Annotated in this window: 50 protein-coding genes (2 of these 50 running past the window's edge); 31 read left to right on the top strand and 19 right to left on the bottom strand. The window is 69.0% G+C overall.

Annotated features, from left to right (window positions below; translation table 11 throughout):
* Window positions 1-85: the 3' end of an efflux RND transporter permease subunit gene (locus BP68_RS04030; RefSeq protein ID WP_496369327.1), read on the top strand. 3,014 nt of this gene lie to the left of the window's left edge; 85 of the gene's 3,099 nt are visible here — the last part of the coding sequence; the start codon falls outside the window, past its left edge; the stop codon is at window positions 83-85.
* Between the two features lie 217 nt (window positions 86-302).
* Window positions 303-896: a glutathione peroxidase gene (locus BP68_RS04025; protein WP_496369326.1), complete on the top strand. Its 594-nt coding sequence runs from the start codon at window positions 303-305 to the stop codon at window positions 894-896.
* Between the two features lie 286 nt (window positions 897-1,182).
* Here the strand turns inward: BP68_RS04025 and BP68_RS04020 are convergent, their stop codons facing one another.
* Window positions 1,183-1,797, bottom strand: coding sequence for a glutathione S-transferase family protein (locus BP68_RS04020; protein WP_496369325.1), 615 nt, complete (start codon window positions 1,795-1,797; stop codon window positions 1,183-1,185).
* Between the two features lie 115 nt (window positions 1,798-1,912).
* Between BP68_RS04020 and purB the strand changes: the two genes are divergently transcribed.
* Genes purB through BP68_RS04005 form a run of 3 tightly spaced genes read left to right on the top strand, consistent with a single transcriptional unit; the run spans window position 1,913 to window position 4,952 of the window.
* A complete protein-coding gene (purB, locus tag BP68_RS04015; protein ID WP_496369324.1) occupies window positions 1,913-3,292 on the top strand; it encodes an adenylosuccinate lyase in 1,380 nt (459 codons plus the stop codon).
* A 14-nt stretch (window positions 3,293-3,306) separates the two neighbouring features.
* Window positions 3,307-4,359 carry an acyltransferase family protein gene (locus BP68_RS04010; protein WP_496369323.1) on the top strand — a complete coding sequence of 351 codons (1,053 nt, stop codon included), beginning with the start codon at window positions 3,307-3,309 and terminating at the stop codon, window positions 4,357-4,359.
* A 32-nt stretch (window positions 4,360-4,391) separates the two neighbouring features.
* Window positions 4,392-4,952, top strand: a complete 561-nt coding sequence (locus BP68_RS04005; protein WP_496369322.1) for a YaeQ family protein — start codon at window positions 4,392-4,394, stop codon at window positions 4,950-4,952.
* 82 nt (window positions 4,953-5,034) lie between these two features.
* Here BP68_RS04005 and BP68_RS04000 read toward each other — a convergent pair whose 3' ends face one another.
* Together BP68_RS04000 and BP68_RS03995 are read right to left on the bottom strand one after the other, a co-directional pair.
* Window positions 5,035-5,340 carry a putative signal transducing protein gene (locus BP68_RS04000; RefSeq protein ID WP_496369321.1) on the bottom strand — a complete coding sequence of 102 codons (306 nt, stop codon included), beginning with the start codon at window positions 5,338-5,340 and terminating at the stop codon, window positions 5,035-5,037.
* A gap of 49 nt (window positions 5,341-5,389) precedes the next feature.
* Entirely contained in the window at window positions 5,390-5,836 is a 447-nt protein-coding gene (locus tag BP68_RS03995; protein WP_496369320.1) for a DUF3717 domain-containing protein, read from the bottom strand.
* A 416-nt stretch (window positions 5,837-6,252) separates the two neighbouring features.
* On the opposite strand from BP68_RS03995, the gene BP68_RS03990 reads away from it, so the two are divergent.
* From BP68_RS03990 to BP68_RS03980, 3 genes are all read left to right on the top strand, one after another.
* A complete protein-coding gene (locus BP68_RS03990; protein WP_496369319.1) occupies window positions 6,253-7,017 on the top strand; it encodes a TerC family protein in 765 nt (254 codons plus the stop codon).
* Between the two features lie 69 nt (window positions 7,018-7,086).
* The gene (locus tag BP68_RS03985; RefSeq protein ID WP_496369318.1) at window positions 7,087-7,563 is read left to right on the top strand and encodes a hypothetical protein; all 477 of its coding nucleotides are present in this window, start codon (window positions 7,087-7,089) and stop codon (window positions 7,561-7,563) included.
* A 124-nt stretch (window positions 7,564-7,687) separates the two neighbouring features.
* Window positions 7,688-8,044, top strand: coding sequence for a phage holin family protein (locus BP68_RS03980; protein ID WP_496369317.1), 357 nt, complete (start codon window positions 7,688-7,690; stop codon window positions 8,042-8,044).
* Here BP68_RS03980 and BP68_RS03975 read toward each other — a convergent pair.
* Entirely contained in the window at window positions 8,012-9,547 is a 1,536-nt protein-coding gene (locus BP68_RS03975) for a M48 family metalloprotease (RefSeq protein WP_496369316.1), read from the bottom strand. The two genes, BP68_RS03980 and BP68_RS03975, sit on opposite strands and share 33 nt — an antisense overlap.
* Before the next feature lie 149 nt (window positions 9,548-9,696).
* On the opposite strand from BP68_RS03975, the gene moaC reads away from it, so the two are divergent.
* The gene (moaC, locus tag BP68_RS03970; RefSeq protein WP_496369315.1) at window positions 9,697-10,194 is read left to right on the top strand and encodes a cyclic pyranopterin monophosphate synthase MoaC; all 498 of its coding nucleotides are present in this window, start codon (window positions 9,697-9,699) and stop codon (window positions 10,192-10,194) included.
* Between the two features lie 345 nt (window positions 10,195-10,539).
* Here moaC and BP68_RS03965 read toward each other — a convergent pair whose 3' ends face one another.
* The 8 genes from BP68_RS03965 to sucC all read right to left on the bottom strand — a co-directional run bounded on the left by BP68_RS03965 (window position 10,540) and on the right by sucC (window position 17,814).
* Window positions 10,540-11,058, bottom strand: coding sequence for a pilin (locus BP68_RS03965; protein ID WP_496369314.1), 519 nt, complete (start codon window positions 11,056-11,058; stop codon window positions 10,540-10,542).
* Between the two features lie 95 nt (window positions 11,059-11,153).
* The gene (locus BP68_RS03960) at window positions 11,154-11,984 is read right to left on the bottom strand and encodes a TfpX/TfpZ family type IV pilin accessory protein (protein WP_496369313.1); all 831 of its coding nucleotides are present in this window, start codon (window positions 11,982-11,984) and stop codon (window positions 11,154-11,156) included.
* Between the two features lie 86 nt (window positions 11,985-12,070).
* On the bottom strand, window positions 12,071-12,598 hold the full coding sequence (locus BP68_RS03955; RefSeq protein ID WP_496369312.1) for a pilin: 528 nt from the start codon (window positions 12,596-12,598) through the stop codon (window positions 12,071-12,073).
* A gap of 328 nt (window positions 12,599-12,926) precedes the next feature.
* Window positions 12,927-13,571 (bottom strand): FHA domain-containing protein, encoded by a 645-nt coding sequence (locus BP68_RS03950; RefSeq protein ID WP_496369311.1) that lies wholly within the window; start codon window positions 13,569-13,571, stop codon window positions 12,927-12,929.
* Between the two features lie 58 nt (window positions 13,572-13,629).
* On the bottom strand, window positions 13,630-14,436 hold the full coding sequence (locus BP68_RS03945) for a Stp1/IreP family PP2C-type Ser/Thr phosphatase (RefSeq protein ID WP_496369310.1): 807 nt from the start codon (window positions 14,434-14,436) through the stop codon (window positions 13,630-13,632).
* Window positions 14,433-15,521: a hypothetical protein gene (locus tag BP68_RS03940; protein WP_496369309.1), complete on the bottom strand. Its 1,089-nt coding sequence runs from the start codon at window positions 15,519-15,521 to the stop codon at window positions 14,433-14,435. Before BP68_RS03940 ends, BP68_RS03945 begins: the two co-directional genes overlap by 4 nt.
* 221 nt (window positions 15,522-15,742) lie before the next feature.
* Window positions 15,743-16,636, bottom strand: coding sequence for a succinate--CoA ligase subunit alpha (sucD, locus tag BP68_RS03935; protein WP_496369308.1), 894 nt, complete (start codon window positions 16,634-16,636; stop codon window positions 15,743-15,745).
* 17 nt (window positions 16,637-16,653) lie between these two features.
* Window positions 16,654-17,814 (bottom strand): ADP-forming succinate--CoA ligase subunit beta, encoded by a 1,161-nt coding sequence (gene sucC / locus BP68_RS03930; RefSeq protein WP_496369307.1) that lies wholly within the window; start codon window positions 17,812-17,814, stop codon window positions 16,654-16,656.
* Window positions 17,815-17,988: 174 nt separating this feature from the next.
* Between sucC and argC the strand changes: the two genes are divergently transcribed.
* Window positions 17,989-18,921 carry an N-acetyl-gamma-glutamyl-phosphate reductase gene (argC, locus tag BP68_RS03925; RefSeq protein WP_496369306.1) on the top strand — a complete coding sequence of 311 codons (933 nt, stop codon included), beginning with the start codon at window positions 17,989-17,991 and terminating at the stop codon, window positions 18,919-18,921.
* Window positions 18,922-19,028: 107 nt separating this feature from the next.
* Here the strand turns inward: argC and dprA are convergent, their stop codons facing one another.
* The gene (gene dprA / locus BP68_RS03920; protein WP_496369305.1) at window positions 19,029-20,204 is read right to left on the bottom strand and encodes a DNA-processing protein DprA; all 1,176 of its coding nucleotides are present in this window, start codon (window positions 20,202-20,204) and stop codon (window positions 19,029-19,031) included.
* A 35-nt stretch (window positions 20,205-20,239) separates the two neighbouring features.
* Entirely contained in the window at window positions 20,240-21,493 is a 1,254-nt protein-coding gene (locus BP68_RS03915) for a LysM peptidoglycan-binding domain-containing protein (RefSeq protein WP_496369304.1), read from the bottom strand.
* A gap of 202 nt (window positions 21,494-21,695) precedes the next feature.
* Here BP68_RS03915 and def point away from each other — a divergent pair, with 202 nt between their 5' ends.
* The 6 genes from def to BP68_RS03885 all read left to right on the top strand — a co-directional run bounded on the left by def (window position 21,696) and on the right by BP68_RS03885 (window position 26,230).
* Entirely contained in the window at window positions 21,696-22,208 is a 513-nt protein-coding gene (gene def, locus BP68_RS03910) for a peptide deformylase (protein ID WP_496369303.1), read from the top strand.
* Window positions 22,205-22,726 (top strand): hypothetical protein, encoded by a 522-nt coding sequence (locus BP68_RS03905; protein ID WP_496369302.1) that lies wholly within the window; start codon window positions 22,205-22,207, stop codon window positions 22,724-22,726. The genes def and BP68_RS03905 overlap by 4 nt, the downstream gene beginning before the upstream one ends.
* 20 nt (window positions 22,727-22,746) lie before the next feature.
* Window positions 22,747-23,709, top strand: coding sequence for a methionyl-tRNA formyltransferase (gene fmt, locus BP68_RS03900; RefSeq protein ID WP_496369301.1), 963 nt, complete (start codon window positions 22,747-22,749; stop codon window positions 23,707-23,709).
* A 157-nt stretch (window positions 23,710-23,866) separates the two neighbouring features.
* Window positions 23,867-24,616, top strand: coding sequence for an AzlC family ABC transporter permease (locus BP68_RS03895; RefSeq protein ID WP_496369300.1), 750 nt, complete (start codon window positions 23,867-23,869; stop codon window positions 24,614-24,616).
* On the top strand, window positions 24,613-24,948 hold the full coding sequence (locus BP68_RS03890; RefSeq protein ID WP_496369299.1) for an AzlD domain-containing protein: 336 nt from the start codon (window positions 24,613-24,615) through the stop codon (window positions 24,946-24,948). Before BP68_RS03895 ends, BP68_RS03890 begins: the two co-directional genes overlap by 4 nt.
* A gap of 91 nt (window positions 24,949-25,039) precedes the next feature.
* Window positions 25,040-26,230 (top strand): phosphoglycerate kinase, encoded by a 1,191-nt coding sequence (locus BP68_RS03885; RefSeq protein ID WP_496369298.1) that lies wholly within the window; start codon window positions 25,040-25,042, stop codon window positions 26,228-26,230.
* A gap of 61 nt (window positions 26,231-26,291) precedes the next feature.
* Here the strand turns inward: BP68_RS03885 and BP68_RS03880 are convergent, their stop codons facing one another.
* Both BP68_RS03880 and BP68_RS03875 read right to left on the bottom strand, forming a co-directional pair.
* Window positions 26,292-27,191 (bottom strand): DMT family transporter, encoded by a 900-nt coding sequence (locus tag BP68_RS03880; RefSeq protein ID WP_496369297.1) that lies wholly within the window; start codon window positions 27,189-27,191, stop codon window positions 26,292-26,294.
* 25 nt (window positions 27,192-27,216) lie between these two features.
* Entirely contained in the window at window positions 27,217-28,176 is a 960-nt protein-coding gene (locus BP68_RS03875; protein ID WP_496369296.1) for a glycosyltransferase family 32 protein, read from the bottom strand.
* 113 nt (window positions 28,177-28,289) lie between these two features.
* Here BP68_RS03875 and pyrF point away from each other — a divergent pair, with 113 nt between their 5' ends.
* The 5 genes from pyrF (at window position 28,290) to BP68_RS03850 (ending at window position 33,463) form a co-directional block, all read left to right on the top strand.
* The gene (pyrF, locus tag BP68_RS03870; RefSeq protein WP_496369295.1) at window positions 28,290-29,114 is read left to right on the top strand and encodes an orotidine-5'-phosphate decarboxylase; all 825 of its coding nucleotides are present in this window, start codon (window positions 28,290-28,292) and stop codon (window positions 29,112-29,114) included.
* Between the two features lie 16 nt (window positions 29,115-29,130).
* Entirely contained in the window at window positions 29,131-30,027 is an 897-nt protein-coding gene (locus tag BP68_RS03865; RefSeq protein WP_496369294.1) for a LysR family transcriptional regulator, read from the top strand.
* 103 nt (window positions 30,028-30,130) lie between these two features.
* Complete coding sequence (locus tag BP68_RS03860) at window positions 30,131-31,126, top strand: Bug family tripartite tricarboxylate transporter substrate binding protein (protein WP_496369293.1); 996 nt, start codon at window positions 30,131-30,133, stop codon at window positions 31,124-31,126.
* The gene (locus BP68_RS03855; RefSeq protein ID WP_496369292.1) at window positions 31,123-32,094 is read left to right on the top strand and encodes a M14 family metallopeptidase; all 972 of its coding nucleotides are present in this window, start codon (window positions 31,123-31,125) and stop codon (window positions 32,092-32,094) included. Before BP68_RS03860 ends, BP68_RS03855 begins: the two co-directional genes overlap by 4 nt.
* Window positions 32,095-32,197: 103 nt before the next feature.
* Window positions 32,198-33,463: an Hsp70 family protein gene (locus BP68_RS03850; protein ID WP_496369291.1), complete on the top strand. Its 1,266-nt coding sequence runs from the start codon at window positions 32,198-32,200 to the stop codon at window positions 33,461-33,463.
* 105 nt (window positions 33,464-33,568) lie between these two features.
* Here BP68_RS03850 and BP68_RS03845 read toward each other — a convergent pair whose 3' ends face one another.
* On the bottom strand, window positions 33,569-34,696 hold the full coding sequence (locus tag BP68_RS03845; RefSeq protein WP_496369290.1) for an alpha/beta hydrolase family protein: 1,128 nt from the start codon (window positions 34,694-34,696) through the stop codon (window positions 33,569-33,571).
* Window positions 34,697-34,945: 249 nt separating this feature from the next.
* On the opposite strand from BP68_RS03845, the gene BP68_RS03840 reads away from it, so the two are divergent.
* From BP68_RS03840 to BP68_RS03830, 3 genes are all read left to right on the top strand, one after another.
* The gene (locus BP68_RS03840) at window positions 34,946-35,623 is read left to right on the top strand and encodes a response regulator (protein WP_496369289.1); all 678 of its coding nucleotides are present in this window, start codon (window positions 34,946-34,948) and stop codon (window positions 35,621-35,623) included.
* Complete coding sequence (locus tag BP68_RS03835; protein ID WP_496369288.1) at window positions 35,620-37,023, top strand: ATP-binding protein; 1,404 nt, start codon at window positions 35,620-35,622, stop codon at window positions 37,021-37,023. The genes BP68_RS03840 and BP68_RS03835 overlap by 4 nt, the downstream gene beginning before the upstream one ends.
* A gap of 289 nt (window positions 37,024-37,312) precedes the next feature.
* Window positions 37,313-39,262, top strand: coding sequence for a methyl-accepting chemotaxis protein (locus BP68_RS03830; protein ID WP_496369287.1), 1,950 nt, complete (start codon window positions 37,313-37,315; stop codon window positions 39,260-39,262).
* 39 nt (window positions 39,263-39,301) lie between these two features.
* Here the strand turns inward: BP68_RS03830 and uvrA are convergent, their stop codons facing one another.
* A complete protein-coding gene (gene uvrA, locus BP68_RS03825) occupies window positions 39,302-42,337 on the bottom strand; it encodes an excinuclease ABC subunit UvrA (protein WP_496369286.1) in 3,036 nt (1,011 codons plus the stop codon).
* Between the two features lie 222 nt (window positions 42,338-42,559).
* Here uvrA and cysC point away from each other — a divergent pair, with 222 nt between their 5' ends.
* From cysC to BP68_RS03790, 7 genes are all read left to right on the top strand, one after another.
* Window positions 42,560-43,162, top strand: a complete 603-nt coding sequence (gene cysC, locus BP68_RS03820) for an adenylyl-sulfate kinase (protein ID WP_496369285.1) — start codon at window positions 42,560-42,562, stop codon at window positions 43,160-43,162.
* A gap of 2 nt (window positions 43,163-43,164) precedes the next feature.
* Window positions 43,165-44,373, top strand: a complete 1,209-nt coding sequence (locus tag BP68_RS03815; RefSeq protein ID WP_496369284.1) for a S8 family peptidase — start codon at window positions 43,165-43,167, stop codon at window positions 44,371-44,373.
* Window positions 44,374-44,429: 56 nt separating this feature from the next.
* A complete protein-coding gene (locus tag BP68_RS03810) occupies window positions 44,430-45,599 on the top strand; it encodes a TIGR03032 family protein (RefSeq protein ID WP_496369283.1) in 1,170 nt (389 codons plus the stop codon).
* A 32-nt stretch (window positions 45,600-45,631) separates the two neighbouring features.
* Window positions 45,632-48,394: an IPTL-CTERM sorting domain-containing protein gene (locus BP68_RS03805; protein WP_496369282.1), complete on the top strand. Its 2,763-nt coding sequence runs from the start codon at window positions 45,632-45,634 to the stop codon at window positions 48,392-48,394.
* A 189-nt stretch (window positions 48,395-48,583) separates the two neighbouring features.
* The gene (locus BP68_RS03800; protein WP_496369281.1) at window positions 48,584-49,765 is read left to right on the top strand and encodes an MFS transporter; all 1,182 of its coding nucleotides are present in this window, start codon (window positions 48,584-48,586) and stop codon (window positions 49,763-49,765) included.
* Window positions 49,766-49,901: 136 nt separating this feature from the next.
* Window positions 49,902-50,450, top strand: coding sequence for a single-stranded DNA-binding protein (gene ssb, locus BP68_RS03795; protein ID WP_496369280.1), 549 nt, complete (start codon window positions 49,902-49,904; stop codon window positions 50,448-50,450).
* Window positions 50,451-50,602: 152 nt separating this feature from the next.
* Window positions 50,603-52,273, top strand: coding sequence for a hypothetical protein (locus BP68_RS03790; RefSeq protein WP_496369279.1), 1,671 nt, complete (start codon window positions 50,603-50,605; stop codon window positions 52,271-52,273).
* A gap of 156 nt (window positions 52,274-52,429) precedes the next feature.
* Here the strand turns inward: BP68_RS03790 and BP68_RS03785 are convergent, their stop codons facing one another.
* Window positions 52,430-56,394, bottom strand: the 3' portion of a protein-coding gene (locus tag BP68_RS03785; protein ID WP_496369278.1) for a cellulose biosynthesis protein BcsC. It continues 319 nt past the right edge of the window; 3,965 of the gene's 4,284 nt are visible here — the last part of the coding sequence; the start codon falls outside the window, past its right edge; its stop codon occupies window positions 52,430-52,432.

The raw sequence follows: 56,394 nt of genomic DNA, 5'->3' as shown, positions 1-56,394 counted from the left end.
CGTGCAGTGGCTGCGCCGCCGCGTGCTGCGCCGGCCCGCCGCCCAGCCGGGTACCAACCACGACAGCCCCCCCGCGGCCGGCTGAGAGGGAATTTTCCAGGCATTTTGGCCTGCAGCGCCCGTCCACAAAGCGCCAAAAGCTATATATTTGATAGCAAATGACGCAGCAAGGACGGGCGCCATAACGCAACAAGATGAAACCCATGCTGCAGGCATGGCCGATAGCCAAAGCCTTTGGACTTGCCCGGCCGCCATGGTCCAATGTGCAGCCCTTCACGATTGCCGCACCCCTCCGGTCTGCCATGCCGCGCCCCACCCTGCCGCTGATCGCGTGTGCCCTGCTGCTGCTCGGCCCCGCCACGCATGCCGCACCCGGCACGGAAGCCTCCACGAACACCGGCGCCAGCGCGTGCCCCGCGCTGCTGCAGCACACCGTGGCGCGCCTGCAGGACGAGGCGCCCCAGGCCCTGTGCCAGTACGCCGGCAAGGTGCTGCTGGTGGTCAACACGGCCAGCTACTGCGGCTTTACCGGGCAGTACCAGGGCCTGGAAGACCTGTACGCCCGCTACCGCGACAAGGGGCTGGTGGTGCTGGGTTTCCCGTCCAACGACTTTGCACAAGAAACTGGCAGTAACACCGAGATCGCCGCATTCTGCGAAAACACGTTTGGCGTGCGTTTTCCGATGTTTGCCAAGAGCCATGTGAAGGGCGCCGACGCCTCGCCGCTGTACCGCCAGCTGGCGGCCGCAGCAAACGGACAGGCCCCGCGCTGGAACTTCCACAAGTACCTGGTCGGCCGCTCCGGCCAGGTGGTGGGCAGCTACGGCAGTTCGGTGGCACCGGACAGCGCGGCGCTGGTCCAGGCCATCGAGCGGCAGTTGGCCCTGCCGCGCTGAGCGCATGCCGCAGGCGTGATTTTTTTGTGAAAAAGGACTGGAACTTTCGCCGAACACCCCTAATCTAGGAGTCATGCGTGGCCGTGACAGTGTCGCGGCCGTTGGTCACCACAAGTTTTACCGTTGCGAAGTCTTCCGGGCCTGCCCGGTTGCAACCCTGGGGCGCTTCTCCTCCCTCCCTCTCTTAATTCGTTTCGGGGCGCTTCGCAACTTTTTTTATTCCGCAGCAAAAAGCGCGCACTTCCTCACGGAAGGCGCGCTTTTTTGTGGCGCGTGCCGGTTCGGCTCAGCGCGGCTGGGTGTCAATGAAGCTCTGGCGCTGCATCAGCTTGTCCATCAACCGGGCCAGGTTGGGATGGTCGGTACGCCAGTCGATCTGCGGGAAGCGAAATTCCAGCCAGCCCAGGGCGCTGCCCACGGCGATGTCCGACAGGCTCAGGTGGATGCCGCTGCAAAAGGGCTTGTCGCCCAGGCCGCGGTCCATGGCCTGCAGGCTGGCACGCACCTTGTCCATCTGGCGGTCGATCCAGGCCTGGCTGCGCTCGCCGTCCTTGCGGCCGGCCCAGGTGGCCTCCAGCCGCGCGAGCACAGCGGCGTCCAGCAGGCCGTCGGCCAGCGCCTCCCAGGTCTTGACCTCGGCGCGCTCGCGGCCCTGCGCGGGGATCAGCTTGCCCACGGGGGACAGGGTATCCAGGTACTCCACGATCACGCGCGAGTCGAACACCGCCTCGCCGCCCTCCATCACCAGGCAGGGCACCTTGCCCAGCGGGTTGGAGACACCGATGGCTGTGTCCTCGGACCACACGTTTTCCTCGTGGAAGCGGTAGTCCAGCTTCTTTTCGGCCATCACCACGCGCACCTTGCGCACATAGGGGCTGGAAGCAGATCCGATCAGTTTCATGGTTGCCTTTGTTCCGCCTGCGGCGGCCAGGGTCACTCGATTCAATGGGGCGGCCGATTCTATCGGCAGCCCTTCGCCGCCGCCGGCCAAGGGCTGCCACCTACAATTGCGCCCCATGAGCCTGTCCACCATCACCGCCCTGTCGCCCCTCGACGGCCGCTACGCCGCCAAACTCTCCGCCCTGCGCCCCATCATGAGCGAGCACGGCTACATGCACCGCCGCGTGCAGGTCGAGGTGGCTTGGTTCATCGCGCTGTCGGACGCAGGCTTTGCCGAGTTCAAGCCCCTGAGCACCGGCGCGCGCGCCTACCTGCTGGGCCTGGTGAAGCATTTCTCCGAGGCCGATTCCGCCGCCATCAAGGACATCGAGAAGACCACCAACCACGACGTGAAGGCGGTGGAGTACTGGATCAAGTCCAAGTTCGAGGCCCGCCCCGAACTGGAGAAGGCCGCCGAGTTCGTGCACTTCGCCTGCACCAGCGAGGACATCAACAACACCAGCCACGCGCTGCAGATCCGCTCGGGCCGCGACCAGGTCATCCTGCCGGGCTTGGACCGCATCGTGCTCAAGCTGCGCGAGATGGCCCACCAGTTCGCCGACGTGCCCATGCTCAGCCGCACGCACGGCCAGACCGCCAGCCCCACCACCGTGGGCAAGGAGCTGGCCAACGTGGTGGTGCGTCTGCAGACGGCGGTGGACCGCATCGCGGCAGTGAAGATCCTGGGCAAGATGAACGGCGCCGTGGGCAACTACAACGCCCACCTGGCCGCCTGCCCCGACTTCGACTGGGAGGCCTTCAGCAAGAAGGTCGTGGAAACGCACGAGCCCCTGGGCCTGGGCCTGACCTTCCAGCCCTACAGCATCCAGATCGAGCCGCACGACTATATGGCCGAGCTGTTCGACGCCGTGGCCCGCGCCAACACCATCCTGGTGGACCTGTCGCGCGACATCTGGGGCTATGTGAGCCTGGGCTACTTCAAGCAAAAGCTCAAGGCGGGCGAGATCGGCTCGTCCACCATGCCGCACAAGGTCAACCCCATCGACTTCGAGAACGCCGAGGGCAACCTGGGCCTGGCCAACGCCCTGCTCAAGCACCTGTCGGAAAAGCTGCCCGTGAGCCGCTGGCAGCGCGACCTGACGGACAGCACGGTGCTGCGCAACATCGGCGTGGCCCTGGGCTACGCGGCGCTGGCCTACACCTCCCTGATGACCGGCCTGAACAAGCTGGAACTCAACGAAGAGGCCCTGGCCGCCGACCTGGACGCCAGCTGGGAAGTGCTGGCCGAGCCCATCCAGACCGTCATGCGACGCTACGGCGTGCAGGGCGCGTATGAAAAGCTCAAGGAAGTCACGCGCGGCAAGACGGTGACGGCCGAGGCGCTGCACGCCCTCATCCACGGCCTGGAGATCCCCCAGGCCGACAAGGACCGCCTGCTGGCCATGACGCCCGGCAGCTACACCGGCAAGGCCGCCGAGCTGGCGCGCCGGGTCTGAGCCCTCGCGCCGCCGTGCACGACGCCGCACACTCCCGCAGCAACAACTTCGACGCGCTGCGGCTCGTCGCCGCCCTGCTCGTCATCTGGGGTCACCAGTTTGCGATCATGGGACGGCCCGTACCGCTGATGTGGCACAACGAACCGGGAGCCGTCGGCGTGGTGCTGTTCTTCGCCATCAGTGGCTACCTGGTCACTATCTCCTGGCTGGCCGATCCGCATCTGCTGCGCTTTGCGGCGCGTCGCGCGCTGCGTATCTGGCCCGGGCTGTGCGCCGCCGTGCTGCTGTGCGTCGCACTGCTGGGCCCCCTGGTGAGTACGCTGCCCGCTGCCGACTACTGGCGCCATCCGCTCACGCGGGAGTATTTCGCCAACCTGTGGCTGGATACGCGCTACGCACTCCCCGGTGTGTTTGACGGCAACCCGTTTCCCTCGTCGGTCAATGGGCCGCTGTGGACGATCCCGCTGGAGGTGACCTGCTACGCCGCCCTGGCCGTACTGGGCATGCTGGGTCTTGTGCGCCTGCGCCCCTTCGCCCCGATCCTGCTGCTGACGCTGGCGGTCGCGCTGCAGTGGCGCTACAGCCCGCCACCGGGCCAGCCTATGCCCGCTTGGTCCCCGTTGCTCCAGTACGCCATGATGTTTGCGCTCGGCGCCAGCCTGGCTTGCTGGCGCGCAGTATGGCTACCACGACGCCTGCAGACAGCAGCGATGCTGGTGGCGCTGCTGTTGCTGCTGCGCCTGGCGGGCCCGGCCGTCATCGCCGGCCAGGTGCCGCTGCTCATCATTGCCACGCTGGGCGTGATCTGGGGAACGGCCTCCACCCCGGTGCTGCACCGTGCGGGGCGATGGGGAGACTTCTCCTACGGCCTCTACATCTACGCCTTTCCCGTGCAGCAGCTCATTGTCTGGGCCTATGCCAACCAATGGGGCTTTGCCACGGCCCTGAGCCTGAGCATTGCCGGCGCGCTGCTGCTGGCCGCCCTGTCCTGGCACCTGCTGGAAAAGCCGGCCCTTGCGTTCAAGCCGCGCCGTGCTAACCCCGCAGGGGCTGCCGTCGTCGCCTGAGCCGCCGCACGCCCTTATCCACTCCCCTTTCCATGGCCCTCAAATCCACCATCTTCAAGGCGCATCTGTCGATCGCCGACATCGACCACGGCTACTACGCCGACCATGCGCTCACGCTGGCGCGCCACCCGAGCGAAACCGACGAGCGCATGATGGTGCGCCTGGTCGCGCTGGCGCTGCAGGCCCATGAGCTGCAGGACACCTGCCACGGCGACGGCACGCTGGCCTTCGGCGCGGGCCTGTCCGACCCCGACGACCCCGATGCCTCGCTGACCGACTTCACGGGCCGCAAGCGCCTGTGGATTGAGGTCGGCCAGCCCGAGGACAAGCCCCTGGCCAAGGCCTGCAGCAAGGCGGATGCCGTGGTGGTGTACTGCTTCCACCACGCGGCCGAGGTCTGGTGGAAGGGCATCGAGAACAAGCTCACGCGCCTGGACAAGCTGGCGGTCTGGCGCCTGCCCACCGACGCGGCGCAGCAGCTCGCCACCCTGGCCGAGCGCAGCATGCAGCTGCAGGCCACAGTGCAGGAGGGCGGCCTCACGCTCAGCAGCAACCTGGGCAGCGTGCATGTGGAGCCGCTGCGCTGGAAATAGGCGCGCGGCCTGCCGTTTGATACAAAAACGGACCCTAGCGCCCTTGTATCAAACGCAAGCAGCTATTAAATAGATAGCAAACTCACTGCGGCATCAGCGCGCCGCAGTTCCAGCACTGCTCGAAACCGCCCTCGATGGATTCGCCGCACGCGTGGCAGTGCCACTGGCGCTGGGGCAGGCGTTCGTATTCGCGCAGCAGTGCGCGGGCGCGCTCGGCGTGCTCCTCGTGCGCCAGCCAGATCTCCGGCAGGCATTCACCGGGCGGCAGGTGACCGGCGGCCGCGCCCAGATGCTGGCGCTGCACGCTGGCGGGCATGCCGGCCTCGCACAGCAGGTCGCTCCAGAGCGTGGCGATGGCGATGTTGGGGGCCTGGGTCAGACGCAGCATGCGCCCACCATAGCCGTGGCGCGCGCCGCCGTAAAGCAGGCCGGCGCACTCAGGCCGTGCTGTCGACCGGCACCGCCCCTTCGGCCGGCCGCTCCGCCGCCCGCTCGGCGTAGCGCGTGAAGCGCAGAGCCGTGCCCTCGCCGGTGATGCGCCGCCACACGGCGCGCTTCTCGGCTGGGCCCATGGCCAGCCAGTGCTGCACCTCGGCAAAGCTGCGCCCGCAGCCCTTGCACCAATCGTCGCCCTGGCTGGTAGAGCAGATGGCGATGCACGGCGTGTCGGGCGTGGTCTCGTACCAGGCCAGCCATGCGGCCAGGGCCAGCGGCCCGAGCTGCCGCTCGGCGATCTCGTCGGCGCGCGCGAACACCATGCGCCCATACACCTCGGCCAGCGCCACGAGTTCGGGCGCCAGCGCCACCCCGTCGGGCGAGGGAGTGCGCGCGCGCCAGTGGTTGATGGCGGCCTCGATGTCGGTGATGTGGATGGCGACGGTCATGGGCTGAAGAAAGGAGGCGGCATGATAGTCCGCCCTCCGCCGCCCCTGCCGCATCCGCGGTTATGCCTTATTGGCTTTTGCCGGCATCTTGCTTTGCGGGGGATCAGGAACTGTGTTCAAATCGCGCCCTTCAAGGGGGAGTAGCTCCCCGTGGGCAGGCGGCCTTTCCTCGGGGTCGCGTGCCGACGGATGCCAGGTCGTCAAGACGAAGCCATGCGCTTCCGGCCTGCCAGGCGCGGTCATTACCGCCGCCGAGCAAGACCTTTGGGCCACTGGCAACCCATGGTCGGCTCAAGGCGCTTCCCACCTTCCTGCAAACAGGCGGACAGGCAGGCGCCCCCACCTTCCAGAGTGCCCGGTATTTTGAACGCGGCCAGCTCCCCCGAGCCGGCATTCGACAACAAGGTATTCGCAACATGGATTTGGACTTTCTCACCCACACGCCGTTCTGGATCGCCCTGGGGCAGATCATCATCATCGACATCCTGCTAGGTGGCGACAACGCGGTCGTGATCGCGCTGGCCTGCCGCAGGCTGCCACCGGCCCAGCGCGCCAAGGGCATCATCTGGGGCACGGCGGGCGCCATCATCCTGCGCGTCGTCCTCATCATCTTCGCCATGACGCTGCTGAACCTGCCGTTCCTGAAGGTGGTGGGCGCGCTGCTGCTGCTGTGGATCGGCGTGAAGCTGATCGCACCCGACGAGGACGGGCATGGCGACATCGCCGAGAGCGACAAGCTGCTGGCCGCCATCAAGACCATCATCGTGGCCGACCTGGTGATGAGCGTGGACAACGTGATCGCCATCGCCGGCGCCGCGCAAAGCTCGGGCGAGCACTCGACCCTGCTGGTGGTGCTGGGCCTGCTGATCTCCATCCCCATCATCGTCTGGGGCTCGCAGCTGGTCATCAAGCTCATGGAGCGCTTCCCGTTCATCATCACGGCCGGCGGCATGCTGCTGGGCTGGATTGCCGGGGGCATGCTGGTGACCGACCCCGTGTTCGTGAACCCCGACAAATGGCAGTGGATGCCCAAGCTCGGCACCGTGGACGCGCAGGGCCTGGCGGTGATTTCGCGCACGCTGTACTGGACCGCTCACATCGGCGGCGCGCTGCTCGTGCTGGCCATCGGCAAGGCCATCATGGCCCAGCGCGGCCAGACCGCGCCCGCACAGCACGGCTGACCCCGCGCGCCACAGGCACTTGACGCACCGGCCCGGGGCCACAGGCCCCGGCGCCCCAGGAGAGCCGCCATGGACAAAATCATCGTGTACGTGGACGATGCCGCCCACGCGCAGCAGACCCTCCAGCCCCTGGCGGCGCGCGCCACGGCCGCCACGACCCACTGGGTGCTGGTGGCCTGCGCGCCGCGCATGACCCACCGCATCAGCAAATGGGTGAGCCACAGCGCGCGCGAGAACTGGCGCGCCAAATGGGCCGACAAGCTCTTCGCGCAGCTGCTGCCCTGGCTGGGCGCCACCGGCTGCACCGTGAGCACGGTGATGGCCAAGGTGCCGCTGCCAGACCTGCTGGCCCAGCTCCAGACCGAACATGGCGCCCACACCCCGGTGGTGGATGCACGCCGGCCCAAGCTGGAGCAGGAGGCGGTGCCGAATGCTTCGGCCCCAGCCGCGGCAGCGCCCGTCATCATCCGCAAGGCCCCGCGCCGCTGGTCCGTGCCCGGATCGCTCTCCGGCCTGGGCCTGCTGTTCATACTGGCGGCCGACTGATCCGCCGCCCGGGCGACCCCGGCCCTAAGGCGCCTGCCCAACCAGCCCGCCGCGCACCGTACAGGCGCCCGGCGGGCTTTTTTCCGCCCTGCCGCCGCCGCAGGCCGGTGCTATGCTGCGCGCCATGCGACTACTGCTCAAATGGCTGCTGAGTGCGGCCGCCCTGCTGTGCGTGGCCTATCTCTACAGCGGCGTGGAGGTCAAGAGCTTTGGCGCCGCCATGCTGGCCGCCTTCGTCATCGGCCTGTTCAACGTGGTGCTGCGCCCCGTGCTGGTGATCCTCACGCTGCCGGTGACCATCGTCACCGTCGGGCTGTTTCTCTTCGTCATCAACGCGCTCATGTTCTGGGCCGCCGCCTCGGTGCTGGGCGACGGTTTCCATGTGCACGGCTTCGCCGCGGCGCTGATCGGCTCGCTGATCTACTCGCTGCTGGGCCTGGTCATCGAATCAGCGCTCGGCGGCCTGTTCCTTCAGAAGTGACTCCATGGCGCGCAGCCGGGTGTCGATGATCGACGCCTCGATGTAGTCGGCCGCCGCGCTGCTGCGCCGCGCCAGATCCTGCCCGGCCTTGAAGCGGTCCACCGCCGCGGCATAGTCGTAGCGCGCGGCCTGGGCCTCGGCCTCGGCGCGCACGGCGCGCAGCGGCTGCTGGCTCTGCTGCCACACCTGCGCCAACGCCTGCCACGCGGCCGCATCACGCGGGTGCGTGGCCACCCAGGTCTGCAGCGGCCCCGCCATGTCGGCGGCCGCACCCGTGCGCAGCAGCGCCTGCGTGCGCAGCAGCATCTCGGGCCGACCCTTGGCCGCCTGTGCGCCGCCCGGCGGCCTGCCCGCCTCCGCCACCACGCTGCCCTGCAGGTACGACAGGGCGGCCGGTGCATCGCCCGCCGCCAGCTCCAGCTCGGCCCCCAGTAGGCGCACTTGGCGCGCCGCGGCCGGGTCGTCGCGCACCGCATCGCGCAGCCCGCGCAGGGCCTTGCGCGCGGTCGCCATGTCGCCCAGCTGCACGGCGCTCAGCGTGGCCGCATACCAGGCCGCCGCACGCTGCGGCGCGGGCCGCACGGCAAAGCCCGCGTCCTGCGGCTCTGCCACCCACTGGCGCCAGGCGTCCACGCCCGGGCGCATCAGCACACGCGCGCGTGCGGCCATCATCAGGTGTTCCGTCGTGGCCGGCGCGGGCGCCGCGGCGCCCTGCGGGATGCGGCTGTGCATGTCGGCGATGCGCTGCGTGGTCAGCGGGTGGCTGCGCAGATAGGGCCAGCTGCCGTTGTCGTTGATGCGGTTGGCCTGCTGCAGCTTGTCGAACATGCTCACGAAGCCCTGGGGCGCGAAGCCCGCGGGCTCCATCAGGCCGTAACCCACGCGGTCGGCCTCGCGCTCCATGTCGCGCGAGAAGTTGAGCTGGTTCTGCACCGCCAGCGCCTGCCCGCCCACCATCAGCGCCTGCGCCGCATCGGGGCTGCGGCTGGCCGCCAGTGCGCCCAGGATCAGCGCCCCCAGCATCAGCGGCGTCTGCCGGCCCTGCTGGGCGATCAGGCGCGAGATGTGGCGCTGGGTCACATGGCTGAGCTCGTGCGCAAGCACCGACGCCAGCTCGTCGCGCGTGCTCACCACGCCGATCAGCCCCAGGTGCACGCCGAAATAGCCGCCGGGCAGCGCGAACGCGTTCACCGAGCGGTCGCGGCCGAGCAGGATCTCCCACGCGAAGCGCTCCTCCAGCTCGGGCGACAGCTCGCCACGCGCCTTGGCGGCCTGCACCAGGGGCAGGAACAGGCCCCGCACATATTCGCTGAGCACCGCGTCGTCGATGTAATCCGGGTCGCGGTACAGCTCGCGGATGATGCGGTCGCCCAGCTTGCGCTCGGCGCTGGTCGTCAGCTCCAGGCCGTCACCCAGAGTAGGCAACGCAGGCTGCGCCAGGGCAACGGGCGCCTGGGCCGCGCCACACGCTATCAAAATAGAAGCTGCTAGCGCTTTACCCATAAGCGCTAGAGGCCGATTTTTCTTGAAACTTTGCACGCAACTCCTCCGCCCAGGCAACCGGGCCGGCCGCACACGGCGGCTGTCAGCACATGGCCGTATGATGCCCCGGCCCTGCGAATGTTTCGCGCCCGCTTGTAATCCCGCCCGCCATGACCACACCCACCTCCCCGCTGACCCACTTCGACGCCCAAGGCCAGGCCCACATGGTGGACGTGGGCGCCAAACCCGCCACGCACCGCACCGCCATCGCCACCGGCCGCATAGCGATGCAGCCCGCCACCCTGGCTCTGATCGAATCCGGTACGGCCAAGAAGGGCGACGTGCTGGGCGTGGCCCGCATCGCCGGCATCATGGCTGCCAAAAAGACCAGCGAGCTGATCCCGCTGTGCCACCCCCTGGCCCTGACCCGCGTGGCCGTGGAGTTTGAACTACTGCCAGCCGACAACGCCGTGCAATGCACGGCCACCGTGGAAACCGTGGGGCCTACCGGCGTGGAGATGGAGGCCCTGACCGCCGTGCAGGTGGCGCTGCTCACCATTTACGACATGTGCAAGGCGGCGGACAAGCGGATGGTGATGGAGGGGGTGCGGGTGCTGGAGAAGCACGGGGGAAAGTCGGGAAGCTGGGTGCAAGCGCCTGCGTCCTAGCAACAGCGCCGCTGCAACGCCCGGAAGGGCCGCCCCCGGCCTATTGCTAAGGACAATGCATGCCCCAGTATAGGATAGGCGACACGGAGCAAGACAGAGCAGTAACCGTGGCTATCGCAAGCACTTGCACGCAACAGACCACCCGAAGCAGGAAGGCGCAACAAGCGAGGGACCGACTCAATGTTTAGAGGGGAATCGCTCTATTCGTTTGAACTACGGGCACATGTGCCAAGCAAAGCAGGGCCGTCATTGACGAACCACCAACCGGCTGCCAAATCAGCCTCCTTGCCCCGACTCTGGGCCCTGGCCGTGTGAAGCACATTACTTGTGTGTCAATCGTGCATTTCAGCGGCATTCCGCTGGTGCGTACTTAGCCGGCAGCGTACCCAGGCCCGTGGACAAACCACGGCCACCTGCCGTCGCCCTGGTAGTAGAGGCACAGGCCCAGTCAATAGCGCCCGTAACACCGGGAATCAGTTGAGCTTTCTGGACATTGGGCGTGAAAATCAACGTTTTGCCCTGTGCATCAGCAGGCAAGCCAGCAGCAGCTCCACCACTGGTCACTGTCACCACACCCAGGGTGGCGTGAATTTGCACATTGCCGACAAACTTTGATTGCTTTTCCGTCACCGGTCGGGCGTTGTATTCGGTGGCCATGCCCGTCACACCTGCCACACCGCCTGCCTGGAAGGCTTCAGTGACTGCCGCCTTGGCAGAAGTGCCAGCGACCATCATCTCCGTGACCTTCGCCCGGACAGTGTAGTCTTGGTAAGCGGGCAGCGCGATAGCAGCCAGAATGCCGATGATGGCCACCACGATCATCAACTCGATCAAGGTAAAGCCCTGTTGCAGGGGTTTCTTCATGGTGCGCGCCCTCCGATTGCATAACAGGCCAACTGCATGAGGCCTTCGCTTTGTAACAGCAAGAAACCTGCCAGCCTGGATTCTGCTCCTTGTACTCAAGGCCTGGCAGCAAAGCCATCTACTGGCGCATAGCCGACGATACGGCCCTGCACATCCAGCAACGCCACCCAGTCTTTGGTGTAGCGACTGGTCAGTGGCAGGTAGTTCAGCTGCGCGGCAGACAGTCCCGAGTCGGACACAGCGGCTTGCAAGGTAGCAGCATCTTGCGGGCGCCGCTGCAGGAGGTCGGGTAGAGGCTGGGCGCGCGCCTGCAAGGCGGCTTGCGCCTCGCTCCAGGGCTGCCACCAGCCGGGGCGCATGGCGGGGGAAATGCCAGCCAAGCTCAGGTCGACGCTGGTGAAATACTCCTCGCTGCTGGCAGCCTTGCGCGTGCCCACCTGCCGCACGCCCCACCATGGCAAGGTTTGCAGCCCCTCCGGCGCCTGCGCCAGGGCTTCGGCATCGACCTCATTGGCAGTGACGACGACGAGCCGATCGGTTTCAAACGCCAGCACCACTGGGCGCGCAGCCCATAGGGTGTGCAGGCCATACAGCAGCGCGGCCACTTGGACCAACCCCACTAAGCCCAGGTCCACCCAACGCTCGCGCGCCGATTTGCGGGGGCTGGCCAAAATTAAGGTCAACAGCGGGCCACATACCGCGTCCACCCCCAGCAGCAACACAAAGACTGCCCCCACCCCCAACATGGCCTGAAACGGCGGTGGGTACAGCACCCCAAACACAAACAGGGCGCACGCCGCCGCCGCCAGCATCGACAGCAACGCGTGGCGCGCCGCAAAGCGCAGTGCAAACCGCCAACGGTACAGGCGGGGCATGAGGGGGGCAGACGCACTTACAATGCCAGCTTCATCTGTGTAGTCGACCATCCATTTATCCAAAAAAGGGCGCCGAATGCGCCCTTTTTACTGTTACCGCACTGTACCGGGAAGCCCCGATACAAATCTGTGGCTGATTAACGGCACTCAGAAGGAGCGTACTTGGCGGGCATAGGGTCGGTGGCAGCTGCAGCAGCCAAACCACGCGCGCCAGCGGTTGTAGCAGTAGAAGAAGTGCATGCCCAATCAATGGCACCCGTTACGCCATCAGCCAGAGCGGCGCCTTGCACGTTGGGCGTGAACAGCAGGTTCTTGCCACGCGCCTCGGTGGGCAAGCCAGCGTTGGCAGTGGTGTCGCTGGTCACAGTAACTTGTCCAGTGGTGCCGTCGATCGCAATAGCCGAAACCACCTTCGATGTTTTTTCCGCAGCCGGGCGGGCTGCGTATTCTGTGGCCGCAGCAGTAACACCGGCAAGGCTGTCGGACTGGAATGCTTCGCTGACAAGAGCCTTGGGCGACGTAGCAGCAATCACCATTTCAGACACCTTGGCACGCACGGTGTAGTCCTGATACGCCGGCAGAGCCACGGCAGCCAGAATACCGATGATGGCCACCACGATCATCAGTTCGATCAGGGTGAAACCCTTTTGCAGAGTGTGCTTCATAAATTCCTCCTCGGATTAAGGTGATAAGGCCCACAGAAGACACCTGCGGGTTATCTGTGCTTGAGCAGCTTCCATGCCAGCTCTTGTTTGCAACAGAACGTTTCGATCTGAGGTTTTTTTCACTGGCAAATGTCAACGCACAGTTACATGGAATGCAGCCAGAACACACGAGGACACATTTGTCACTCTTGAATGTTCGATTGAGGGGAAGTGTGACGTTTAACGCCGACATGCCTTGCGCTCGACCACTGTCGCAGGTTCTGGCGGCTTCGCGCTCAAGCGCCCAATACAGCGGGCGCCCCCCAGACCAGCGGTCCCTAGCAAAAACCTACCCCTGCACGAACTCCATTTCGGTACTGGCCAGGGCGATACGGTCGCCACTCTTGAGGGATACAGGGTCAGCACCGACTGGCGCACCGTTAAGCAGAGGGAAGTCCCCCCCCTCCACATGGGCCAGCACGAAGCCATGGTGCCGCTTGGTGATGGAGGCCACAGCCACGCCGGGCTTGCCGATGGTGGTGACCACCTTGGTCAGCGCGACCTCGCGGCCGGCGGCGGGGCCGGTCACCACGCGCACGGCGGCGCTCAGGATGGCGGGCGCAGGCATGGGCGTCGCTGTCACGGGGCGAAGCGGCGGCAGCATGCCGGGCTTGAAGAGCATGGTCTTCTCGTAGTCATGTCCCGGCTCTTCGTGCAGGAAGCGGATCTTGTACTTGCCCACCTCCACCGTGTCACCATTGCGCAGCGCCTGGCGCTTGACGGATGCGCCGTTCACGTAGGTGCCGTTGGTGCTGCCCAGGTCCTCCACGTCCACCTCGTCGCCGGTCATCACGAACACCGCGTGTTCGCCGCTGACGGCCAGGTTGTCGATGACCACATCGTTGTATGGCCGGCGGCCCACCGTCGTGCGCTCCTTGGTGAGCGGAACCTCTTTGATGACGACACCGTCAATCGACACGACCATTCTGGGCATGATCCATCTTCCTTCTTCGTATGTACTAACCGTAGCTGAACAGTAGCAAGTTTCGGGCTCAGGCCGTTCCCAGCAGGCGGGACACCAGGCCGCGCCTTTTGTCCTGCGCGCTGGCCTGCACGAGCAGCACGCTGATGTTGTCCCGCCCGCCCATGGCATTGGCCATGGCCACCATGCGTTCGGCCTTGTCTGGCAGCGCAATGGGCATGCGGGCCAGATCGGCCAGGTCGTCGTCGCCCAGCATGTCGGTCAGGCCATCCGAGCAGAGGATGAACAGGTCTTGCGGCTCCACCTGGAACTCGTTGATCTCGATGTGCACCGTCACATCCACGCCCAGCGCCCGGGTAACCAGGTTGCGCTGCCCCGACGCGGCGGCCTCGGCCGGGGTCAGCAGGCCGGAATCGATCTGCTCCTGCAGCCAGGAGTGGTCGCGCGTGATCTGCCGCAGCACGCCCGCGCGCAAGCGGTAGCAGCGCGAATCGCCAATGTGGCCCAGGATGAGCCGATCTCCACGGAACACGCCCACGACCAGCGTGGTGCCCATGCCCAGGTACTGCGGATTGGCAAGCGATGCGCCCAGAATGGCGTGATTGGCGTTGTCCACGCAGGCTGCCAGGGCGTGACGGACGTCCGCCGTCTGAACATCGGCACCTTCACCCTCCAGCCACCGGGCCATCTCGGTGCCGATGTAGGTCGTGGCCATGCCGCTGGCCACTTCGCCGGCGCTGTAGCCGCCCATGCCGTCGGCCAGTATCGCCAGCTGGACGGCCTCATGGATGGCAACGGCGTCTTCATTGTTGGAGCGCACGCGCCCCGTATCCGTCAGCGCGCAAAACTCGTAACTCAGCATCGGCAGAGGTTTCATAGGACACCCAAGGACCCGCTACGCGCCGAGGCTCCGGATGGCACAGGCATTTCGATGACCGTCGGCTGAAAGTCAGCCGTGTCGCCGTCGGATGCGCCGTGCTCCACGCAGGGTTCCGCATCATAGACGACACTTTCCGTTGCGCGGTGCTCCATAGGCACAGCCATGACTTGCCCGCGCTGATGCACTGTAGGGGGCCGTTGGACATTGGCTTGAAGCCGGCCCTCGCTTTGCTCCAGACTGGACGTTGCCGGCATGTCACCGGCCGCATTCGGGAGCGTGGCGGAAGCAGCCGGCGGGGTTCTGGCCCTCACCAGGGCATGCTGAATCTCTCGCACCCGCTGGTAGCCTGCACGGGCCGGCCCATGCGTGTCGTCGCGCTTGAGGACATGCTTGAACACCTTCCTGGCCTTGGTCAGTTCGCGCTTGCGTTCGAAGTCCAGCGCCAGATTGCACAGGTTGTCCAAAAGCTCCGGCGACGTGGGCAGCACGCGAAACAGCCCGAAGGCCTGCTCCAGCTGGCCCTGGCCCTGCAGAACCAGACCGTGCATGCGCTGCCTGTCATGCTCCGGACGGCCACCATGCGCCCTGGCATGCACCACGACGGGCTGATGCACAGCCCACACCCCGAGCAGGCACAGCACCAGCATGCCAACGGGAAAGGCCAAGGGGAGCCAGAGCCCGCGCCACAGCAGCAACGCTTGCACCACGAAGGCTGCGCAGACGAAGGCCACCAGCCAGGCCCCAGAGGCGCGGCTGGGCGCACGCGGCCCCAGCGCCATAGCATAGAGCGCCGCGCACAGCGCCAGAAACCAGGTGCACGCCTGAGCCCAATCCGGTTGAGCGGGTGGGCTGCCCGCGCCCATCAGGCCGCCCGTAGTACGCAGCAGCACCTCGTCCAGTACCTGGATGACATTCGTGAGGGCATAAATGAGCACCAGGACGCAGGCAACCCCTAGCGGCACCCACCGTTTTGCTCCTCCCTCTGCTTGGCGACCCACCCTGACGATATGCACCGGCTGCTGACCTGTTGTGTTGACATGCGATCCACCTGTCAAAGCAATTCGCGCGCCGAGGAGTGGCATGGCGGCAACCCAGTGGTGCCGCCGTTCCGGGACGGCCACGATCAACGGCCTTGTCATTTACAGCAAGCACCACGCCTTGATGCTGCCATTTTTGTCACACATACTTTATGTCTCAGGACGGCCTCGTGAATAGGCCTTTCGGAAACGAAAAACGCCAGCCTGATGCCAGGCTGGCGTTTTGCAGGAATTCCGGGACGGGGGCTCGCCCCCGTGCCAACGAATTACAGCAGGCCCTTGAGGATGCGGCCCATCTCGGAAGGATTGCGCGTGATCTTGAAGCCGCACTCTTCCATGATGGCCAGCTTGGCATCGGCCGTGTCGGCGCCGCCGGAGATCAGCGCGCCGGCGTGGCCCATGCGCTTGCCGGGAGGGGCCGTCACGCCAGCGATGAAGCCCACGATAGGCTTCTTCATGTTGGCCTTGCACCATAGGGCCGCCTCGGCTTCGTCGGGGCCGCCGATCTCGCCGATCATGATCACGGCGTCGGTGTCGGGGTCATCGTTGAAGGCCTTCATCACGTCGATGTGCTTCAGGCCGTTGATGGGGTCACCACCAATGCCGACGGCCGACGACTGGCCAATGCCCAGCTCGGACAACTGCGCCACGGCTTCGTAGGTCAGCGTGCCGGAGCGGCTCACCACGCCCACGCGGCCCTTCATGTGGATGTGGCCGGGCATGATGCCGATCTTGATCTCGTCGGGCGTGATCAGGCCGGGGCAGTTGGGGCCCAGCAGCAGCGTACGCTTGCCGCCCGCGGCTTCCTTGGCATTCATCTTGTTGCGCACTTCCAGCATGTCGCGCACCGGAATGCCCTCGGTGATGCAGATCGCCAGATCCAGGTCAGCTTCCACGGCTTCCCAGATGGCGGCGGCCGCGCCTGCCGGAGGCACGTAGATCACGGAAACCGTGGCGCCCGTGTCCTTGGCGGCGTCCTTGACGGAGCCGTAGATTGGGATGTCGAAGATCTTTTCGCCGGCCTTCTTGGGGTTCACGCCCGCCACGAAGCAGTTCTTGCCGTTCGCATACTCCTGGCATTTTTCCGTGTGGAACTGGCCGGTCTTGCCGGTAATGCCCTGGGTGATGACCTTGGTGTCCTTGTTGATGTAAATCGACATGTTTTTCTCTCCAGGGCTTAACGGACGGCTTCGACGATCTTCGTGGCCGCTTCGGCCATGGTGTCGGCGCTGATGATGGGCAGGCCGGATTCGGCCAGCATCTTCTTGCCCAGCTCTTCGTTCGTGCCCTTCATGCGCACGACCAGCGGCACCTGCAGGTTCACGGCCTTGCAGGCAGTGATCACGCCGGTGGCGATGGTGTCGCACTTCATGATGCCGCCGAAGATGTTGACCAGGATGCCCTTGACCTTGGGGTTCTTGAGCATGATCTTGAAGGCTTCGGTGACCTTCTCGGGGGTGGCGCCGCCGCCCACGTCCAGGAAGTTGGCCGGCTCGCCGCCGAACAGCTTGATGGTGTCCATGGTGGCCATGGCCAGGCCGGCACCGTTCACCAGGCAGCCGATGTTGCCGTCCAGGCTGATGTAGGCCAAGTCGAACTTGGAGGCCTCGACTTCCGCCGGATCTTCCTCGTCCAGGTCGCGCAGGGCCACGATCTCGGGGTGGCGGAACAGGGCGTTGGAGTCGAAGTTGAACTTGGCGTCCAGGGCGATGATGTTGCCCTTGGAGTCGCGGTTCAGGGGGTTGATTTCCACCAGGGCGGCATCGGTGTCCATGTAGCACTTGTAGAGCTTTTGGCACACGTCGATGAATTGCGCCACGGAATCGGCGGGCATGCCGATTCCCTTGGCCAGCTCTTCACCGTTGGCCTGCGTGAAGCCAGCCAGCGGGTCCACCAGCACGGTGATGATTTTTTCGGGCGTGGAATGGGCCACTTCCTCGATGTCCATGCCGCCTTCGCTGGAGGCGATGAAGGCCACCTTCTGCGTGCCGCGATCGGTCACGGCAGACAGGTAGTACTCCTGCTGGATGTCGGCGCCGTCCTCGATGTACAGGCGGCGGACCTTCTGGCCTTCGGGGCCGGTCTGGTGCGTGACCAGTTGCATGCCCAGGATGTCGCTGGCGCGTGCCTTCACGTCGTCGATGGTCTTGGCGACCTTCACGCCGCCGCCCTTGCCGCGGCCGCCGGCGTGGATCTGCGCCTTCACGACCCACACGGGGCCGCCGAGCTTTTGTGCGGCTTCCACGGCTTCCTGCACCGTGAAAGCGGGAATGCCGCGCGGAACGGGCACGCCGAAACTGCGCAAGATTTCCTTGCCTTGGTATTCGTGAATCTTCATGAGGTCTGTCTCTCTCAGGGGAAGGATGGTGTTTACCCGTTCAGCCGAAGAGCGGAAATCCGACCACAGGCCCGGGGCATGGCAGCCGGCAACTGTATCATGCTGCGACGCACCATTCATGTGGTTATAACTTACACCCGGGCAGGCCCATGCCGCCCGGGCAGGAGCTTTTCCATGCCCAAGGTCTTTATTGATGGCGAGGCAGGCACCACCGGCCTGCAGATTCGTGAACGCTTGCAGGCCATGCCCCAGGTCGAACTGGTCAGTATCGCCCCCGAGCTGCGCAAGGATCCCGCGGCCAAGCGCGACCTGATCGCAGGCGTCGACTTGGTCGTGCTGTGCCTGCATGACGATGCCGCACGCGACACCTCGGCCCTGGTGGATGCCATCACCGCCGAGACCGGCAAGGCCATCAAGATCATCGACGCCTCCACGGCCCACCGCACGGCGCACGGCTGGGTCTTCGGCTTTCCCGAACTGGCCGCCGGCCAGCTCGAGGCGGTGCGCGGCGCCACGCGCGTGAGCAACCCCGGCTGCTACGCCACGGGCGCCATCGCGCTGCTGCGCCCGCTGGTCGATGCCGGCCTGGTGCCGGCCGACCACCCGCTGGCCCTGCCGTCGGTGAGCGGTTACTCGGGCGGCGGCCGAACGATGATCGAGGCCTACGAACAAGGCCAGGCCGCGCCGTTCGAGCTGTATGCGCTGGGCCTGTCGCACAAGCATCTGCCCGAAATCATGAAGTACACCGGGCTCACGCGCCGGCCCATCTTCGTGCCGGCCGTGGGCAACTTCCGCCAGGGCATGCTGGTGCAGCTGCCGCTGCACCTGGACCTGCTGCCCGGCGCGCCCAAGGCCTCCGACCTGCACGACGCCCTGGCCGCCCACTACGCCCGCAGCAACACGCCCGAGCAGTGGGTCAAGGTGCTACCCCCCACCGAGGACGGCAAGCTCGACGCCCTGGCGCTGAACGACACCAACCAGCTCGAACTGCGCGTGTTCGCCAACGAGAACTACCGCCACGCCGTGCTGGTGGCGCGCCTGGACAACCTGGGCAAGGGTGCCAGCGGTGCCGCGGTGCAGAACCTGAAGCTGATGCTCGGGCTGTAAACAGCAAAAACCATAGCTGTTCGCGCTTGCACACAGCCAGTTTCAGATAGAAAACCACCTGAAATCAGCAACTGGCAACCGCTGGCAGCTCTCTTTTCAGCAGCACCTCAGCCCCTGCCCATGCGCTGAAACAGCCCGCCGGGCAGCCGCGCCACCTGGCCGTCGAGTTCCAGCTCCAGCAGCCGCACCTGCAGCGTCGCGGCATCCATGCCGGTGCGCGCCACCAGCGCATCCAGCCCCAGCGGATCGAAGCCCAGCGCGTCCAGCAGGCACTGCTGCTCCGGCGTGGGCGCTGGCCCTACGGCCGCGCCCGCCGGCCGGTCATCGGCCCCCTTGGCAGCCGGGACCGCGGCGGGGAGTGGCAGGTGCAACTCCTCCAGCACATCCTGGGCGGACTCCACCAGCTTCGCCCCCTGCCGAATGAGCGCATGGCAGCCGCGCGACTGCGGCGCGTGGATGGAGCCCGGTATGGCAAACACCTCGCGGCCTTGCTCCGCCGCCAGCCGCGCGGTGATCAGCGAGCCCGAGGCCAGCGCCGCCTCCACCACCAGCGTGCCCTGCGACAGGCCGGCAATGATGCGGTTGCGCTTGGGAAAGTTGGCCGGCAGCGGCGGCGTGCCCAGCGGGTACTCGCTGACCAGCAGGCCAGCGCGGGCGATGCGGTGGGCCAGCTCCTTGTGGGCCCGGGGATAGACCCGGTCCAGCCCGGTGCCGACGACGGCAATCGTGGCCGGCATGGCCGGGTCCGGCGGGTCGATCAGCGCGCCCTCGTGGGCCGCAGCGTCGATGCCCAGGGCCAGGCCCGAGACGATGCACAGCCCCGCGGCGCGCAGCGCACGGGCGAACTGCCGCGCATGCTCCGCCCCCTGGGCCGTGGGGTTGCGGCTGCCCACCATGGCCAGGCAGCGCTGCGGCGCGAACGGCTCGGCGCCGGCGCCCACGAACCGGGGCGCACCCAGCAGGTACAGCATCAGCGGCGGGTCCTCGGTGGCCAGCAGAGCCGGGGGATAGGCGGCGTCGCCCAGCGTGACGATGCCGCGCGCCGGCGGCTCCTCGGCCTGCAGCCATTGCCAGGTCTGTTCCAGCAGCGCGTCCAGCCCCTCGGGCCTGACGGCCAGCGCCCGCGCCTGCGCGGCCGTCACGCAGGACCGCCAGGCGGCCTCACCCTGCGCGAAGATGTTCTGCGGCAGGCCGAAGGCGGCCAACAGGCGCCGCGCCGCGCCGTTGCCCACGCCGGGCGTCAGGGTCAGGCGCAGCCAGGCGGCCAGTTCGTCGCGGTCCATGCACTGGATGCGGCGGCGGGCCGGCGTTGCGTGGCTTACTCGGGGTTGACCAGCCGGTCGCCCACGCGCACGGCCTGCTGCGACTGCAGGATCAGGGCGTAGGACACGCGGTCGAAGGTGAGGAACACCATCGCCACGCCGTTGGACTCGCTGGGCAGCTTGATCATGGCGCGCTGCTCGTCGGTCTTGTCCTTGAGACGCTCGCCCTGGGTCAGCAGCTGCAGCACATGGCCGGCTTCCATGCCATCCCGCGCGCCGCGGTTGATGGCGATCACCTGGTTCTGCCCCGCATGGGCCACGGCGGCGCTGCCGTAGATGGACACCACGCTGGCATCCACCGCCGACTGCGGCGCGCGCGGCGCATAGCTGTTGAAGCCGCGCTGCGGCGCGGGCAGCAGGCGGTCGCCAATGCGGGCCTCCTCCTTGACGCCCAGCAGGTCCACGGTGGCGGGCACGATGTCCACGGCGACCCGGGTCTGGCCATCGAGCACCTCGCCGCGGGCCTCGCTCGCGCTCTTGCCCTGGGCCTTGTCGGGCTGGGGCACGGTGGATTCGCTGCGCACCAGTTCGGCACGGCCAACAAACTGCGCCTCGTAGCCCAGCACCTCGCCCGTGCCGGGGTCCTTGAGCGGCACGGCATTGCGGAACACGCGGTACTGCCGCGGCACGCCGGGCGCCAGCACCAGCGGGCTGCCCTGCGGCCCCCGCACGTAGGCGCGGTCGCCCGTGGCCATGATCATGCGCTCGTCGCGCGTGGCCACGATGCGCGGGGCCTGCAGCAGCGTCAGCTCGTCGACCACCAGCGGCTCGACGAGGAAGGGCTCGATCAGGTGCGGCTGGAGCGTGGGCAGGGCCGTGCCGGCCAGGCTGTCGGCACGCGTGCGCGGCGACACGCGCACGGTCTCCGAGCTGCCGCTGCCGCGGGTGGTGCTCAGGCGCGCATAGCCATCGGACTTTTCCAGATACAGCGTCTGGCCCGGAAAGATCAAATGCGGATTGGGAATGGCCTGCAGATTCATGCCCCACAGTTCGGGCCAGCGCCAGGGGCGCGTCAAATACATGCCGGAAATACCCCACAGCGTATCGCCGCGCTTGACCACGTAGGTATCCGGTGCATTAGCGGCCAATTCGGAGAGGGGAATGCCGCGCGAGGCCACCTGCTGCGCCGTGGAGCGCTGCTCGGAGGTAATGGGGTAATTCTGGGCCTGGGCCGCCGGGGCCAGCGCGGCCCCCGCCAGCAGGGCCAGTGCGCCGAGCGCGGTCACGCGCACACGGGCCGGAGCCGTCATATTGTTCCTCTTGTCATGCATTGAAAAACGTCCCTCTCGCTGACAGTGCAGTTAATTGTTTTACAAAAGAAACTGCAGCAGATACGTTACAAACCATTTGAGATTCTGTGCCCAAGCCCTTGATTGGGCAACGATTATTGCGGGCGCTCCCGGCATCGCGCGGCAAAAGTGGCGAAAATAGCGACATATTGAGCCCGCTGCCATGGCAATTCTTCCCATTCTCTGTTACCCCGATCCCCGTCTCCACAAGATCGCCCAGCCGGTGGCTGCGGTGGATGACCGCGTCCGCGCCATCGTGGACGACATGTTCGCCACCATGTACGACGCCAACGGCATCGGCCTGGCGGCCACCCAGGTGGACGTTCACGAACGCATCGTGGTGATCGACGTCTCGGAAGAGCGCGACCAGCCCCTGGTGCTCATCAACCCCGAGATCACCTGGGCCAGCCCCGAAAAGCAGCTGGGCGACGAGGGCTGCCTGTCCGTGCCCGGCATCTACGACGGCGTGGAGCGCTCGCTGGCCGTGCATGCGCGCGCGCTGGACGCGGACGGCCAGTCCCGCGTGATCGAGGCCGAGGGCCTGCTGGCCGTGTGCATCCAGCACGAGATGGACCACCTGCTGGGCAAGGTGTTCGTGGAATACCTCTCGCCCCTCAAACGCAACCGCATCAAGACCAAGCTGCTCAAGCAGCAGAAACAGGCCACACGCGCATGACCCCCCTGCCAGCGCCTGTGGGTTCACTGCGCTGGAGCACAAGCGGCGCGGCCGGCCTGCTGCTAGCCGCGGCCCTCTCGGGCTGCGCCGTGCCCGAATGGCAGGAGCCCGGCACGCCGCGCGCCGACATCGAGCGCGCCATGGGCCGCCCCACGCTGGCGCTGCCGCTGGCTGGCGGTGGCGAACGCCTGGTCTACAGCCGCCAGCCCGCGGGGCAGCAGGTCTACCACATGGAATTCGACGGCGCGCAGCGCCTGGTGCGGGTCACCCAGGTGCTGACGCCGGAGCACTTTTACGCCCTGCGCAACGGCGTGGACACGCGCGATGACGTCCGGCGCACCTTCGGCCCGCCCGCGCTGGTGGAGAAGGTGGCCAGCTTCCATGGCGATATCTGGACCTACCGAATCCTGGACAATGGAACGCCCCGCCAGGCCCATGTGCACATCGATCCATCGGGCGTGGTGCAGCGCGTGATGTTCACCGACGAGCGCATGAACGACCCCGACCCCCGCTTCTAACCACCCTTGCCGCCCTCCGCATGAGAGTCATTTTTGCCGGCACGCCCGACTTCGCGCGCGTGGCCCTGGAACGCCTGCTGGCCGCGGGCTTCACCGTGCCCCTGGTGCTGACCCAGCCCGACCGCCCCGCCGGCCGCGGCATGAAGCTGCAGGCCTCGCCCGTCAAGCAGTGCGCGCAGGCCGTCGGCATCGCCGTGGCCCAGCCGCTGAGCCTGCGCCTGGACGGCAAATACCCCGAGGACGCCGCCGCCGCCCGGGCCGCCATCGAGGCCGCGCGGGCCGACGTGATGGTAGTGGCCGCCTATGGCCTGATCCTGCCGCAGTGGGTTCTCGACATGCCACGACTGGGATGCTTGAACATCCACGCCAGCCTGCTGCCGCGCTGGCGCGGCGCCGCGCCCATCCACCGCGCTATTCAAGCCGGCGACGCCGAGACCGGCGTGACCATCATGCAGATGGATGCCGGCCTGGACACCGGCGACATGCTGCTGCTGGAGAAGACCGCCATCACGCCCACCGACACCACGGCCACGCTGCACGACCGGCTGGCGCTGCTGGGCGGGCGGCTGATCGTCGAGGCGCTGGAGATGGCCGCCTGCGGCGGCCTCACGGCCACGCCGCAGCCCGCCGAGGGCGTGACCTATGCGCACAAGATCGACAAGGCCGAGAGCGCCATCGACTGGCACCAGCCGGCCGAGGTGATTGCCCGGCGCGTGCGCGCCTTCGACCCCTTCCCCGGCGCGGCCACCGCGCTGGGCGCCGATGCCATCAAGGTCTGGAGCTGCGAAATTGATAGCTATCAGCGCTTGCCAGATGCGCCTTGCGGGCAGATTTTATTCATCAACGATGGCGGCATCGGCGTGGCCTGCGGCGCGGGCACCGTGCTGCGCCTGACGGTGCTGCAGCGCGCCGGCGGCAAGCGCCTGCCGGCCTCGGACTTCCTGCGCGGCTTCGCGCTCGCGCCGGGCATGCTGCTGGGATGAAGCAGCACCCCCCTGAGGCCCTGCGGGCCTTCCCCCCGCTCTCGCAGCACTGCGCGCTGCGGGCAGGGGGACGCCGCCCGTGCGGCGGGGCGGCCCTTGCACGGCGGCCCTCGCCTGGGTTGCGCCAGTGGCAAACGCAGTGCCATGGATCACTGAGATGAACACCCATGCCCTGCGCCGCTGGCTGCGCGACCCGTCCTTTCGCCAGGGTGTCAGCGACATGGCGGGCACCTGCCTGGGCATCGCCGCCTGGGGCCTGGTCACGGGCGTGGCCATGGCCAAGAGCGGCATGTCCGTGCCGCTGGCGCTGTTCATGTCGCTGGCCGTCTACGCTGGCAGCGCGCAGCTGGCCGTGCTGCCGCTGATGGTGGCGGGCGCGCCGCTGTGGGTGGTGTGGCTCACGGCCACCTGCGTGAACCTGCGCTTCGTGATCTTCAGCAGCATGTGGCGCAGCTACTTCGCCCATCTGCCGCGCCGCCAGCGGCTGGCGCTGGGCTATTTCAGCGGCGACGTGATCTTCGTGAGCTTCATGAAGCGCTTCCCCCGGCCCAAGCCCCAGCCCGAGCAGGTGCCGTACTTCTGGGGCGCGGCCGCGGCCAACTGGCTGGCTTGGCAGGTGCCGTCCATCGCCGGCATCCTGCTGGCCAACGCCATCCCGCTGTCCTGGGGCCTGGGCTTCGCCGGCGTGCTGGCGCTGCTGGGCATCTTGCTGTCCATGCTGAACGACCGCACCACCTGGCTGGCCACCGCCGTGGCCTGCACGGCGGCCATCGCCACCTTCGCGCTGCCGCTCAAGCTCAACATCCTGGTGGCGATCGCCGCGGCCGTCACGGCCGGCCTGGCAGCCGAGACGGCCGAGCGCGCGCTGCGCCGCGCGCGCGCCCGTGCGGCGGGAGGCGACGCATGAACTGGTCCTGGGTCGAACCCGCCATCGCCATCCTGGGCCTGGCGGTCATCACCTTGCTCACGCGCACGTTCTTCATGATTCCCGAGCGCGAGCTGCCCATGCCCGACTGGCTGCGCCGCGGCCTGAAGTACGCGCCCCTGGCGGCCCTGGCCGCCGTGATCGCGCCCGAGCTGCTGATGAGCCAGGGCGCGCTGATCCGGACGTTCCTGGACGCGCGGCTGCCCGCCCTGGTCTGCGCCACCGGCTACTACTTCTGGCGCCGCGACATCCTGGGCACCATCGTCGTGGGCATGGCCATCTACCTGCCGCTGCACATCGGGCTGGGCTGGTAAAGGGTTACAAGGCGGTTACCGGGCCGCCTACAATCCGCGCAGTTTTCATGACCGCACCGTGACGGCGCGGCACCTTTCCCCCTCGAATCCCATGCACATTCTTCGCTTCTCCGACCTCTGCGCCCAGGGCCAGGCCCGTGGCCAGCGCGTGTTCATCCGTGCCGACCTCAACGTGCCGCAGGACGATGCCGGCCGCATCACCGAGGACACGCGCATCCGCGCCTCCGTGCCCTGCATCCAGATGGCGCTCGACGCCGGCGCCGCCGTCATGGTGACCAGCCACCTGGGCCGCCCGACCGAGGGCGCGTTCCAGCCCGAGGATTCGCTGGCCCCCGTGGCCCGGCGCCTGTCCGAGCTGCTGGGCCGCGAGGTGCCGCTGGTGGCCGACTGGGTGGACGGCGTCAGCGTGCAGCCCGGCCAGGTGGTGCTGCTGGAAAACTGCCGCGTGAACAAGGGCGAGAAGAAGAACAACCCCGAGCTGGCCCAGAAGATGGCGCGCCTGTGCGACATCTACGTGAACGACGCCTTCGGCACCGCCCACCGCGCCGAGGGCACGACCTACGGCATCGCCGAGTACGCCAAGGTGGCCTGCGCCGGCCCGCTGCTGGCCGCCGAGATCGACGCCATCACCAAGGCCCTGGCCAACCCGAAGCGCCCGCTGGTGGCCATCGTGGCCGGATCCAAGGTCAGCACCAAGCTGACCATCCTGCAAAGCCTGGCCAAGAACGTGGACGGACTGGTGGTGGGCGGCGGCATCGCCAACACCTTCATGCTGGCCGCGGGCCTGCCCATCGGCAAGAGCCTGGCCGAGCCCGACCTGCTGGGCGAGGCCAAGGCCGTGATCGCCGCCATGGCCGCGCGCGGCGCCGAGGTGCCGATCCCCACCGACGTGGTGGTGGCCAAGACCTTCGCCGCCGACGCCCCGGCCACTGTGAAGAAGGCCACCGAGGTGGCCGAGGACGACATGATCCTGGACATCGGCCCCGAGACCGCGGCCCGGCTGGCCGCGCAGCTCAAGCAGGCCGGCACCATCGTCTGGAACGGCCCGGTCGGCGTGTTCGAGTTCGACCAGTTCGCGGGCGGCACCCAGGCCATTGCCCGGGCCATCGCCGAATCCAGCGCCTTCAGCATCGCCGGCGGCGGCGACACGCTGGCGGCCATCGCCAAGTACGGCATCGACAAGGACGTGGGCTACATCTCCACCGGCGGCGGCGCCTTCCTGGAGGTGCTGGAGGGCAAGCAGCTGCCCGCGTTCGAGATCCTGCAAAAGCGCGCGGGATAAACCCGATCGCTATTAAAACAAGAGCTGCTGACGCTTACCCCATAAGCGCCAGCAGCTCTTTTTACTTGTATTCCTGCGCCTGCGCGGCCCGCGCCGGCCACAGCACCGAGGCGATCGCCAGCACCATCAGCCCCACGGCGGCCCAGTCCTGCCAGCGCAGCACCTCGCCCAGCCACAGGGAACCGCTGAACACGCCCAGCACCGGGATCATCATCACGCTGAGCGTGGAGGCCACGGGCGGCAGCGTGCGCACCAGAAAGAACCAGGCCGTCTGCGCAAAGCCCAGCACCAGCAGACCGTTGTAGAGGATGGCGATCCAGGCCTGGCGGTCGGGCACCTGCCAGCGCTCATGCTCGAACAGCGCCGCCAGCACCGTGAGCACGGCGCAGGTGATGGCCACCATCCAGAACGACAGCGTGAGCAGCGGCACAGGTACGTGCAGGCGGCGCAGCAGCTGCGTGCCCATGGCCCAGCTCGCGGCGGACACCAGGATCAGCACCATGCCCGCGGGCCGGCTGCCCAGGGCGCCCACTTCGTGCCACAGCAGCAGCACCACGCCCAGCGCCGCGGCCGCCACGCCGCCCCAGGCGCGGCCGGCCAGCCGGTCGCCGAAGAACAGCGCGCCGATCACGGCCGAAAAGATGGGCATGGTGTAGCCCAGGATGGCCGCGCGTCCGCTGGACAGCAGCGGGATCGCCAGGATCATCAGCGCATGCCACAGCACCATGTTGGTGAGGGCCAGCAGCGCCACCCGCCCCCAGTGCGCGCGCGGTATGGTGAAGGGCAGCCTCTGCCGCCACATCACCAGCGCCAGGACGGGCAAACCTATCCACAGCGAGCTCATCCGAAAGGTGAGCGGCGGGAAGTGCGACACGCCCATCTTCATCACCGGCCAGTTGAAGCCCCACACCAGGGTCAGGAGCACGAGGACGATGAGCTGGCGGCGGGAAAAGGCGGGCATGGCGCGCGATTGTGCCGTGCCCGGGCTATTCCTGCTCCGCGGCGCAGGCGCGCTGCCACAGGCTGCCCCGCCGGGCGCCCCCATGGTGTGCCAGCAGGGCGGAGAAATGCCGCCGCTCCCCCCCGCGCAGCTTCACCAGCGGCGCGCTGGCGCCCTGCGCGGGCATCAGGCACAGCCGGGGGTACAGCAGGTACCACTTCCAGAACAGCGCCTTCTGGTAGTAGTAGGCCGTGTCCTCGGCGCACAGCAGCGCTAGGCGGTAGGCATTGTCGCGGCGCAATACCTGCTGGGCCGCCACGTGGATGAGCAGGTACTCGGGGTCTGCAATACCCTGCAGCAGCTCGGCACCCGCCGGTCTGCCGTGCAGCTGCGCCAGGTAGGCGCCGCTGCCCTGCCCGATCAGCGCGTGGTGGAACTCCTGCTGCCACGCGGCCACAAAGGGTGCATGCGCGGGGGCACCGAAGGCCCAGCTCTCCACCACCGGCCAGCGCGCATCCCGGGTGAAGCCCTGCAGGAAGAAGCCCACGAATTCGCTGCCCTGCGCCTGCTGGTGCGCCTGCAGCCAGTCCAGCGACTGGGTCAGCACGATGGATGCGTCCAGCCAGAAGCCGCCATGGTGGCGCACCAGGTACAGGCGCAGCCAGTCTGCCTGCTTCGTGGGGTCGAGCCGCTCGAAGCCCTGCGGCAGGTCCCCGGGCGCCACGAAGCGCTCCAGGTTGCCCGCGTTGAGCACCTCAATGGCATAGCCCGGGCACTGCCGGCGCCAGTTATCGATGCACCGGGCCACCACGGGATCCTGGTCCGGGCCATTCCAGTAGCTCCATATGCGCCGCGGAATGGGGCCGCGCACCGCAGCCGCCGCGCCTGCCCCCCGGAATACCGTGGGCACCGCCGAGCCCGGATACGCGGCGGCGCTGGCGGGCCGCAGCAGGGTCAGCAACTGGAGGGCGGCGCGCAGCACGCTGGCGGGGACGAGGGTCGGCATGGGGGGCGGCGGTGCAGGAAGAAAGAAAGGAAGGGATGGCGGCGCGCGCCGCGCCGGCGCCCGATTGTCGCCTGCGGTCCACGCCGTGCCGGCGGTCTCCTAAAATCACGGCCATGACCTTCCTCGACATGCTGCGCGACGCCACCACGCGCAACGACTCCCTGCTGTGCGTGGGCCTGGACCCGGAACCCACGCGCTTTCCCGAGTCGGTGCGTGGCGAATCCCACAAGATCTACGACTTCTGCGCCGCCATCGTGGATGCCACGGCCGACCTGGTCTGCGCCTTCAAGCCGCAGATCGCCTACTTCGCCGCGCACCGCGCCGAAGACCAGCTGGAGCGGCTGATGCAGCACATGCGCTGCAACGCACCGCATGTGCCGGTGATCCTGGACGCCAAGCGCGGCGACATCGGCTCCACGGCCGAGCAGTACGCGATCGAGGCCTTCGAGCGCTACGGCGCCGACGCCGTGACGCTCTCGCCCTTCATGGGCTTCGACTCCATCGCGCCCTACCTGGACTACCACGACAAGGGCGCCTTCCTGCTGTGCCGCACCTCCAACCCCGGCGGCGACGACCTGCAGGCCCAGCGCCTGGCCAGCGTGGAAGGCCAGCCGCTGCTGTACGAGCATGTGGCGCGCCAGGCCCAGGGCCCGTGGAACAAGAACGGCCAGCTCGGCCTGGTGGTGGGCGCCACCTACCCCGCCGAGATCGAGCGCGTGCGGGCCCTGGCGCCCACGCTGCCGCTGCTGATCCCCGGCGTGGGCGCGCAGGGCGGCGACGCCGCCGCCACTGTGCGCGCCGGGCTGCGCCCGGACGGCCCCATCATCGTCAACTCGTCGCGCGCCGTGCTCTACGCCTCGGGCGGCGCCGACTTCGCCGCCGCCGCCCGCAGCGCGGCCCAGGCCACGCGCGCCGCGCTCAACGCCGCCCGCAGCTGACGCCCCGCGGCCAGCCATGCAGCTCAAATGGCTGGAAGACTTCATCACGCTGGCCCATGAGCGCAGCTTCACCCGTGCGGCGGAGCTGCGCCATGTGACGCACCCGGCCTTCGGGCGCCGCATCCGCGCGCTGGAGGCCTGGGCCGGCACGCCGCTGGTCGAGCGCGGCGGCGGGCCCGTGCGGCTCACGCCGGCGGGCCAGTCCTTTCTGGAGACGGCCGAGCAGATGGCCCGCGGCCTGGCCCAGTCGCACGAGGAACTGCAGGCCATTGCCGGGCGCCACGCCCGCACGGTGACGCTGGCCACGGGCCGCACGCTGGCCCGCACCCTGGTGGCCGACTGGCTGGTGCGGCTGCGGCCCCTGCTGGGCACGGACGGCGAACTGCGCATCCGCACCGGCTCGCTGGCCGAGACGGTGGACGGCCTGCAGCGCGGCGAGGCGGACTTCGCCATCCTCTACCACCACCCCACGCTGGTCGTGCCGCTGGACGCGCGGCAGTTCCAGCACCTCACGCTGGCCAGCGACCGGCTGGTGCCCATGGCCCGCGCCGATGCCCGGGGCGCACCGCTCTACACCCTGGACAGCCAGACGCCGGTCCCGCATGTGGCCTATGCGCGCACGCTAGCCCTGGGCCGGCTGCTGGAGGACCACCTGGCCCACCACCCCGCCCGGCCGCGGCTGCAGCGGCTGCTGGAATGCGACTCGCCGGACGCGAACTACGAGTACGTGCTCAAGGGCCTGGGCGTGTCGTGGCTGCCCTGGTCCATGGTGCATGCGGACTGCCAGGCCGCTCGCCTGGCGCCCGCGGGCGACAAGGCCCTGGAGCTGCGCTTCGACGTGCGCCTGTACCGCCCCAAGCGGCGCCTGAGCCCCCTGGCCGAGACGCTGTGGAGCGCCATGGCGCGGCGCTGACCCGCCACGAATTGGCACAGGGCCGTGCCATTTTTGCACCGTGCTGCAGTGCACGGCTTCGCACAATGCGGCCACCCCACACAACGCATACCAGAGGAGACCCATGCCCACCACGACTCCCACCCCCTCGCGCCGCCACGCCGCGGCCCTGCTGGCCGGCGGCCTGGCCCTGCTGTGCACGGTGCCCGCCACCGCGCAGGAGACCGCCTACCCCGCCAAGCCCATCACCCTCGTCGTGGGCTACCCGCCCGGCGGCAGCACGGACCTCATGGGGCGCCTGGTGGGCGCCGAGCTGTCCACCCGCCTGGGCCAGCCCGTGGTGATCGAGAACCTGGGCGGTGCGGGCGGCACCATCGGCGCGCAGAAGGTCGCCAACGCCGCGCCCGACGGCTACACCCTGCTGGTGGGAGCCAGCAACGAGCTGGCCATCGCCAAGCTGGTCACCAAGAGCGTGAAGTACAGCCCCGCCCACTTCACACCCATCGGGCTGATCGGCTCGCAGCCGCTGGTGCTGGTGGCGTCCACCGCCACGGGCGTGAAGAACGCCAACGACTTCACGCAGCGCGTGAAGCAGAACCCCGGCAAGTTCAGCTACGGCAGCTCGGGCGTGGGCACGGCGCTGCACCTGGCCGGCGAGATGGTCAAGGAGCAGGCCGGCCTGTTCATGACCCACATCCCCTACCGCGGCGTGGCGCCGCTGACCAACGACCTGGTGGGCAACAACCTGGAGTTCGGCGTGTTCGTGCTCTCCAGCGGCCTGCCGCACATCAAGGCCGGCAAGGTGGTGGCCCTGGGCACCACGGCGGCCCAGCGCGCGCCGGCCACGCCCGACATTCCTGCGCTGGCCGAGTTCCCGCAGTTCAAGAACGTGGACATCTCCAGCTGGTTCGCCCTGATGGGCCCAGCCCACCTGCCCCCGCCGGTGGCGGCCAAGCTCAAGAAGGCGCTGAACGACACGCTGCAGTCGCCCGACTTCCGCCAGAAGATGGCCGCTGCGGGCTCGGGCGTGGCCTCGCCCGACGTGAACCTGCCGAAGTTCTGGGCCGAGGAAATCGCCAAATACACCAAGATCGTGCAGTTCGCGAAGATCGAAGAATGAGCCATTCCCTGCAATTCGACCTGCCCGCGCCCGACCTCGGCGCCTGGCGCGCGGGCAACACCGGCACCGAGGGCGTGTGGCGCTTCGACTCGGGCCTGCCCGGCCGCCACGTGATGATCAGCGCCCTGGTCCACGGCAACGAGCTGTGCGGCGCCTGGGCGCTCAAGGGCCTGCTGGAATCGGGCCTGCGCCCGCAGCGCGGCACCCTCACGCTGGCCTTGTGCAACCTGGCGGCCTTCGACCGCTTCGATGCGGCCCGCCACGACGCCTCGCGCTTCGTGGACCAGGACATGAACCGCCAGTGGAGCGACGCGCGCATCGACGCCGCCGACACCCAGGAGCGCCGCCGCGCCGCCGCACTGCGCCCCTTTGTGCAGCAGGCCGACTGGCTGCTGGACCTGCACTCCATGCATGAGCCCTGCGCGCCGCTGCTGCTCACCGGCGTGCAGCCGCGCAACCTGGAACTGGCCCGCGCCATGGGCGCGCCCGAGCACATCGTGGTGGACGCCGGCCACCAGGACGGCACGCGCATGCGCGACTACGGCCGCTTCGGCCTGCCCGACGCCGAGGCCGGCGACAGCCGCTCGCTGCTCGTCGAATGCGGCTTCCACGGCGACCCGGCCAGCCGCGCCGTGGCGCAGGACCAGTGCCTGCGCTTCCTGCAGGCGGCCGGCACGCTGGATGCGGCCGCGCTCGACCGCCTGCTGCCCGGCTGGCGCCTGCCCGACGCGCCGCGCCAGTGGGCGCTGGAGGTCACCGGCCCCGTGGTCGCCGCCAGCGAGCGCTTTCGCTTCACCCAGCCATTCACCGGCCTGGAGGTGATCGCCCAGGCGGGCACCGTGATAGGGGACAACGACGGCAAGCCCGTCACCACGCCCTACGACGATTGCGTGCTGGTCATGCCCAGCACGCGCCAGGCGCGCGCCGGCGTGACCGTGGTGCGCTACGCCACGCGCCGGGCCCTGTAGCCAAGCTCTGTGGACGGGAATTGGGGGCCGGCACGGCGCGGGGCCGGCCCAAATCGGGGATGATGGCGCCCCTTTTTTTCTTTCCGGCTCCCCGCCAGCGCGCATGGCTCTCCTTTCCGACACCACCCTGGGCATCGACTTCGGCACCTCCAACTCCGCCATGGCGGCCAGCCGCGCGGGCGGACCCGTGCGGGCCATCGCGCTGGAGGGCAGCGCCAGCGCCATGCCCACGGCCCTGTTCTTCAACGCCGAGGAACACACCACCCACTACGGCCGCGACGCCGTGGCCCAGTACCTGGAGGGCACGGAGGGGCGGCTGATGCGCTCGCTCAAGAGCCTGCTGGGCAGCGCGCTGCTGCAGGAGCAGACCGCCGTGCACGACCGGCTGGTGAGCTACCAGGACATCATCAGCCTGTTCCTGCGCCGCCTGGCGCAGCAGGCCCAGGCCGCGCTGGGCGGCATGCCCGCGCGGGTGCGCCTGGGCCGGCCCGTGCACTTCGTGGACGACGACCCCGCGCGCGACCGCCAGGCCGAGGACGCCCTGCGCCAGGCCGCGCTCGACGCCGGCTTTGCCGAGGTGTCCTTCCTGCCCGAGCCCATCGCCGCCGCGCTGGACTACGAGCGGCGCGTGGAGCGCGAGACGCTGGCCCTGGTGGTGGACATCGGCGGCGGCACCTCGGACTTCACCGTGGTGCGCCTGGGCCCGCAGCGCAGCAGCCGGGCCGACCGCAGCGGCGACATCCTGGCCACCACCGGCGTGCATGTGGGCGGCACGGACTTCGACCGGCGCCTGAACCTGGAACTCGTCATGCCGCTGCTGGGCTTTCGCCACACCGGCCCCTCGGGCCGCGAGGTGCCGGCCAGCGTGTTCTTCGACCTGGCCACCTGGCACCTGATCCAGTGGCGCTACGGCCCCAAGGCGCTGCGCGAGGCCCAGGCCCTGCGCACCGACTACGCCAACCCGGCCCTGCACGCGCGCCTGATGGCGGTGCTGGAGCAGCGCCTGGGCCACCGCGTAGCCGACGCGGTGGAGCGCGGCAAGATCGCCGCCTCGCAGGCCGACGCCGACGCGCCGCTGCCGCTCGGCTGGATCGCGCCCGGCCTGGCGGCCCGCGTCACGCCCGACGGGCTGGCCCGCCACCTGGCCGCGCCGCTGGAGCAGGTGGTGGCCTGCGCGCTGGAATGCGCGCACCGCGCGGGGCTGGACACCGGGCACATCGACGCGCTGTACCTGACCGGCGGCTCCTCGGCCCTGCGCCCGCTGCGCCAGGCCCTGGCCCGGGCCTTCCCGCACACGCCCCAGGTCGAGGGCGACCTGTTCGGCGGCGTGGCCGCCGGCCTGGCCGTCACGCCCCGCGAAAGCTCCTGATTTAATAGCTTCAAACGCTTTATCTACGGGCGTCAAAGCCATTTTTCATAAAGATTACACAGCCTCAGCGGCCCCGTGATCGCCCGGGACGTGGCGGCGACGCACTCAGCGCAGGTGGCGCCCCAGGAACCCCCGCGTCAGCTGGCGCACGCGGGAGATCTCGGTGGTCGCATCGCCCTGGCCGATGCCAAGGGCCTCGGCAAGCTCGGGGGTCAGCACACCCTTGTGCAGGCTCAGCAGGTACTTGGTGTCGGTGAAGCTGTTGTGCTCCATGCCTGCCAGCTCCACGCGCTCCGCCGCGGCTCCGCGCGCGCTCCACACGGTTTCGAGGGTCGGATCGCGGGGCGCGCCCTGCAGGTGCTCAGACTCCAGCAGGAGGAAGGGGAAGTTCCAGCTGCCGGACAGGTCCCCGAACACCGAACCGTCCAGGTTGACCCCCGCCTGCACGCGGGAGTCCGAACGCGCCAGCTGGAGCGCCGCGGACCCGCCATACGAATGGCCATAGGCACCCACGCGCCGCAGGTCGAGCCGCTCGCCCAGTAAATGCGCAGCGTCGGCATTCTGCGCAACCAGCCAGTTCAGGACGAAGCGCAGGTCGTCCACCACCACATGCGATAGCGTGAACAGCAGTTCGGGGTCCAGGCCATCGTTCACGGCCAGGGTTCCGTCCAGCAAGCGCACCGGGCCGGAAACATAGGGGTGGTCCACCGCCACCACCACATACCCGTGGCTCGCCATGTCTTCCGCCAAGCTGGCATGCAGCGCCGACAGGGAGCCGACGCCCGGCGAGAACAGCACGACCGGATGGCGCCCGCCGGCCACGGGCACGCCCCGGCGGGAGTGGGTGCCAACGTCAAAGACCGCCGCGCCCAGTCCGGCCAGGTCGGCCCCCAGGATCTGGGCGATCTCGGGCGCCAGATACTCCGACACCGCGCCACCCGCCTGCTCCGTCGTGGGGTACCAGATGGTGACGCCCACTTCGCGGTGGCGCTGAACTTCGCTGGGGAGGGGCTCCACCCGGTGCGTGTCCTGGAGCGTGTAATACGCCTTGCCCAGGCAATGCGCGCCCGTCGGTACGGGCAGTCGCCGGGCGTCCTTCTCTGCGCTGGCCACGGAGCAGCGCTTGGCGTACTGCTGCTCGCGGCTGCCACGATCGTCGGTGCCCCCTCCGCAAGCCGTCAGGAGAAGGGAGATGCCTGCGGCCAATGCCGCTAGCAGGACTGGTTGTTTCATATGCAATGTGCCAAAGAGATGGGAAAGGGAGCGGGGCGCACCCGGATGCGGGTCGCGCACCACGCCTCAGGACCAGCCTCATCCGTGCGGGGAGCGGCGCGCTCCGTCTGCCTCGGGCTGGTTCACCGCAAATGTGCCGAGCCAAGCTGATGGTTTCCCCAACCCAACATGAAGATTGGATGAAGAGGGCGGGCGCTTCTCCCGTCGATACTTCGCCCCTCACCGGCCCAACCACGAGAGACTGTCCGCATGAATGTGTTGCTCGTCGAAGACGATCTGGAGCTTGGCAACGGCATCCGCCTGGCGCTGTCCGCCCAGGGGTTCGGGGTGTGCTGGGTGCGCCGGCTCGAGGATGCCCGCGCCCGCCTCGAGGACGCCTTGCACGATGTCGTGGTCCTGGACCTGGGCTTGCCAGACGGCGACGGCCTGGCGCTGCTGTCGGACCTGCGCCAGGGGGCGCACAGGCTCCCCGTCCTGATCCTGAGCGCGCGCGATGGCCTGAACGACCGGCTCAGGGGCCTGGACAGCGGCGCGGACGACTACCTGGTCAAGCCCTTTGCGCTGGCGGAGCTGATTTCCAGAATCCATGCGCTCATGCGCCGCACCTACCGCACGACCGGCAGCACCCTGGTCGTCGGCGGCCTGTCGGTGGATGAAGCCACCCGGCGCGTGCAGGTGGACGGAGAGACGGTCGAGCTGTCGCGCTGCGAGTTCGACCTGGTGAGCCTGTTGCTCAAGCGCCGCGACCATGTGGTGTCGCGCAGGCTGCTGGAGGAACAGGTGCTCCCCGGCGGCCTGCAAAGCAGCAACAGCCTGGACGTGCACATGTCCAACCTGCGCCGGAAGATTGGCAGCCAGTACATCCGCACCGTCCGCGGCGTGGGCTATGCCATTGAGTCCCCAGCGCCCACGGCCGCCCGCCCATGACACTGGAGAGACTCGCGCACTGGCTGCGCCGGGTACGCCAGCCATCCCTGATACGGCGCCTGCTAATCGCCCAGATGCTCGGCCTGGCGGTGCTGTGGGGGCTGGTCACGACCGCCATGCTGCATGACGCGCAGGACAACGACGACCTGCTCCGCATGGACTCGATCTACACGGTGGCGGGCACCATCGCCAGCCACCTCGCGGGCGACCCCGGCGGCCGCCAGCAGACTCTCGCCGCGTTCACCGCGGCGCTGCACGCCTCGTACGGCGACGGCATCATCGTCCCCCAGCTGTTCGTCTGGCAGGAAGGGCAGCTGGTCTACCACAGCGCGGCGGTCCCTCCCGGGCTGCAGCCTGCGCAGACCGACCAGATCGTGCAGATCCAGGCCGGTGCAGAAACCCTGCGTGCGCGCACCGTGGCCCCGTTGCCGGGCAACATCCAGGTCACCCTGGTAACGCCAGGCCTGCCCACGGCGGTGCTGAGCTTTCACTCCCACGGCTTCTATCTGATGCCATTGGTCATCAGCCTGCCCCTCCTGGCGCTGCCGGCCTTCTTCTCGCTGCGCGTGGCACTTCGCCCCTGGCAAGGCGTGGCCGACGAGATCACGGCGCGCAAGCCCGGCGACCTGAACCCGCTGCAATCATCGCCCCCGCACCATGAGCTTCGGCCTCTGGTGGACAGCGTCAACGCGCTGCTGGCGCAGGCGCGCACCAGCCTGCAGCGCGAACGCCATCTCATCGCCGATGCCGCCCATGAACTGCGCACGCCGCTGGCCGCCTTGCGCGTCAACGCCGAGGCACTGGGCACACAGACCTTCGCAGGCGCCGAGCGCGAGCTGCTGGGCAACCTGCTGCGCTGCAACGAGCGCGCCACGCGGGTGGTGTCCCAGCTGCTGCAGCTGATGCGCAGCGAGGCCGAACCCGTGCATGAGAGGCGCCAGCCCCTGTGCCTGTACGCCTTGGCCCAGGACCGGCTGACGGTGCTCGATGCCCTCGCCCGGACGCGCCGGATCGAGGTCGAGCTGCTCTCCGACGGCGACCCGCCCTTCACCGTGCGGGGCAGCGAGGAGGCCTTCACCTCCTTGATCGACAACCTGGTGGAAAACGCCATCAAGTACAGCCCCGCCGGCAGCACCGTCTCCGTCGGCATGGCGCGGGTGGGCCCGCATGTGGAAATGCAGGTCACCGACGCTGGCCCGGGGATACCGCAGGCGCTGCACGAGCGGGTGTTCGACCGGTTCTACCGCCTTCCCACGGCCACCCAGAGCGGCAGCGGCCTGGGGCTCACCATTGCACGCACCGCAGCCGAACGGCACGGCGGCAACGTCGCGCTCTTCACCCCTCCCGCAGGCGGGCTGACAGTGGTGGTCCGCCTTCCACTCGCCGTGGAAAGCGGTTGACGCACCCGCCATCCACCCCGCGCCTGCGCGGCCTGGCGCCAGGCAACTCCTGAATCAATATCTGCTTGCGCTTTATCCACGGGCGCTGAAGCCATTTTTGCCTCAAAACCACAGGCCACGGGCCGGCAGCACAGGCAGGCGCCGCCCTGCGCGGGCCGCGGGCCCGTCAAGAATTGATGTGCATCAAGGGTGGCGCGTTTTTGACCCCGCCACCCATGCGGCTGTCCCGGTTCCGCGGGGGTGCGCTTCCTACACTGGGTTACAGATTATTGACAACCCGGATAACCCCATGCAGCTCCTCGACCGCCTGCACCTGTCCCACAAGTTCCTGATTCTGGGCTGCCTTGCGCTGGTCATGATGGCCCTGCCCGCAGGCCTGCACCTGCGCGACATGGGCAGCCAGGTACAGGCCCTGCGCCTGCAGGCGCGCAGCATGCCGGCGCTGCAGGGCCTGGGCCAGGCCGTACAGCTTGTCCAGACCCACCGCGGCCTGTCGGCCGCCATGCTGGGCGGCGACGAGCAGCTCGCCGCCCGCCGCCCCGCCGTGCGCGAGGCGCTGGACCAGGCGCTGCAGGCCACCGCCATCCAGCTGGACGCGGCCTCGCCCGCGCAGGCGCCCGACTTCGCCCGCCTGCGCCAGGACTGGCAGGCGCTGCAGCAGGCCGTGGACGACCGCTCCATCCCGCCCGCCCAGAGCATGGCCCGCCACACGCAGCTGGTGACGCGCCTGCTGGCCACCTCCGAGGCGCTGGTGCACGCCAGCGGCCTGAGCACCAGCCCCCGCCGCGACACCCAGGCCCTGATCCAGGCAGCGCTGCAGCAGCTGCCGCTGCTGGGCGAGCAGCTGGGCCTGCTGCGCGGCCAGGGCACGGGCTTTCTGGCGCGCGGCGAGCTGCCGCCCGACAACCGCGGCCAGCTGCGCGGCCTGCGCGCCCGCGCCGACGAACTCAACACCGCCAGCCAGGCCAGCCTGCAGCGCGCCCTGCAGCAGGCGCCCGGCGCCCAGGCGCAGCTGGCGGCGCCCCTGTCCGCCCAGTCCACGCGTGTGGCCGAAGGGCTGCGGCTGGTGGACGACGGGCTGCTGAACGCCGCCGAGCTGCGCCTGCAGCCCGCGCAGTATTTCGACACCCTCACCGCTGGCATCGAGGCCGTGAACGCGCTGGGCAGCCAGGCCACGGCGCTGCTGCTGGCCCAGGTGCAGGAGCAGGCCACGGCGGCGCAGCGCACGCTGTGGGCCGTGGGCGGCGTGCTGGCCGCGCTGGTCCTGCTGGGCGTGGCGCTGGGCAGCGCCTTCGTGCGCTCCATCACCCGGCCACTGGCGCAGGCCGTGCAGTTGGCCCGCGACGTGGCCGCGGGCAACCTGGGCGGAGCCGACCGGCCGCACGGCAGCAACGAGGTCGGCCAGCTGATCGCCGCCCAGCAGCAGATGCGCGCACGGCTGCGCCCCACCGTGGCCCAGGTGCGCCAGGGCGCCGAGAGCGTGGCCCTGGCCAGCGGCGAGATCGCCCAGGGCAACCGCGACCTGTCGGGTCGCACCGAGGCCCAGGCCAGCGCGCTGGAGCAGACCGCCGCCTCCATGGAGCAGCTCAGCGCCACGGTGCAACACAACGCCGACACCGCCCGCGAGGCCAGCCTGCTGGCCGAGCGCACGCGCGACATGGCGCGCGAGGGCGGCGCCACCATGGAGCGGGTGGTGGGCACCATGCACGGCGTGCGCCAGGCGGCGCAGCAGATGGCCGACATCATCCAGGTGATCGACGGCATCGCCTTCCAGACCAATCTGCTGGCCCTCAACGCCGCCGTGGAGGCGGCGCGCGCGGGCGAGCAGGGCCGGGGCTTCGCCGTGGTGGCGGCCGAGGTGCGCACCCTTGCGCAGCGCAGCAGCGACGCGGCCAAGCAGATCCGCACGCTGATCGAGGCCAGCCACGCGCGCGTGAGCGACGGCGACCGCCAGGCCACGGCCGCGGGCCGCACCATGGCCGAGGTGGTGGACAGCATCCAGCGCCTGAGCGCCATGGTCGGCCAGATCAGCAGCGCCAGCCAGGAGCAGGCCAGCGGCGTGGCCCAGGTGGGCGAGGCCGTCACCGCGCTGGACCAGGTGACGCAGCAGAACGCCGCCCTGGTGGAAGAAATGGCCGCGGCCGCCGACAGCCTGAACGGCCAGGCCCAGTCGCTGGTGCAGGCCGTGGCGGTCTTCCGCGCGGGGGACGGCCAGGCGGCCCATCAACTCCTGAATTAATAGCTATCAGCGCTTACCAGATAAGCGCAAAAGGCCTTTTCAGCTCAAATACCTGCGCAGATACCGCCCCGTGTGGCTGGCCGGGTGGGCCGCCACCGCCTCGGGCGTGCCTTCGGCCACCACCTGGCCGCCGCCGGCGCCGCCCTCGGGGCCCATGTCGATGATCCAGTCGGCGGTCTTGATCACATCCAGGTTGTGCTCGATCACCACGATGGTGTTGCCCGCGTCGCGCAGCTGCAGCAGCACCTGCAGCAGCAGGTCGATGTCGGCGAAGTGCAGGCCCGTGGTGGGCTCGTCCAGGATGTAGAGCGTGCGGCCCGTGTCGCGCTTGGACAGCTCCTGCGCCAGCTTCACGCGCTGCGCCTCGCCGCCCGAGAGCGTGGTCGCGCTCTGGCCCAGGCGGATGTAGGACAGGCCCACCTGGAGCAGCGTCTGCAGCTTGCGCGCGATGGTCGGCACGTCCTTGAAGAAGGCGTGGGCGTCCTCCACCGTCAGCTCCAGGATCTGCGCGATGTTGCGGCCCTTCCACTGCACCTCCAGCGTCTCGCGGTTGTAGCGCTGGCCGTGGCACACGTCGCAGGGCACGTACACGTCGGGCAGGAAGTGCATCTCCACCTTCACCACGCCGTCGCCCTGGCAGGCCTCGCAGCGCCCGCCGGCCACGTTGAAGCTGAAGCGCCCCGGGCCGTAGCCGCGCTCCTTGGCGGTGTTGGTCTCGGCCATCAACTCGCGGATGGGCGTGAACAGGCCGGTGTAGGTGGCCGGGTTGCTGCGCGGCGTGCGGCCGATGGGCGACTGGTCCACGTTGATGACCTTGTCGAAGTAGTCGATGCCCTCGATCGCCTCGTGCTCGGCCGGCTCCTCGTGCGCGCGGTAGAGCTGGCGCGCCACGGCCTTGTGCAGCGTGTCGTTGACCAGCGTGCTCTTGCCCGAGCCCGACACGCCCGTCACGCAGGTCAGCAGGCCCACGGGGAACTGCACGCTCACCCGCTTCAGGTTGTGGCCCGTGGCCCCGACCACGCGCAGCGCCTGCAGCGCGCCCTGCGTGGCGCGGTGCTCGGCCAGGCGCTCCTTGCGGCGCTGGGCGGCCGCCGTTTCGGGAAAGCGCGACTTGCCCGCCTTCTCCGGCACCGGCGCCTCGGCCACCACCGGCAGCCAGGGCGTGCGCCGCGCGGGCACGGGCAGGGTCTTGGCGCCGCTCAGGTACTGGCCCGTGAGCGAGGCCGGGTTGGCACACAGCTGCGCGTAGGTGCCCTGGGCCATCACGCGCCCGCCGTGCACGCCCGCGCCGGGGCCCATGTCCACGCAATGGTCGGCGGCGCGGATCATGTCCTCGTCATGCTCCACCACGATGACGCTGTTGCCGATGTCGCGCAGGTGCTGCAGCGTGCCGATCAGGCGGTCGTTGTCGCGCTGGTGCAGGCCGATGCTGGGCTCGTCCAGCACGTACATCACCCCCGTGAGGCCCGAGCCGATCTGGCTGGCCAGGCGGATGCGCTGCGCCTCGCCGCCGCTGAGCGTCTCGGCGCTGCGCTCCAGGCTCAGGTAGTTCAGGCCCACGTCGTTCAGGAAGGTGAGGCGCGCGGCGATCTCGCGCACGATCTTGTCGGCGATCTCGGCCTTGGCGCCGTGCAGCTGCAGGTGGGCGAACCAGTGCAGCGCGTCTGCCAGCGTCATGTGGCTCACGTCGTAGATGCCGCGCGCCGCCTCGCCCTCGCCCACCTTCACGAAGCGCGCCTCGCGCCGCAGGCGCGCGCCGTGGCACTCCGGGCAGGGCTGGGTGCTGCGCAGGCGCGCCAGGTCTTCGCGCACCACCGTCGAATCGGTCTCGCGGTAGCGCCGCGTCATGTTGGGCAGGATGCCCTCGAACGGGTGGTTCCTGACGATGGGCTTGCCCTTGTTCGGGCCGCTGTCGAGCAGGTAGCTGAAGGCGATCTCTTCCTCGCCCGAGCCGTGCAGGACGACCTGCCGCACGCGCTCGGGCAGGGCCTCGAACGGCGTGTCCACCTCGAAGCCGTAGTGCCGGGCCAGGCTCTCCAGCATGGCGAAGTAGTAGCCGTTGCGCCGGTCCCAGCCCTTGATGGCGCCGCTGGCCAGGCTCAGGGAGGGGAAGGCCACCACCCGCGCCGGGTCGAACACCTCCTGCTGGCCGATGCCGTCGCAGGCCGGGCAGGCGCCCGTGGGCGAGTTGAACGAGAACAGGCGCGGCTCCAGCTCCGGCAGCGAATAGCTGCAAACCGGGCAGGCGAACTTGGCCGAAAACAGGTGCTCGCGGCCCGTGTCCATCTCCAGCGCCAGCACGCGGCCCGCGCCGTCGGTGCCGCCCACGCGGGACTCCAGGCGCAGGGCGGCCTCGATGCTCTCGGCCAGGCGCTGCTGGGCGTCGGGGCGCACCTTCAGGCGGTCGACCACCACGTCGATGTCGTGCTTCTCGGTCTTCTTGAGCGGCGGCAGGTTCTCGTACTCGTAGATCTGCCCATCGACGCGAAAGCGCACGTAGCCCAGCGCCTGCATCTGCTGGAACAGCTCGACGAACTCGCCCTTCTTGTGCCGCGCCACGGGCGCCAGCAGCATGAGCTTGGTGTCCTCGGGCAGGGCCAGCACCGCATCCACCATCTGGCTCACGGTCTGGGCGCTGAGCGGCAGGCCGTGGTCCGGGCAATACGGCGTGCCCGCGCGCGCAAACAAAAGGCGCAGGTAGTCGTGGATTTCGGTCACCGTGCCCACGGTGGAGCGCGGGTTGTGGCTGGTGGCCTTCTGCTCGATGCTGATGGCCGGCGACAGGCCCTCGATCAGGTCCACGTCGGGCTTGTCCAGCCGCCCCAGAAACTGCCGCGCATAGGCCGACAGGCTCTCCACATAGCGCCGCTGGCCCTCGGCATACAGCGTGTCGAACGCCAGGCTGGACTTGCCCGAGCCCGACAGCCCGGTGATCACCACCAGCTGGTTGCGCGGAATGTCCAGGTCGATGTTCTTGAGGTTGTGCGTGCGCGCGCCGCGGATGCTGATGCGCTGCTCGCGCAGGGCGCGGGCGAGGTAGGCGCCGTCGGGGGCGGGAGGTGCGGTGTCAGGCATCGGCGGGACGCAAAAAAGTCGAACCCACCATGATAGGTGAGGCCCCGTTTTCCCGCCCCTGGCCGCCATGACCGTTCGTCGGATTCACCAATTTCAGGGATACACAAAATTTGACAATTCCTCTAGTATTGATACTTTTGCAAGCGATTTCGGCATCAAACGCATACCCAGCAAGCGGTTGCAGCTACAAATATCGAAGCAATGAAAGCCGCGCCCACCCCCATGGCCTCCGCCCCATCCGACCTGCATGCACAGCCCCTTACCGTGACACGCGGCGCACGCGAGCGGCTGCACGGCCATGCCGGGCGGGTGCTGTGGCTCACGGGGCTGTCGGGCGCGGGTAAATCCACCATCGCCAATGCACTGGAGGTCGCACTGCACGCCCGGGGGCAGCACACCTACCTTCTGGACGGCGACCATCTGCGCCACGGGCTCAACCGCGACCTGGGCTTCAGCGAGGAAGACCGGACCGAGAACATCCGCCGCGCGGCCGAGGTGGCCCGGCTGTTCGTGGATGCGGGCACTGTCGTCATCGCCGCCTTCATCTCGCCCCTGCGCGCGCAGCGCGATGCGGCCCGTGCCTTGTTTGCGCCCGGCGACTTCCTGGAAGTGTTCGTCGACGCCCCCCTGGCCGTGACCGAGGCCCGTGACCCCAAGGGCCTGTACCGCAAGGCGCGCAGCGGGCAACTGCCCCAGTTCACCGGCATCGGCGCCCCCTACGAACCGCCGCTGGCCGCCGACCTGGTGCTGCCCACGCACGAATGGCCGCTGGACCGCTGCGTGGAGCGCCTGCTGGCGCTGCTGCCGCCCGCTCTTGCGGCCTGACCATGGCCCGCTTGCTTCCTATTCCGAAAGCCTGGCTTGGGCGCTTGCACGGAAAGTTTCGACTGCTCCTGGTTGTCTGTTCAGGGTCTTTTTTTGCCGCATATGCCAGCAGCGTCCTGGCCTTGGATCAGGAAGCATCGCGGCTGCCCATTGCCTTCTCCAACCTCGGGGAGGCGGTTGAATTGAAGCCGCAGGGCCTGGGCCACGTGCTGCAAAGACAGGCCGGGCAGCAAAACGTCAAACTGGCCAACCGCCTCTTGGTAAGGGCTGGGTCAACCATTGGCGCTCAAGACCTCAGGAACCTCAGTACCAACATAGAGGGCGCCCAGAAACTGGCGGCGCTGCAGACCAGCAACCTGTGGGTGCTGACCTTCTCCGGTGCGGACATGCGCGGCACCATGGACAGGGTGCGCGAGGGCGAGGGCGTCTTGTATGTCCAGCCGGACCTATCGCAGCCCAGGCAGGCCGCGCAAATGATGGCGCCCTCCCGCCCGCCAGCGGAAATACCCCATGCAGGGGCAATGCCGGAAACCGGCAGGGCGCGCGTTGCCATCATCGACGACGGCTTCCAACTCGAGCATCCCGCGCTTGCGAAGACCCGCCTGATCTTCCAATACGACGCCGACCAGCGCACGGAAGACGCCCACCCCAAAACCGCGCTGGACCAGCATGGCACGCTGGTCGCGGGCCTGGTTCTTTCAGCCACCGGCCTCGCCCCGGGTGCGGAGTTCATCGCCATCCGCCAGGTGTCCAGCTGGACGTCGGACATGGTGCTGGCCTTCTCCGTGGCGCGCATGCTCAAGGCCGACATCGTGAACAGCAGCTGGGCCGTGCCCTTTTTGCCCGAGCCGCTGTTCGACCTTCTGGCCGATTGGCTGGATGAAGCGCGGCCCTATCTGGTTTTTGCCGCAGGCAACAACCGGCAGGACGCCTGCGCGGCCAATGCGTTCAGCCAACTGAAGGGGGCGTGGCTGGTGGGCGCCTGGCAACCTTATTCCAACCATGGCCCCTGCGTGACGCTGCAAGCGCCGTCGCGCTTCATGAGCACGGCGTCGGCGGGCGGGTACCAGCCGTTCACGGGCACCTCGGCCGCCGCTGCCTACGTGAGCGGCCTTCTGGCCCGTGAACTGGGCCAAGGGCACAGGCCGGATGCGCAGGCCATGCAACAAATGATGAACCACCCGAAAGCAGCGAATGCGAAAGGCTCCTGATGCGCGAGCACGATGATTTGCCAGGGCCTGAAAACCGCGGGGCGCTGGAAGGCTCCATGGATTTCAGCGCCTCCTATTCCGAGAACCTGCCCGCGGTCTTGGAGCGGCTCAATATCTCCCTGGCCTTCACCTCGTACCAGGCCGGCAGGCTGATGCTGGTGCGCAGCGACGGCCAGCAACTGGACGTGAACTACAAGAACTTCCACCGTCCCATGGGGCTCGCCGTCACCCCGGACAGCCTGACGCTGGGCGTATTCACCCAGGTCATCAAGTTCCAGCGCGAAGACGGCCTTCTGGCCCAGATGAAGCAGCCCCTGCCGCCCATCGCGGACGACATGACCGCGCCCACAATCCACTTCAAGGATGCCGAGGCGCCAGCAGCCCGGGCGCAGCCGCACGAAATCGCCATGACGCAGCAGCGCTGGGAGGCCTACCAGCAGGAGCTGCACCAAGCCGTGGACGGCCGGGTGGACGGCTGCTTCATCACCCGCAGCGCGCACTACACCGGCATGATCAACATCCATGACATCGGCTGGGGCGCCCAAGGGCTGTGGGCGGTCAACTCCAGCTTCTCCTGCCTGTGCACCCTGGGCCCGGATGCCAGCTTCGTGCCGCGCTGGAAGCCCCATTTCATCACCGACCTGCAGCCCGAAGACCGCTGCCACCTCAACGGCATGGCGATGAACGACGGCAAGCCGGCCTACGTCACCACCTTCTCGCCCTTCAACGAAAGGGGCATGTGGCGCAAGGGCAGCCAGTTCAACGGCACCCTGATGGACGTCGAACACAATGAAATCATGCTCCACAGCCTGAGCATGCCGCACTCGCCGCGCTGCTACCGGGGCAGCGTGTACTACTGCAATTCCGGCGAGGGGCAGGTATGCCGCCTCAACCCGTCCACCGGTCAGGACGAGGTGCTTTTAGAGGTGCCCGGCTTCACGCGCGGCATGGATTTTTACGGCCCCCTGCTGTTCGTGGGCCTGTCGAAGCTGCGCCAGAGCGACGTGGCCACGGCGCCCCCCTTGGCGCGCAAGCATGGCGAGACTTTCTCGGGCCTGTGGGTTTTCAACCTCGATACCCGGCAGCTCGTGGCCACGCTGCAATTCACCGGCAATGTGGACCAGATCTATGACGTGGCGGTGCTGCCGGGCTGCCATTTCCCCGAGCTGATCGAGCCCTCGCACCCGCGCATGCGCAACCATTTCTGCTTTCCGCCGCTGGCCTGAAACAGGCGGCCGCTTTTTCAAAGGAGTCACCGATGCACCCGAAACTCAAAAGAAACGCCCTGCGCGCGCTGCTTCCTGGCCTGCTGCTTGCGCCGCCGGCATTCGCCTCGGTGCGCAGCGGTGTGGCGTCGCGCCATCCGCTGTCCAGATCCCCGGTGATCTCCAGCAAGACCTTGAATACCCCCGCTGCGCGTGAATGGCCGGAAGCCCCGCCATCCAGCCCTTTTGCAGCCTTCGGGCAGGCGAATGGCCAGGCGCCGCTGAAAGCGGCGGCGCAGGCCGGTCCAGCCGCCGAGGCCCTGGCGTTCCTGGCGCAGCAGGGCTTGCTGCAGCCTAGCGATGCACGCAGCGCCAGCGAATCCGGGCAGAACTTCGGGGACCGAAAAGAATTCATGTCCTCGTCCTGCATTTCTTATCCTTCGCTTCCCGGGTGCACCAACAACAGTTCACCAAGCAACCAAAGCCCCCCTGCCGTCAGCATCAATGGCGGTGGGCCGGCCATCGTGGGCAGCACACTTGCAGCCACCTCCGGCACCTGGACCGATCCCAATAACGACACCCTCACCTACAGCTACCAGTGGTACCGGGCCGACGACAACAGCGGCACCAATCCGGACCTGATTGCTGGTGCCACCAGTACCAGCTATACCCTGACCTCCAGCGATGCGCACAAATACCTGCGCGTGGTGGTCACGGCCAATGATGGCCGTGGCGGTACCCAGACTGCCACTTCGGCCTACACCCAAGTGACCAACTCCGCGCCGGTGAACAGTGCGGTGCCCAGCATCATCGGCATTGCCACCGTGGGCAACACGCTATCTGCGACCAATGGCACCTGGTCAGATGCCGATGGCGACGGCCGCACCTACACCTACCAGTGGTACCGGGCCGACGACAGCAGCGGCACCAATCTGGCGGCCATCGGCGGCGCCTCCAACGCCAGCTACACCCTGACCGCCAGCGATGCGCACAAATACCTGCGCGTGGTGGTTACCGCCAATGACGGTCATGGCGGCGTCCGAACCGCCGCCTCGACTTATACGGCGGTGATGAATGCCGCCCCGACCGACATCACCCTGAGCAACAACAGCGTGGACCAGGCCGGCGGCGCCAACGCCACCGTGGGGACGCTGACGGCCACCGACCCCGATGTCGGTGATACCTTCACCTTCACCCTGGTATCGGGAGCGGGCGACACCAACAACAGCCTCTTCAACATCAGCGGCAACACCCTACGCGCCAACAACCCCGCGGCGCTCAATGCGGGCACCTACTCCGTGCGCATCCGGGTCACCGACAGCTCCAACAGCAGTCATGACGAGGCGTTCACCATCATGGTCACCGACGCCGTGCCGCCCAGCGCGCCCTCCACTCCGGACATGACCAGCGGGTCAGACTCGGGCATCAGCAACACGGACAACATCACCAGCAACACCACGCCCGTCTTCACGGGCACGGCGGAGGCGGGCAGCACGGTCAAACTGTACGACGGCGTGGCGCTCTTGGGGACGGCCACGGCGACGGGCGGCAACTGGACCATCACCAGTAGCACCCTCAGCGAAGGGTCGCACAGCGTGACCGCCACTGCCACCGATGCGGCATCCAATACCTCCGCCATTTCGCCGCCGCTGGCGGTGACGGTGGACACCAGCGCCCCCAGCGTTTCCAGCATCGCCCTGGTGGGCACCCCCGGCGCCACGGCCACCAGCGTGCAGTTCCTGGTGACCTTCAGCGAGCCGGTTCACGGCCTGAGCACGGACGACTTCGCCTTCACAACGACGGGCGACGCGGCAGGCACGGTGGCCAGCGTGTCGGCCACCGGCGGCAGCACGGCCACCGTCACGGTCAACAGCATCACCGGCTCCGGCACGCTGCGGCTGGACGTGAAGGCGAGCACCAACATCACCGACACCGCGGGCAACGCACTGCCCGCCTACACCGGCGGCCCCACGCACGCCGTGCAGGCCGCGCCCGGCGCGCCCACGGGCGTGGCCGCCACGGCGGGCAACGGGCAGGCCACGGTCACCTTCGCCGCCCCCGCCAGCGCCGGCAGCAGCGCCATCACGCGCTACACGGCGACGTCCACGCCCGGCAACCACACGGGTGATTGCGCGCCCGCCGCCACCCCTGGCGCGGTCTGCACCATCACCGTGGCAGGGCTGACCAACGGCACCAGCTACACCTTCACGGTGAAGGCCGAGAACGCCAGCGGCCCGGGGGCCGATTCCGCCGCGTCCGGTGCCGTCATCCCGCGCCTGCTGCAGATCAGCACGCCCGCGGGCAGCGTGCCCGGCATGGCGGGTGCGGCCACGGCCACGCTGTCGGGCGGCGGCGCGGCCTGCACGCTGCAGGCCAGCGGCGGCTTTGGCCCGGCCGGCACCAAGCCGCCGGGCTTTGACGCGCCCAACGGCCAGTTCAGCTTCACGGCAGAGCATTGCACCACCGCCCCGGTCACCATCACCCTGCAGTACCCCGCGCCGCTGCCCCAGGGCGTGCGCTTTCGCAAGCCCGACGGCGCGGGCGGCTGGTTCGACCCGCAAGACCCCGCCACCTCGCTGGGCCTGACCTTGACCAACAACCGCCAGACCGTGACCTACCAGATCACCGACAACGGCCTGGGCGATGCGAATGCCACCCCCGGCACCATCGCCGACCCGCTGCTGGCCGTGGTGCCGCTGGCCGGTCCGGGCGGCACGCCGCAGGCCATCCCCACGCTGGGCGCGTGGGCGCTGGCCCTGCTGTCGGCCCTGCTGGGCGCGCTGGGCTGGCGCCAGGGCCGCAAGACCAAGGCATAGTTTGCTATTAATAATATAGCTGTCAGCGCTTGATACAAAAGCACCAATGCCCAATTTGGCTGTATATTCAAGCGCGCCACCGCGGTGCCGGCACCGGCACCGCGGCCTTGGGCGAAAATCCCTGCTTTCGCCCACCCTCCCCACCCCAGCCTTGTGCCCGCCCCGCATTCCTCTTCCACCGCCACGTCCATGACCCCGCTGGAGCGGCGCTCCAGCGTCAGCCTGGCGCTGATCTTCGCGCTGCGCATGCTGGGCCTGTTCCTGGTGCTGCCGGTGTTCGCGCTGGAGGCGCGCAAGTACCCCGGCGGCGATGACCCGGCCCTGGTGGGCCTGGCCATGGGCATCTATGGGCTCACGCAGGCCTTTTTGCAGCTGCCGCTGGGCATGGCGTCCGACCGGCTGGGGCGCAAGCGCGTCATCGTCGCCGGGCTGCTGGTGTTCGCCGCGGGCAGCCTGACGGCCGCGCTGGCCGACACGCTCACCGGCCTGCTCGTGGGCCGCGCGCTGCAGGGCGCGGGCGCGGTGTCGGCGGCGGTGACGGCCCTGCTGGCCGACCAGACGCGCGACGTGGTGCGCACCAAGGCCATGGCGCTGGTGGGCGCCAGCATCGGCCTGATGTTCGCCATCGCCCTGGTGGCGGCGCCGCTGCTGGCCGCGCACATCGGCCTGGCCGGCCTGTTCGGCCTGACCTGCGCGCTGGCGCTGGGCGGCGTGGCCGTGGTGCTGTGGGTGGTGCCGCCCGAGCCCGTGCAGCACGCCGACGCGCCGCGCGGACGCCTGGCCGACGTGTGGCGCCACGCCGACCTGCTGCGCCTGAACCTGGGCGTGTTCGTGCTGCACACGGTGCAGATGGCCATGTGGGTGGCCGTGCCGGCCCTGCTGGTGCAGGCCGGCCTGGCCAAGGATGCCCACTGGCAGATCTACCTGCCGGCCGTGGTGCTGTCCTTCGTCGCCATGGGCGGGCTGTTCGCCATGGAGCGGCGCGGGCGGCTGCGCGCGGCGCTGCTCACGGCCATCGCCCTGGTGCTGGCGGTGCAGGCGGGCCTGGGCCTGCTGGCCGCCAGCGGCGCCACGCCCTCGCTGGCGGCGCTGGGCGTAGTGCTCTTCATCTTCTTTTGCGGCTTCAACGCGCTGGAGGCCACGCAGCCCAGCCTGGTGTCGCGCATGGCCCCGGCCAGCCTGCGCGGCGCGGCGCTGGGCGCCTACAACACGCTGCAGTCGCTGGGCCTTTTTGCGGGCGGCGCCCTGGGCGGGCTGCTGGCCAAGTGGGCCGGTGCGCCGGGCCTGTTTGCGGCCACCGCGCTGCTGACGGCGCTGTGGCTGCTGCTCACCTGGCCGCTGCGGCCCGTGGGACGCACCGGCGGCCACTGATTTTTTTCACCCCCCGGCACACGGGCCGTGCGCCGGACCGCTATGCTGCTGACCTGCGACCTCGCAGGGGGCGCTTGTTGGACTCATCTGGCCCGGAACCCACCCCTGCCGTCCGGGCTAAGCACAAGGAATTTCTATGGCATCCGTGAACAAAGTCATCATCGTCGGCAACCTCGGCCGCGACCCCGAAATGCGCACCTTCCCCAGCGGCGACCAGGTCGCCAACGTGCGCATCGCCACGACGGACCGCTGGCGCGACAAGAACACCGGCGAGAACAAGGAAGCCACCGAATGGCACAGCGTGGTCTTCAACGGCCGCCTGGCAGAAATCGTGGGCCAGTACCTGCGCAAGGGCTCGCAGGTCTATATCGAAGGCAGCCTGCGCACCCGCAAGTGGACCGACCAGAGCGGCCAGGAGCGCTACACCACCGAAATCCGCGCCGACACCATGCAGATGCTGGGCAGCCGCCAGGGCATGGGCGGCGGCCAGGGCGGTGGTGGCGGCGGCTATGACGACGGCGGCTTCGGCGACAGCAGCGGCGGCTACGAGGCCCCGCGCCGCGCCGCGCCCGCCCCACGCGCCGCCGCACCCGCGCCCGTGCCTCGCCCGGCCCCCGCGCCGGTGGCCCAGCCGCCGCGCGCGGCGTCGGGCTTTGACGACATGGACGACGACATCCCGTTCTAAAGCACGCTTCATCGCTTATTTCAATCGACCTCCTCGGTTGTATTGAAATAACATAACCGGTTCGGCACGCCGCGGCACCGCATGCACAGGCGCGCCATGTCCAGCCCAGGCGGCAGGTGGCCGCCTGATCCATAGCCCACCAGGCCGACTCCATGCGCTTTCCCTCCCTCGCCCGTCCCAGTTCCCTGCTTTCCCTGTGCCTGGCCGCGCTGCTCGCGGGCTGCGGCGGCGGCTCCGGCGGGGACGATGTGGGCCCACCGCCCGGCACGCAGCAGTACCCCGGCGGCGTCTGGGAGGGCACGGTGGGCACGGGCGCCGCGCAGCGCACGATGGTGGGCTTCATCGACGGCGGCGCCGACGGCAAGGGCGGCGAGTTCTACCTGGCGCGCGGCGCGACGGGCGCGGCCGGCTACGACAGCCTCTACGGCCTGCTGCGCACCAATGTGACGGCGGTGCAGGCCACCGGCGTCACGTACTTCTCGGTGCAGGACGGCAAGTTCGCCTCGGGCCTCACGCTGCGCGGCACCGCCAGCTCCAGCCCGGCCACCGGCAAGACGGTGGCCATCAGCGGCAACTACACCAGCCCCGCCGGCACGGCCGCGGCCACCGGCACGCCGACCTCGTTCAAGCTGAACTACAGCAAGCTCAACGACTACCCCGCGCGCCCCGACCTGATGGCGGGCACGTACCGCGGCTCGGGCGTGTTCGGCGGGCAATGGGTGTTCACGGTGACCGAGCGGGGCGTGCTCTCGGGCCGCGTGGGCGGCTGCAGCGTGCAGGGCACCGCCGCTCCGCGCGCGCTGGACTCGGCGCTGTACTCGATCACCATGAACCTGATCGGCGACGAGAGTTCGTGCGGCGCGCGCGCCGGCTCCCAGCAAACGGGCGTGGCCGTGCTGCGCTTCGACTCCAACAACGTGCCCAACGGCATCTGGGTGTTCACGCGCAATGCCACGGGCACGGACAACACCTTCGTGCTCAACGGCCTGGCCGACCCGCGCCAGACGACCACGCCCACGCCCACGCCGCTGTCGGCCGCCGGCAACTGGCAGGGCACGCTGACGCTGCCCGCCGGCGTGAATGGCGACCTGTCGGTCTGGGGCACGGTGCTGCCCGATGGCGGGCTGTTCTTCTATACCAACAGCAGCTTCAACCACAACGCGCTGTACGGACGCCTGATCCGCTACCAGAACGACCAGACGACCAACCGCTTCGTGACGGCCAACGACGGCGTGTTCTTCGACCGCCTGGCCGACGGCACGGGCAGCTACCAGGGCGGCTATGTGAGCGGCGTGCTGATCGATGCCACGCTGGAAAGCATGGGCGCCACCGGCACGGCCAACCGCCTCACGGGCACCTACAGCTACCCCTCGCAACCGGGCGGCTACCCCACCCGGTTCACGATGCAGCCCGACACCCTGTACGCCCTGCCCCCGAACCGCCAGGCCAACGTGAACCTGATCGTGGGCAGCTACCGCATGCCGGGCGTGGGCTTCGGCGGCCACACGGTGGACCTCCAGGTGGCGGTGGATGGCGCGATCACCGGCGAGACCAGCAACGGCTGCCTGATCGTCGGCAAGCTGCTGGGCGACCTGGGCAGCGGCCAGAACCTGTACCGCGTGGAGGCCTTCGGTTACCTGGACGGCCCCATGGTGCCCTCCAACACCATCGGCTGCGAGCTGTCCACCGGCCCCTCGCAGTCGGGCTCCGCCTCGGCGATGTTCGACGTGCACGGCAACGTGACCGGCCTGCGCATCCTGACGGCCGGCCTGCTCAGCTCGGGGAAGCGCGCCCACACGGTGATCGTGGGCGACAAGCGCTGAAGCGGTCCGGGGGCGGTACCGTCACCGCCCTTTGATGCATCCAATCGGCATGCAGCGCTTGATGGATAAGCGCAAACAGCTCTGCTTTTTATAGCAAAACCAGGCGCCCAAAAAAATCCCCCGCAGGCGGGGGATTTTTCTTTACCGGGGTGCCCGTCAGAACGCGTACGGCGACTTCAGCGGATTCACCGGCAGCGCCTGGCGCCCCGTGTAGGGCTGCAGCGCGTAGCGCACGTACAGCCCGCCCGTGAACTGGCGGTAGTTGCGCGCATTGTCCAGCGACAGGTGGCTGCCCAGGAACAGCTGCGGGTGCAGCTGGTATTCCATGGCCACGCCCAGGTTGTAGCCCAGGCCGGTCTTGCTCTGGCCCGGGTAGACGGCGGTGGTGTTGCCGCCCACCTCGCCGAAGGCCTCGGCGTCGCTCGCGGCCTGCGCGGCCGCGCTCTGGCGCGAACGGCTGGTGGGGAAGTACGGCGCCGCGTCTTCCTTGAAGTACTGCACGCCCAGGGCGCCCTTGATCTGGTAGCTCAGGCGGCCGCTGCGCTGCGCCCAGTCGAAGGGCACGCTCATGGCCAGGAACTGCTGCGGGCTGAAGTAGCCGCCATGGCCGTAGGTGAAGTAGCGCAGGTTCTTGTCGTAGCTCAGGCCCGTGAAGTTCAGGCCCGCGGTGAAGGCGGCGTCGGTGGAGCGGTGGATGCGCCAGTACATGCCGCCGCCCAGCTCGGCGCGGTGGTTGGAGCGGACGTTGTGGCCCTGCAGGCTGTGCAGGGCGCCGATGGCGTAGGCGCCGAAGCTGCCGTCGTCCCATGTCAGGTCCAGGCGCCCGCCGTTGGCGGACACCGCGCCCCAGCGCTCGCCCGTGCGCGCATCGCGCGCGCCGGCGAAGGAGAGCACGCTGTCCGTCACCGGACGGCGCGACAGCTCGCCCGTGAGGGTGGTCTGGTCGCTCAGGCCCATGCGGTAGCGCACGCCGCCCATGATGTCGTTCTGGCGGAAGCCCAGCGGCAGGGTGCCCACGTCCACGGCCAGGTCGGCCGTCTCGTAGCCGATGCCCAGGCCCACGCCGCTGTCGTTCTGCGAGCCCGGCGAGCGCAGCGGCATGTCCAGCGCCGTGGCGGGGCCGCCGCCGAAGCGGCTCAGGGTGCCGTAGGTGGTGTCGGGCGTGCCGGAGCTGACGCCCGTCGGCGTGGCGCGCAGGGTCATCATGCCGTCGCCGGCGCCGAACTTCAGCTCCACCGGCGCCTGCATGTCGGTCAGCCGGCTCATGCCCGACTCGCCCTGGCGCGCGCGGCCGACCACGCCCACGGACAGCGTGGGCGTGCGGCCCTCCTGCAGCTCGGACAGCTCGTCGAGCGCCGAGCGCGGGCGCGCGGGCTGCGGCAGTTGTCCGGCCGGCGCGGCCATGGGGGCCGTGGCCCACAGCGACGGCGCGGGCGCCGGTGCATAGGCCGCCTGGGGCGCCACCTGGCCCATGGCGGGCTGGGGCAGGTACGCGGCGGTTGGCATGGCGGCCGGAGCCACGTAGCCGGCCGGCGCGGCGGGCGCCAGGCTGGCCGCCCCTGCCGCCGCCGGCAGCGGGGCGCGCGCCGGCGCGGCCGCCTTGCCCGAGCGGCCGGAGGCCTGCTTGGGCACGGCAGCGGATGAGGCCGGCTGCGCTGCCGGCGCCGGCGTGCCGGCGTAGTAGCTGGCCGGCGTTGCCAGGGGCGCGGCGGCGGGCGCTGCCACGGGGAAGCGCGCCCCCCCCGCCGGTTGGGGAATGTAGGGCTGCGGCCCCGCCGCGGCGGGCTGCGCCACGGCGTAGGCGGGGGCCGGCATGGGCGCGGCGGCCAGGGGCGCGGCCGAGGGGAAGGCGGTGCGGCCGCCCCAGTGGGCCGGCACGGTGCGGCGGAAGGGGTTGCCGCCCGGCGCCGCCGCGTTCCAGGCCGAGGCCCCCTGCCCCGCGGCCCCGAGCAGGACGGCGCGCTGGCGGTTTTCCGCCTCGATGGCGGCCGCGAAGTACTGCCCCGCCTTGGTGGCCTGGCCCTTGGCCCGGTACAGGCGGCCGGCGGCCGTCAGCACCTCGGGGTCGTTGGGTGCCAGCTGCAGCGCGACCTGGATGGCGGACTCCGCATAGGCGAAGTCCTTGGTGGCCGTGGCGGCCGTGGCGGCCGGCAGCAGCAGCTTGAGGTTGCGCGGGTCCTTCTCCAGCAGCCGGTGGTACAGCTGCATGGCCTGCGTGTGGTCACCATGGTCGGCGTACATGCGGGCCAGCGTGCCGACCACCTCGGGATCGTTGGGACGCTCGGCCAGCAGCGGGGCCAGGGTGTCGTAGGCCGAGGCCAGGTCGCCGCCGCTGCGCAGCGCATCGGCCTGGCGCAGGATGTAGCCCACGCGGATGTCCTCGTAGCCGCGCCGCTCCTGGGCCGACATGGGCGTGGACTGCAGCTGCCGCAGGATGCCGGCCAGCTCCACGTCCTGGTGCGTCTTGAGCAACGCCGCGGCGTACTGCAGGCGCAGGCCGGTGTCGGGGCGCGGCGTGCGCGCCAGCATCTCGCGCACCATGGCCAGCGCGCGGTTCGGGTCGCCCGCGTCGGCGTAGGCCAGGGCCACGGCGCCCAGCAGCTCGGGGTCCTGCAGCACGAAGGGCTCGGCCTGGGCCAGCAGGGCCTGGGCCTGCTGCACGCGGCCCTCGCGGCCCAGGGCGGCGGCGGCGTCCGCCTGCACATGCACCCAGACGCGCTTTTGCAGCGCGGCGATGTCGCGCGTGCGGTTCTTCTCGGGGATGCGCTCCAGCGTGGCCAGCGCGCCGGCCCAGTCGCGCGCCTCGGACGCCAGCAGGGCGCTGGCGTACAGCGCCTCGGGCATGTGGGGGTTGGACACCAGCAGCCCGTCCATCACGCCGCGCGCCTCGTTCATCGCGCCCATCTTCAGGTACAGCCGCGCCAGGTCCAGCCGCACCCAGGGGTTGCCGGGGTCGTTGAGCAGCGCGTCCTCGAGGGCGATGCGCGCCGCGTTGTCGTCCCCCCGCTCGGCGGCGGCGCGGGCCTGGCCCAGGGCCTGCGTGGCGCGCAGGCGGCCCAGGGCGCCCACCTTTTCCTGCTGGCTGGGCGTGAGGCGCTCGACCAGCTGCAGCGCCTCGGCGGCCTTGCCGGTCTGCGACAGCACGCCCACCAAGCCGCGCAGGGCGTCGGGGTTGTCGGCCTGGCGCGCCAGCACGCGGCGGTAGGCGGCCTCGGCGGCTTCGAGCTGGCCCAGCTCGGCCAGCACGTCGGCCAGGTCGTTCTGGGCGGTGATCTCCTTGGGGTCCAGGCGCACGGCCTGTTCCAGCAGCTGGCGCGCGCTGTCGCGCTCGCCGGCGTCCCGCGCGGTGCGGGCCTGTTCGATCAGCGTCCAGTAGGTGGCGCTGTTGAGGGCCGACTTCCAGCGCGCGGGCGAGCCCTGGCGGACGGCCCGCTCCAGGTAGCTGCGCGCCTGGGTGAACTCCTCCTGGCGCAGGCGCAGCACGCCCATGCCGCCCAGCGCGTCGCCGTCGTTGGGGCGGACCTCCAGCACACTGCGGAAATCGGCCTCGGCGGCCTCGAGGTCGCCGTCCTCCAGCGCCTTGAAGCCCTCGGTGCTGCGCTGGCGCAGCGGGTCGCGCGTGGCCACGGCCTCGCTGCGCGCGGTGCGCTGGCGCGCCTCGATCTCGCGCAGCCGCGCGGCCACGGCCTCGTCGCCGGGGTGGGCGCGCAGGAAGACCTGGTACAGCGGGATGTCGGCCGTGCGGCTGCCCGTCCAGGCCAGGGCCTTGCGCCAGTTGTCGGTGGCGGCCTTGCCCACTTCGGGGTGGTTGGACAGGCGCGCGAGCTGCGCGATGCCCTCGCGCCGCGTGGACTCGCGGTAGGTGAGGTGCTGGGCCAGGGCCAGCGAGATCTTGGCGTCATCGGGCGATTCGCGCGCCAGGCGCTCCAGCCCGCGCCGCGCCTCGTCCCACCCGCCGGAGGTGCCGCCCAGCGTCTGGTAATACTCCAGCGCCAGCGGCCCCGTGGGCGCCTGCTTGCCCAGCGCCGCCTGGTAGCTGCTCATGGCCTGTTCGGCCTGGCCGGTTCGCGCGAGGTCGCGCGCCTGCTGCACCTGCGCGCTGTTGCGCTGGACGGCGATTT

This window comes from Diaphorobacter oryzae DSM 22780 (assembly GCF_059568935.1).
This window is presented reverse-complemented; position numbering and strand designations above follow the sequence as displayed.

Coding starts and splice junctions, on each gene's coding strand:
- pyrF (WP_496369295.1), top strand. CDS start 28,290: ATGACCTTCCTCGACATGCTGCGCGACGCCACCACGCGCAACGACTCC.
- fmt (WP_496369301.1), top strand. CDS start 22,747: ATGAGAGTCATTTTTGCCGGCACGCCCGACTTCGCGCGCGTGGCCCTG.
- BP68_RS03890 (WP_496369299.1), top strand. CDS start 24,613: ATGAACTGGTCCTGGGTCGAACCCGCCATCGCCATCCTGGGCCTGGCG.
- BP68_RS03815 (WP_496369284.1), top strand. CDS start 43,165: ATGGCCCGCTTGCTTCCTATTCCGAAAGCCTGGCTTGGGCGCTTGCAC.
- cysC (WP_496369285.1), top strand. CDS start 42,560: ATGGCCTCCGCCCCATCCGACCTGCATGCACAGCCCCTTACCGTGACA.
- BP68_RS03985 (WP_496369318.1), top strand. CDS start 7,087: ATGGACAAAATCATCGTGTACGTGGACGATGCCGCCCACGCGCAGCAG.
- BP68_RS03850 (WP_496369291.1), top strand. CDS start 32,198: ATGGCTCTCCTTTCCGACACCACCCTGGGCATCGACTTCGGCACCTCC.
- BP68_RS03980 (WP_496369317.1), top strand. CDS start 7,688: ATGCGACTACTGCTCAAATGGCTGCTGAGTGCGGCCGCCCTGCTGTGC.
- BP68_RS04020 (WP_496369325.1), bottom strand. CDS start 1,797: ATGAAACTGATCGGATCTGCTTCCAGCCCCTATGTGCGCAAGGTGCGC.
- BP68_RS03835 (WP_496369288.1), top strand. CDS start 35,620: ATGACACTGGAGAGACTCGCGCACTGGCTGCGCCGGGTACGCCAGCCA.
- BP68_RS03940 (WP_496369309.1), bottom strand. CDS start 15,521: ATGCCACTCCTCGGCGCGCGAATTGCTTTGACAGGTGGATCGCATGTC.
- BP68_RS03885 (WP_496369298.1), top strand. CDS start 25,040: ATGCACATTCTTCGCTTCTCCGACCTCTGCGCCCAGGGCCAGGCCCGT.
- def (WP_496369303.1), top strand. CDS start 21,696: ATGGCAATTCTTCCCATTCTCTGTTACCCCGATCCCCGTCTCCACAAG.
- BP68_RS03830 (WP_496369287.1), top strand. CDS start 37,313: ATGCAGCTCCTCGACCGCCTGCACCTGTCCCACAAGTTCCTGATTCTG.
- ssb (WP_496369280.1), top strand. CDS start 49,902: ATGGCATCCGTGAACAAAGTCATCATCGTCGGCAACCTCGGCCGCGAC.
- BP68_RS03800 (WP_496369281.1), top strand. CDS start 48,584: ATGACCCCGCTGGAGCGGCGCTCCAGCGTCAGCCTGGCGCTGATCTTC.
- BP68_RS03995 (WP_496369320.1), bottom strand. CDS start 5,836: ATGACCGTCGCCATCCACATCACCGACATCGAGGCCGCCATCAACCAC.
- BP68_RS04000 (WP_496369321.1), bottom strand. CDS start 5,340: ATGCTGCGTCTGACCCAGGCCCCCAACATCGCCATCGCCACGCTCTGG.
- BP68_RS03945 (WP_496369310.1), bottom strand. CDS start 14,436: ATGAAACCTCTGCCGATGCTGAGTTACGAGTTTTGCGCGCTGACGGAT.
- BP68_RS03810 (WP_496369283.1), top strand. CDS start 44,430: ATGGATTTCAGCGCCTCCTATTCCGAGAACCTGCCCGCGGTCTTGGAG.
- BP68_RS03865 (WP_496369294.1), top strand. CDS start 29,131: ATGCAGCTCAAATGGCTGGAAGACTTCATCACGCTGGCCCATGAGCGC.
- BP68_RS04025 (WP_496369326.1), top strand. CDS start 303: ATGCCGCGCCCCACCCTGCCGCTGATCGCGTGTGCCCTGCTGCTGCTC.
- BP68_RS03950 (WP_496369311.1), bottom strand. CDS start 13,571: ATGCCCAGAATGGTCGTGTCGATTGACGGTGTCGTCATCAAAGAGGTT.
- BP68_RS03955 (WP_496369312.1), bottom strand. CDS start 12,598: ATGAAGCACACTCTGCAAAAGGGTTTCACCCTGATCGAACTGATGATC.
- sucD (WP_496369308.1), bottom strand. CDS start 16,636: ATGTCGATTTACATCAACAAGGACACCAAGGTCATCACCCAGGGCATT.
- argC (WP_496369306.1), top strand. CDS start 17,989: ATGCCCAAGGTCTTTATTGATGGCGAGGCAGGCACCACCGGCCTGCAG.
- BP68_RS03895 (WP_496369300.1), top strand. CDS start 23,867: ATGAACACCCATGCCCTGCGCCGCTGGCTGCGCGACCCGTCCTTTCGC.
- moaC (WP_496369315.1), top strand. CDS start 9,697: ATGACCACACCCACCTCCCCGCTGACCCACTTCGACGCCCAAGGCCAG.
- BP68_RS03805 (WP_496369282.1), top strand. CDS start 45,632: ATGCACCCGAAACTCAAAAGAAACGCCCTGCGCGCGCTGCTTCCTGGC.
- BP68_RS03915 (WP_496369304.1), bottom strand. CDS start 21,493: ATGACGGCTCCGGCCCGTGTGCGCGTGACCGCGCTCGGCGCACTGGCC.
- dprA (WP_496369305.1), bottom strand. CDS start 20,204: ATGGACCGCGACGAACTGGCCGCCTGGCTGCGCCTGACCCTGACGCCC.
- BP68_RS03790 (WP_496369279.1), top strand. CDS start 50,603: ATGCGCTTTCCCTCCCTCGCCCGTCCCAGTTCCCTGCTTTCCCTGTGC.
- BP68_RS03965 (WP_496369314.1), bottom strand. CDS start 11,058: ATGAAGAAACCCCTGCAACAGGGCTTTACCTTGATCGAGTTGATGATC.
- BP68_RS03845 (WP_496369290.1), bottom strand. CDS start 34,696: ATGAAACAACCAGTCCTGCTAGCGGCATTGGCCGCAGGCATCTCCCTT.
- BP68_RS03840 (WP_496369289.1), top strand. CDS start 34,946: ATGAATGTGTTGCTCGTCGAAGACGATCTGGAGCTTGGCAACGGCATC.
- BP68_RS04005 (WP_496369322.1), top strand. CDS start 4,392: ATGGCCCTCAAATCCACCATCTTCAAGGCGCATCTGTCGATCGCCGAC.
- BP68_RS03960 (WP_496369313.1), bottom strand. CDS start 11,984: ATGGTCGACTACACAGATGAAGCTGGCATTGTAAGTGCGTCTGCCCCC.
- BP68_RS03855 (WP_496369292.1), top strand. CDS start 31,123: ATGAGCCATTCCCTGCAATTCGACCTGCCCGCGCCCGACCTCGGCGCC.
- BP68_RS03905 (WP_496369302.1), top strand. CDS start 22,205: ATGACCCCCCTGCCAGCGCCTGTGGGTTCACTGCGCTGGAGCACAAGC.
- BP68_RS03880 (WP_496369297.1), bottom strand. CDS start 27,191: ATGCCCGCCTTTTCCCGCCGCCAGCTCATCGTCCTCGTGCTCCTGACC.
- BP68_RS03975 (WP_496369316.1), bottom strand. CDS start 9,547: ATGGGTAAAGCGCTAGCAGCTTCTATTTTGATAGCGTGTGGCGCGGCC.
- purB (WP_496369324.1), top strand. CDS start 1,913: ATGAGCCTGTCCACCATCACCGCCCTGTCGCCCCTCGACGGCCGCTAC.
- BP68_RS03990 (WP_496369319.1), top strand. CDS start 6,253: ATGGATTTGGACTTTCTCACCCACACGCCGTTCTGGATCGCCCTGGGG.
- BP68_RS03875 (WP_496369296.1), bottom strand. CDS start 28,176: ATGCCGACCCTCGTCCCCGCCAGCGTGCTGCGCGCCGCCCTCCAGTTG.
- BP68_RS03860 (WP_496369293.1), top strand. CDS start 30,131: ATGCCCACCACGACTCCCACCCCCTCGCGCCGCCACGCCGCGGCCCTG.
- uvrA (WP_496369286.1), bottom strand. CDS start 42,337: ATGCCTGACACCGCACCTCCCGCCCCCGACGGCGCCTACCTCGCCCGC.
- sucC (WP_496369307.1), bottom strand. CDS start 17,814: ATGAAGATTCACGAATACCAAGGCAAGGAAATCTTGCGCAGTTTCGGC.